The sequence below is a fragment of the Segetibacter sp. 3557_3 genome (genome assembly GCF_004354985.1).
GTDB lineage: Bacteria > Bacteroidota > Bacteroidia > Chitinophagales > Chitinophagaceae > Segetibacter.
In genome coordinates this window covers 173014-230684 of record NZ_SMSK01000009.1, presented here as the reverse complement: position 1 = coordinate 230684, position 57671 = coordinate 173014, and the positions used below count along the sequence as shown (strand labels likewise).

Below are 57671 nucleotides of genomic sequence, written 5' to 3'. Positions count from 1 at the left end.
TTTGGCTTATACGCATATACCCACTTACGCTTGCCCTGTTCATCAAGTGTGGCTAATGTATCCCGATACTTTTCCCTGCTTTTCTCTTGAATATGCGCCATACACGTTTATTGCTTTGCAAGCTTTTTCTCAGGCATTGCGGTGGCAGCTTCGGCTGCCGGTAAAGCTTCCTCCTGGTATAAATCGCCTTGTGGTTCTTTAGGATTGGATGGTTTGGTACCGCGGATCGACTTTATATAACTTGCAATCGCAGCAATCTGCACCGGGGAAAAATCATCTTTCCACGACTTCATGCCTTTTTCGGGAACACCATATTTGATCGTTTTAAAAATGTCTTTTACCCCGCCCTTGTGCAACCAATAGTCATCGGTGAGGTTCGGTCCAACTGTTCCTTGTCCCTCGCTGCCATGGCATGCGGCGCAGGTACTGGCGAAAATCTTTTTGCCTTCGGAAAGCGCACTCGCATCGCTCAACAACTCCACGGTATTTTCATCTACATTGTTGGCCGCTGTTTTAAGGTATTCCTGCTTTTCCTGTTCTGCCTGTACCATGGCGATTTCATACTCCTGGATGGTTGAAGGCGCACTATGCGATACATGAAACCGGTACAGGTATACCACGCTAAAAATGATGCACAGGTAAAAACCATATACCCACCATGGCGGCAACTTATTGTCGAGCTCACGTATGCCATCGTATTCGTGCTCAAGGGTGATCGTTGCTTCTTCATGTACAGGCCGGATGGCATTTAACTTGTTCCACCAGGTGATGTAAAATGGGATGCGGGCCTCAGCAAACTCAACTACAATTTGGGGCTTTTCCTTAGCGAGTAGTTGCCTTAGAAAAATTAACATGGCAAGTACAATAATCACTTCGAGCCCAATAAGGCCTGTAAGCAGGTAAAACGAAGACTTGGATAAACCTGCGATGGTGGTGCTGGTCACTTCTGCTGTGGCTGCTGTTTCACCCGGTTGCGCAAAAGCAGTGGAAGTAAACATGCACAAGGCCACGATCACCAGTGGCTTTGCGGCCGTTTGCGCATTCTTTTTCAATTGCTCTACATGATACCCTGCAGCCCCGATCAATACATATGCAAGCATGCCGATTGCGAGTAGTAAGGCAACAGCAATAGTGATCATCATGATGGCCGCTGAGTTATTCAATCCATTGGTCGTGGGAGCGTCGGCCGCGAAAGCTGCCGGTGCGCCGGCAACGAGTAATATGCACATCATCGCCAGGATGCTTACCGTTTTTTTATCAACAGGAAATTTCATTGTTAACGGGTTTCATTTAATTGTTATCACTGTTTTCTTCAAGCGGAATGTTGCTCAATACTGCAATCATCTTCTTATCGGCACGCAATGCCCACAGTGTCATGATGAGGAAAAAAAAGAAAAAGATGAGGAAGGACGATAAGGCGTAAATGTCGACCCCGGCAATTTTCTCCAGGTAATTTATGAATTTCATTTTCTTATATTTTTGGGTATTGGTAGATTAATGATAGAAAAGGTGAACCCGTCTGTCACTTGTTTGGCCTGCACCTGGATAGCGTTACTTCCGTTTTATTGCGCAGCAGGCGATGATATCGCAAAGCATTCTTAATGGTAATCCACTGCAGCAATGCGCTCGTCACTTACAGTTGTTCCGGAATTGTTACCAGCTTGCCTAACGCTTTACTAAAAAGCTGCATAGAGAAATCCTGTACAAGAGTGCGACGCCCGTCCGACTGGCGCAGCCGGGCGGGCAACGGCTGTAACATGAAGGGTATACAGCCGGGCCCAAAAAAGAACTACTTATTATCGCCCGTTACGGTTTGTAATGCTGCAGCGGTTTGTTGTTTGTGTTCTGCTTTAATGTCCGTTCCCATTCGCTGCAGGTAGGCGATCATGGCAACGATTTCGCTGGTGGCTGCTGCATCCAGCTTATCCTTTTTCAGGTTGGCCTGTATCACTTTGCCTTGTTCAACCAGGTCGGCATTGGCTTGCTTATCGTAACCATCAGGGTAAGGAACCCCAAGTGTTTGCATGGCCCTGATTTTTGCACCGGTGAGACTGGTGTCTACCATATTTTCGATCATAAAAGGGTAAGCAGGCATGATGGATCCGGGAGACATAATACGTGGATCGTACATATGGTTGTAGTGCCAGCTATCGGGATACTTGCCACCGATACGTGCCAGGTCGGGGCCGGTTCTTTTACTTCCCCACTGGAAAGGATGATCGTATATAAACTCACCTGCTTTGCTGTACTCGCCGTATCGTGCTACCTCATCTCTAAATGGACGGATCATTTGGGAGTGGCAGGTGTAACAACCATCCCGCACATAAATGTCACGACCATGCAGTTCGAGCGGGGTGTACGGCTTAACCGAAGTAATGGTGGGTACATTGTTTTTGATTAAAAAAGTTGGTACCATTTCGAGTACCCCACCAATGGCAACAGCAACAAGGCTAAGCACCAGCATTTGCATTGGCCGTTTTTCAATCCAACGGTGCCAGTGTTGTTTGCCATGTGTTTCTACAACGGGGGATAGGGGAGCAGCCTGTGCAGCTTCGTTGGCAACGATGCTGGCTCCACGCACGGTTTTATAGATGTTATAGATCATTATGATCGCACCTGCGAGGTATAGAGTGCCGCCGATGCTGCGGCCCATATACATCGGAACAATGTTGGTTACCGTTTCTAAAAACTGGTACTTCAACTGGCCCTCTGCAGTAAACGTTTTCCACATCATACTTTGTGCAAAGCCCGCCCAGTAAAGCGGCACAGCGTACAATACGATACCGATGGTGCCTATCCAGAAGTGGGTGTTGGCCAACTTTTTTGAATAGAGTTCCTTTTTAAATATTTTTGGAATGATCCAGTAGATGACACCGAAGGTGAGAAAACCATTCCAGCCCAATGCGCCTACGTGTACGTGGGCAACGATCCAATCGGTATAGTGTGCAACGGCGTTTACATTTTTAAGGCTAAGCATGGGGCCTTCGAAAGTTGCCATACCGTAACAGGTTACTGCTACCACCAGGAACTTAAGAATAGGCTCTTCCCTTACCTTGTCCCATGCACCACGAAGCGTAAACAAACCATTGAGCATACCACCCCAGCTTGGCGCAATCAGCATAATACTAAAGACCACACCAAGGCTCTGCGCCCAGTCGGGTAAGGCGGTATACAACAGGTGGTGTGGGCCTGCCCAGATATAGATAAATATCAACGCCCAAAAGTGAATAATAGACAACCGATAGCTATAGACCGGGCGGTTAGCAGCTTTGGGCAGGAAGTAATACATGAGCCCGAGGTAAGGTGTAGTAAGGAAAAACGCTACGGCATTGTGACCATACCACCACTGTACCAATGCATCCTGCACCCCGGCATAGCCGCTATAACTTTTAAAGTATGAAAAGGGGATTTCGTAAGAGTTTACGATGTGCAGCATGGCAACAGTTACCCAGGTGGCGATGTAAAACCAGATCGCAACATAAAGGTGCCTCTCCCTGCGCTTAAGAATAGTGCCGAACATGTTGATACCAAAGAGCACCCATATAACAGTGATCGCGATATCAACAGGCCACTCCAACTCGGCATATTCCTTACCGGTTGTAAAACCTGCAAGCAATGTGATTGCTGCAACAACAATGATACCCTGCCATCCCCAGAAGTGGATCTTGCTCAGCTTGTCGCTATACATGCGTGCCTTGCAAAGCCGCTGCAATGAATAGTAAACACCCATAAAAATGCCGTTGCCCACAAAAGCAAAAATCACCGCGTTTGTGTGTACCGGCCGAACACGTCCAAAAGTGGTGGGTGCAAAATCGAAATTGGCAGCGGGGTAAAAAATCTGGATGGAGGCCAGCAAGCCGGCAAGCATGCCCACTATGCCCCAAAACAAGGTGGCATAGGTAAACAGCTTTACGATGTTGTTATCGTAAAAGAAGTGTTCAAGCTGTACAAGCTTTCTTTTTTGGGGATGAATGGCTGATGTTTCAAGCTCCGTAGCGTGATCTAACATTTACTTTACTATTGATGTTTGGTTGAATTGGGGGTATCGTCGAAAAGTATGCGGATGGGCGGGCTTTGTTCATCATCGAATTGCCCCTGTTTTACGCTGTATAAAAAGGCAACCAGGAAAACCCCGGCTACGATTAAGCTTATAACAAGTAAGATTATTATGGCGCTCATGGTGGTTAGCTTTAGGACTCAAATGTAGAATCAGCAACCTGCCCGTGGGTTGATTACGCTCATTGGAAAGTATGACAATGGTCATGTGTTAATGCGGCCGGAGCCGCTGGTGAATTTGGGTGGTGTTTTATTATAGACCTCTTTTATACAACCTGTTGGTTGCGCACTGAACCATTACTGCGGATTGAATAGGGGGATAAGAGATTGCGGTAGAATTTAGGGATTGGTATGGGCTTACTTTAAGCCAAGCTTCCAGGCTGCAAGGTTTGTTGCGGCAAAAGAAATTAAGATGATGCTGAGGCTGCTGGCGGGCATCAGTATGGCTGCGACCATTGGTGAAAGGTTGCCCTGTACCGCAAAATAGATGCCTGCCACATTGTACAAAATGGATATGATAAAACTGCTTACCACCACACGTTTATTGATGCGGCAGAGCCTGATGAACTTGTGTAACAGCGGCAGTTTTTCAGCCTGGATAATGGCGTCGCTGGCCGGTGTAAAATTGTTGCAGTTGTCGCTTACCGCAATACCTGCATCAGCTTGTTTTAGTGCGCCGGCATCATTTAATCCGTCGCCAACCATGATCACTTTTTTACCGGTGCTTTGCAGTTGTTTAATCATGTTGAGTTTATCATGGGGCCCTTGATGAAAGTATATTCCCGCGCGTTTGCCAAGCAGGTTTTGCAGGAAATCTTTTTCACCTGCGTTGTCACCACTTAAAACAGACAAGGAGTAGCCCTTGCGCAACTTCGAGAACAGCTTTACAATGTTTTCGCGGTAGTGGTTTTTAACGATAAACCTGCCCCTGTATTTGCGATCGATGGACACATAAACAGCCGTTTTTTCGTCACCCTGTTTGTTGCCCAATACAAATTTTTTCGAGCCCATACATATGGCTTTACCGGCTATAGAACCCCGGAGACCAAGGCCACCTGTTTCCGTAAAGCCTGTAATACTTTCCGGCGATCTGTCGCCCAGGTGTTCGGCTATTGCTTTGCTTAAGGGGTGTGCAGACTGGGAAGCGAGCAAGGCTATCCATTGTTGTTGTTGCGGGGTCAGCAGTTCGCCCTCGTAGCTGATCTCGAGGCTTGCACCATTGGTCAGGGTTCCCGTTTTATCGAATACAATGTGGTTTGCTTTGGCGATGTTTTCAATTGTTTGCGCATTGCGCAGGTAAAATTGATTACGGCCAAGCATGCTTAAGATGTTTCCGTTGGTGAAGGTATTGCTGAGCAGTAGGGCACAGGGGCATGCAATGATCATTACGGCTGTAACGCTGTTTGCAACTTTGGTGGGGTCGTTCACTAACCAATATGCTGCTGTGATGGCCGCGATACCAAAAACAACCCAGGTAAAATAGCGGCTGGTAAGATGAACAAAGGATCGCTGTTCATCCTTTTTGCCCGACTTCAGTTCATCGCGGTTCCATAGTTTGGTGAGGTAGCTTTGGGCGACCTCCTTTATCACCAGCATCTCTACGTTGCTCCCCGTTTGCCTGCCGCCAGCATAAATGATTTCACCCATCTCTTTTACAACCGGCAAGCTTTCGCCGGTTACAAAACTATAATCTATCAAGGCCTTGCCCCGGGTCAATATGCCGTCTGCAGGTATCAATTCCTGGTGGTGTATCCGTAAGGTGTCGTTCAGTTTAATGTCGGGCAGTGCAACGGACGATTCGCCGTTGTTGTTTAAACGGGTTACTGCAATAGGGAAGTAGGCCGTGTAGTCGCGGTCGAAGCTCAATTGCGCATATGTTTTATCCTGCAGGATACGACCAACCAGCATAAAAAACACGATACCTGTCATGCTATCAAAATAACCGCTGCCTGTGCCGGTTAGTACTTCGTAGAGGCTTCGTGCAAACGTTACCCAAATGGCTAACACAATGGGCGCATCTATGTTTAAAAACTTGTGCTTAAGGCTTCTCCATGCGCCCTGGTAAAACTCGGTTGCGCAGTAAAAGAAAACGGGAAAGCTCAGGAGCAGGTTCAGGTAGCGAAACAGGCGCACCAGGTTTACTTCCTTGCCATCTATACCCAGGTACTCCGGGAAACTGAGCAACATAATGTTTGCGAAGCAAAAGCCGGCAACCCCGAGTTTGTAGATTTTTGCTTTACTTACCCCAGGCCTAGCGTCCTTTATGTTGCTGAAGCTGATATAGGGTTCATACCCGATGCTGGTCAGGAGTTCTGCTACGCTGCGCAATGAAACCTCCCGATGATTGAAGATGATTTCCGCTTCCTTCCTGGTGAAATTAACCTTACAGCTAATGATATTCTGGTTTAAACGGAAGAGGTTTTCGAGCAGCCAAAGGCAGCTGCTACAATGCATTTGGGGCAGGTAAAAAGATACATGTGTTTGCGTGTCGTCGCTATAAGCAATGAGGGGTTGTGCAATGCTGGGATCGTCGAGAAAAGCAAATTTGTTTTCGCGTACAATGCTGGTCTGCCTGCTGCCGGGGTTTTTGGAAAGGTTGTAGTAGTCGCATAGTCCGCCCTGGTTTAATATCTCATAAACCATCTTACAGCCTTCGCAACAAAATTGGAGTTCCTGTGCGACCACAGGATGCTTACCGCAATCTTCGCCACAGTGAAAACAGGTTACTTGGGTGCTTACAGCGACTGGCTTCATTAAACAGGTAGGGGTTATGAGACAGGGGCGAAATTAGGGGGGCATTTGCTCAAGGGAGATGATTGTGGTCATGAGTGGGGGTGATGATGGTGGGTGGGAGCTATCGTTCCAGTATTATGGAGGTGTTTGACTAGCTGTAGAGAGAATGGCAATTCAGCCAAGTTCTGGATCTGAAGATTCCGTTGATACCCTGGTTTAAGCGTGTGATGAAACGTGTAGCATAAATATGCTATATGAAGATTGTTAAAACCATATTAAATTTAGTATCTACTTAGTTCTAAATACGCATGAAGACCTACTGTATTTAAGTGATAAAAATTGTGTCCCAGTATTTTTTGAAAACCCTGCATAAGGACATATCGGAATCATCGCGGCCAGGTAAGCTTTATCAATCATTAAAGTGGAATGGCATAAGCTATACCCGTAAGCAATCAATAAGTGATTTCTCTTAGCTACTTAAACAATCATTGTTCATTACATGGGAGAGTTATCTATTGTAGTGAACAAGCTTTCAATTAGAGTCAGTAATAAATGGATCTGCTAAGAAGTTTTCACCACAGGACTCTTGATAAATAATGTTTACTGCAAGGCATTGGCCAACCTTGGAAGTACAAGATTAGAAATCTTATGCTCTAAGCATTTGTTTGTTAACGCCGAATTCGGCTTAGCCAGTCTACATTCTTGGATAAATATTCAACGAAACGCACGGTAAGTTCCTCAACCTGCAAAGTCATGAACATGAATTCAAAAAATTCTCATGCCGGTGTTTTCCGTTTTTATTCAGTGTACAGAATAGTTGCTCTTTCTGACATCTCGCCACCATTTCGAAGCCTTTGAGGGTTAATGTCTTCGTTAGAATGCCTGTCCATTTTCTGCAGAATCAAAACCTTTTACCTTAAAAACAAACCAACAATATGTACGCCTATAATATGCCTAACCGCCTTTTTCATCAACGATGCAAATGGCCAGCTTTGCTGAAAAATACACTTTCATTACTTATTGCAGGTGTCACATTGCTCAGTTCGGCCTTAGGTCAGACAGCTAATGACACCAAAATAAACAACAGTTGTGGTTTTGATGTAAAAACGGAAATCTTCTATAACGTTGCTGCATCGCAAACCACGTTTAAGTGGACCATATCAAAAAATGAGGCACAACATGATTTAAGTCACTTTACGATGAGTTTTTGCCCCCCTTCTTCAAGCGTTGTAAGTAATAGTGGTGGAGGGCAGGTGCTTACTGGCCCGGATCGGTCTTGTGATCCTTCAAAAACATGTTCGGGGCCGCTTTATAAATTCGATGGTGCCGATGTTGGTAACACGCCGAAATCTTTCACCCTGGTATTAAACGGCTTGAACTACTCCTTACAGAAAGTATGTGCTATTTACAAAGCCGGTTCTGAATGTTGCGTGGGTGACATCTACGGCGTGGGTTGTTGTGTGCCACCACCATGTAGTATCAGTGGAGGTCCTGCTTCGGTGTGTCCGAATGGAACTTCCGTTTTTTCCGGGCCAGCCGGACCAAATTTGAGTTACCAATGGAGTATAACCGGGAACGGTAGTATCGAGGGTGCTAACAATCAACAATCGGTTACAGTAAAGGCCGGAGCTTCATGTGGAGCATATACACTTAAATTGAGGGTTGCCAACACGACTAATTCAGTTGACTGTCCTTCGAAAGAGTGTGAACAGACCGTAGAAGTAACAGACACTGAAGATCCAACCATACAAACTCCTGAAGGTGCCGACAAAAATCTTGGCTGCAATCCTACTATGATCGACGCTAATTTTAGTGCGCCTGTCTTTGGTGATAATTGCGGACTGAAAGGAGTGACTACAGAAGATGTTGATGGCGGTAGCGGATGTACCAAAACCAGAACCCGTACATGGACTGCCGAGGATAATTGCGGAAACAAGACTTCAGTTAGTCAGACCCTTACCTGGACGGCGGACACCCAGGATCCGACAGTACAAACACCTGAAGGTGCGGATGAAAGCCTGGGTTGCAGTCCCGGTGATATCAATAGTAACTTCGATGCGCCTGTGTTCACTGATAATTGCGGGCTGAAAAAAGTGACATCTGAAGATGTTGATGGCGGTAGCGGATGTACCAAAACCAGAACCCGTACGTGGACCGCTGAGGATAATTGTGGAAACAAGACTTCAGTCAGTCAGACGCTTACATGGGCGGCAGACACTGAAGATCCGACCCTACAAACACCTGAAGGTGCTGATGAAAATTTGGGCTGCAATCCTGGTGATATCAACAGTCACTTTGATGCGCCTGTTTTTACAGATAACTGCGGTCTGAAAGGAGTAACGACTGAGGATGTCAATGGTGGTAGTGGATGCACCAAAACGAGGACCCGTACATGGACTGCCGAGGATCATTGCGGACACAAAGCTTCCGTGAGCCAGACCCTCACCTGGACCGAGGACACCCAAAAACCAATGATTACCTGTGCTGTAGTGGCTGCACCCAACTGCGGTGAAACGCCAACCTTTAACCCACCAATTGTAAGCGACAATTGTGGTGGCACTATCACACCACAAGGTGGTAATCCATCAACAACGACAAACCCGGATGGGTCAGTGACCTGGACCAAAACGTGGACGGCGACAGATGCCTGCGGTAACCAGTCTTCCTGCACGCAGACAATTACCATCCCCGCTTGTCTTAACCACATCTTCCCAACTGGTACAACATGTGAGAACTTCAAGAACCAGGATGTCGCTCCATTAGAGTCTTTATGCTTCAAGCAAAGCGGCGGTAAAGTTACAAATGCCAGTAGCCCAGGTGCGTGGTTCTATTACGCCTATGTTGAAAAGCCTGCCGGTGTCACTACGCTAAGCATTAAACTAGCGCAAAGTAATGATGGTGTGATCCAGGGATTGTTTACTACAAATGAAATCAAGGTCTGGACTTCAAACTGTACCCAAATCACCAGGAACGGCACAATCAGTTACGCTGATCCTTCTCAACCGGTGATTACGCTAAGCGGATTAAGTAGTGCTCCACAAACCTATGTGGTTTCGGTTAAGTACAACAGCAACTCCATCGTTGGCAATAAGGTAACCGGCAATTCTTCGGTTTACAACTTTAGCACTTTTTACGGAACCGGTGCTAATCCGCCAACTATACCAGTTCCGGGTAGTACAGAAACAATAACTGCTCAGGATTGCCAGGTAGTTACCAGTACATCTCCAGCCATCTCCAATACGGATCTGTCAAAAGCGGTGACCCCGGATATAGTTACAACCAGGCTTTCCGTAAAGGCGTCACCTAATCCGTATGGTAGTAAAGTTCGCTTCGTCGTGAAGTCTCCCGTATCTGGAAAAGCAACCTTGGAAATTTTCAATTCTCTGGGACAAAAAGTGTCTAGCGTATTCCAGGGTGCCGTTCAAGCAGGTGTCAGCCAATCATTTGAATACAACGTGCCTGAAAGTCACCGTACGAGCCTGATTTACGTCTTAAGGGTAGGTAATGAGAGGATAACAGGCAAATTGCTCCACTCAAAAGAATAATTAAGGGCAATTATCATTTCTAACCAGGTATACTTCTAGAGACACCCCAACCATGTTGGGGTGTCTCTTTTTTGATGTATTATGATTCAATGTCGTTTACTTAAGAGAAATCTTTGGTGACCAGCTGTGGGGATTCTATTTGCCATCGTTGCCCGCCCGGATGAACTGCGTTCGGACGGGTGTCACTCCCTTGTACCGCATCCCTTTATTCACCAATTTCTGCCACTCACCTTAAGTAAACGACATTGTATTATTATTTCAGAAGAATCATAAACTTTATCCCGATGTAAATCAGCTTGAGGTAAATGTATTAATTGGACAAATGATTCTAAATCCCCTGGTAGAATTCGTGAACGCATTCAGAAAGGTGCAGGAACCTGCATGATGTCAATTAATGATAGAATAGGACTAATCTTCAATGTACACCTTCGTTTTCAATCATTATGTTTCGGAGCGTCTTTGGGTCGTTAATAGCAAAAAAAATAGGCTGCCCGAATGGGCAGCCTATTTGCGTTTTATAGAAAGAAGAAAGAAGCGGTTGATAGCAACCATTCCGTTTTTAGAAATGCAGAACTTATGTGCTGATTCTTTTTGAGGGCTTGATGTTTCGGGTGGGTATGATAGGGTTATAGTTATGCTGTAGATCCTTGTGAGCAGCATTGCCCGTTCAATTGGGCAGGGCAGGAGTTTGGGGATTAAAGGGGCGCTGTGTCTAAATATCGATCCGGATTTTATGATTTACTCAACCGAAGTAACTTCTCCAGTTCTTTGTAGCGGAAAATGAACATTAGATAAAACCTCAAAAGCCAATAAAGGGTCTTAAAACTTTTATAGATCCCGAAGGCACCGCGGGCCTGTCGTAATGCAGCCCTCCTGTCAGACGACAATAGTGCATTAGCCAGTTTTAAAGAGTAGATGGAGTAGTATTGTAGTGCCGCTGCTTTGAGTTTTCGTTTACTGGTATCGGGCAGGTAGTTTTGTATTATTTCAATAACGGTGCGGATGTCCTTAATGTTTTTGCCCGACACTAAAAATTGGTGGCTGATACTGGCAGGATTGGCTATTCTGTATTGCGCAAGCCGCTTTGGCGAATAGGCGACTGGGTATTTTGACGCTATTCTCGCCCACATTTCCCAGTCTTCACCATAGTGAACAGCAAAGAAACTGCCCAGGTTTTCGTACACATCCCTTTTTACAACCATTGCAGGCGGCTGGATGAGTTGTCGCCGGGCAATCCTGGTCAACAGGTCCGGAACAACACCTATTTTCTGTAAGAGCAGGTTTTCGGGTCTGATAACGACCTTACCCCGGATATCAATCATCTCAAAACTTGTGAATGCCGCTCCTGTTTCGGGATGGGCAACAAAAAGTGCATGGATCTCCTTATAAAAACCGGGCGCTACGAGGTCATCCCCGTGTAAAAGGTGTACCCAGTGGCCGGTTGCACGCGACAAACAAGTTTCAAAATTGCGCAGGCTGCCCACGTTCGTTGCCTGCCTGAAATAACGGACTCTTCCCTGGCCCAGTGCTAATACCAATGCTTCCACGTCACCGTCGGTGCTGCAGTCATCAACTACTTCTATCTGCATGTTGTCAACCTGGTCAGCCTGGGACAAAACACTTTTGAGCGTATGCGATAGATAGGGAAGGCTATTATAAACCGGGATCATTACAGACCATTGGGGCCTGTTTATCCCTATGGGAACAGGTGGAATTATCGGAGGGTTAACAGGAATACGTTCAAACATTAAAGGCTGTTTCTCCAGGTTAGGGCTCTTTATGGTAAAGGAGCGATTTAGCGGGGCTAAATTATATAATAAAGTATTTGAATGCAATTAAACGAATGTTTCTCTTTGTTATTGCTGTGTGATTTCCTGTTTGTATATCAGTGGTGCTTTGGTGAACAAAACGCGATGGGGTACTTCGTGAAGGGATTATCAAAGAAGGGTTAAACAGTGGACAAAACCGGAGGGGGGAGAAGTGCTTTTTAGAAGGTAAAACGGGGGGTGGATTTGAAAAGTTAAGACCTTATGGGTCTCCTTTATCGTAAGTGTCGGAGCAATTGCACCTGCTTTCGCCTTAATGAAAAACGCGGTACCTGGCTTTATCAACAACAAACTGGTATCAGTGCTGTTCGCATCAACCGTTCGATAGCCTTGGGTATTTGGATCCCAGAAAGTATAAGTGCTTTCAAAGTGCGCCGCGTTCGCGGTTGTAGTATCAGTATAGATTTTTTTCCAGTCAATCACGCATGCGTAAGGATTGGTGACGAGGCTTGACCTGCCCCTTCCTTCCAGGTTGCTGAAGACCTGGTCGCCCGTGAGCAAGGTACCGGTTGTGCGTAGGGTGGTGTGCCACGATGAGTCCTGGTGATAGGCTTTGCTAAGGTCGTAACTCCGGCTGCCACGGATATAAATCAGGTAGCCCTTTTTTGCATCAAGGGTGGTTGCATTCGTATTCAGGACTGGCACCCACCCCTGGGAGGGAGCAGCCTGGTTAAACGTAGATAGGGAACTTACTGCGGTCGCTGTGGGGTCAAAACCCGATCCTGTTGGGCCGGAGCCGGTGATGTGGGTGCCGAAGCCAGGTTTAATATCGGTGTTATTGTTTATTGTTAAGTTGGTCTGACCTTCCTGCCAGTTATCACGTATAAACGGTTTGACACTGGCAATTGTATTCACAATTGGTGCTAAAAGCAAGTTTTTTCGGCTGCTTGAAGAGCTAATGAAGTGTTCTACGGTTACCTCACCACGGATCGTTCCAGTAGAACTGCCAATACTTCCAGTTCCCCAACAATCAGATTTAAGATTAAGTTTGGCGCCGGGATTAATTATGATATCGTCATCTGGACCATCATTAACAATAAATTGGGCATTTGGGTGTAGGTTAAGTACAGCACCTGGGAGGAGATTGAGTTGGTCGACAACAATTGTATCATTCAAAGAAATGGTATGTTCAGGTTGAATTACGATGCTGTTTGCAGAACTATCTGGAACAGTTGACGCGTTTGACCAGGTCTGGTTGTCCGATGAAGCTTGCCAGGAAGCAATATCAATCCATTCTCCACTTGCACGAGTACGATAGTAAGTCCCTTTTCTATGAAACGTAAACCGCATTTTCGCAAAGTCAATTGTTTTGATATAGGCTGGACCATTTACATAATCAAAGTATAGTTGAAGCGTCTTTGGACTCATTAAATCGCCTTCAGCATCGAAAGATTTTACTGTTACGCTCTCAAACTTTCCATACTTTACACTGATCTTGCGGTCTTCCATCGTAAACTCAATAGACTGGAATTTATTCATCATGGAGAAGACCTCATCTCTGCTGCCGGTGAAGATTAAGGTGTTATTTGCATAAAGGTTGACAACTGGAAAATCACTCCATATCAATGTTGTAAAAAATCGCACAAGGATTTTTCCTGCATTATCCAAAACCTGAAGGTACATACTGGTACCAAAGCTCATATTAGGATTGTTATTCTCATAGCTAACTGTGCCGTAGAGTTTCCAAGACAGTAACTGATTATAATCACCTAATTTTCGGTTTACAATGAAAGGGCTTTGGGTATGTTGATATTGAACAAAAAGGTCTGGTGAAACAATATCATCGTATGTTTTTACATTAGTTTTGACGCTCCAATACTGATCATGGCGCGTGTACTCATCCTTAGTCGGGTGTCTGGTCCATCCTGCAGCACTATCAGGCAAAATACTGTGAATGGGTAATTTTTCAAGTAAATCAATTCCCGGCAGAACTGGACGCTCGGCCGTCCGTTTAAAGAACCTTGTAATCGGGATGATTTGTTCTCGAACACTTTCGATACCTGATATTTTCCAACGATGTAAACCAGAGTGGTAGCTTTCATCACCATGATACATGTAAATGCTTTTATCTACTCTTGTCAGACATATTGTTAGAGCATTACCGGCCATCTCAGCAGGAGCAGCAAGATCACGATTTATCTTTTGAACATTTGTTCCAAAATTTCTTAGAAGCAACCCATTCTTAAAAAATAATTTATATTCATTAGTCTGCCCGCCTTTCCAGAATTCACCATGGTGTCCTTGAACGATAAAGTCGCCACAAACCCGGGCTTGGCTGCCAGGGTAATTTGTTTCATTTCCTACATCATACCGTTCATCACTAGGAAACTCACCAGCATATGTTTTACTTGTATTATAAGCTGTTTTAAAAGTAAATTTATTTGTTCGCATATTTAAAGCGCCTAAGTGGTACCCTTTGCTTTCAAAGGGGTTTAATGCTGCACCTCCATCAAACGTAATAATATTCTCGTTTTGGATCTCGCCGAAGGTTCCATTAGTTCTGTTGCCGTTGAATACAGGATCTGTTTCGTTTTTTAATAGTTTAGCTAAAATTATTGGCGGTCCGAATCGTGGATTGTCGTCGGAACCAAATCCAAGCAGCGAATGCTTTATCCACTTCACTGTGTCGTTTACCACGCTTGTTTCTGGCGTTACATAGTATATTCCATCTGGGTAGAGATTAGCAATTCCGGAGTAATAATCTTTGATTGGCCGCAAGCCGGTGCGATCTATCAACTCTACCAATTCTTTTCGGTCTTGCTTGATGTTGTACGCAAAACAGTAAGTTCGTTTATTTTGTAGTGTAACAACATCACTTAGACACACAAAATTGTTGTCGTAGGCTCCATAAACACCTGGTGTTGCCCAATTTTTTACAAGCTGCCAAGAGCCATTGTTTGGAAGCAATGGTTTTGAGTAATCAATTTTAAATTCCAGAAACTTCAAGAACGCTCTAGACGAGTCACCTTTATCTAAAGCGACAGCATATGTATTCGGGCAATACATGATGCGGTTGATAAAAACCCTTGAGGAGTCAAACTGTTGTACCCGGTAGTTCATGCCATCTTTCACCCAGAATGAACCATCACGGTCGAAGGAGATAAAAGTAGAGAGAGCATCAAAATAAAACTTTTCATTACCAACTTCCGGCCCATTTAGATACCCCCCTTTTTTTCCTAAAGTCCAAATCACAGACCCATCTAGTGTTGAGTAGGCTATCAGCTGTTGGGAGTCTCCACCGTCAGCAGCTACAATAAGATTGTCCTTTGTATTTAGTTCTATCGCCTTAAGATCACTGAACGTGCCAATGAGTGACTTTTCCGAGAGAGTTCCATTTACATTCACCCGATAATTTCTGATCTCTTGAGAAGTGCCAATCCAAAGACCGTCAGCAGAGTCAGTAGCAACTGATTTTATTCCAGGCACAAATAGGTTTTGGATCAGAGCCCCAGTCGTTTTATTGTAAACAACTAAGTTTTGATTCGTTGCCTCGGCAACAAAAAAGAAATTGCCACCTTTTTGAACGGTTATATCCGTAATGCTGAGATTGCTACAGTACGCAAAGCAATTATAGCTTCCTTTTGAGTAATCTAGATCGATGTTTTGGCCATTAGGGAAACTGACTCTTTTATCATCGTTTACCTTTGTCCCGAAGATAAAAAATTTGTTGTATTCTCCTCCGATTTGACCCCTCGATCCCCAATAAACATTTATTCCGTCTGAACAAACAAGATAGCTATCACAATGTCCGGCACCATACAAGGGTATGGCGACATTAGGATTAGAGGTTGACGCCTTATGCTGAGTTTTCCGTAGTTCATCATACTGAGTAGCATAATAGATATTGCCGCCTGTAATGCACATATCAGACATAAAAGAATAGCCCCTGTGAACCCCCGATCCAACCTTTGAGGAAGATGTATTTCCAACAACACCCTCCCAGTTTGCTTTGATGTTATTGGAGATAACTTTAGCATTGTAGTCTCCTGAGTCGGCTATTTTACCAGCATCATCTGTTCCGTCCCAATTTACCTGAAAAGTTCCTGCCTCATACATTCTCCCGCTCCAAAGAGTTTTGATTAACGTATCTTTTTTATAGATGCCTGCACTTGTTGTAGCCTTTTCTGATAAGGTAAAAGTCAAGGCTGAGTCAATGCCTTGGCCGCATAAGGAATTTTTCGCAGTAAATCCTAGTACAATGAAAAAAAACCAGAATATATGTGAATTCATAATTAGAACATTGATTATGACCTCAGAACTGTCCTTATCTAAGTGTTTGCTCATTGCCAAACAATTCTGCCATAGCTTTAAATGATTCGTCATACGACCAGAAATTCAGCTAAGCTGAATACCCTACTTACTAATTGCGTCCTGCCTAGATTTTTCTTGTATTCGGCAGTATATCTGATTGAAGTACGACATCTTCAAAATCGCGAACGCCAAGCCTCTGGATCCATCCCGAAAACCGCCTAGAAAAAAGAAGCTGCCGAAAAAAAAGATAGGGCCTATCCAAACACTCCGCATTATACGGTACTTCAACTTCTGTTTCCAAGTCCATTTAACTGCAGAGGAAGAACTTGCGTGTGTTTTCAGAAATCTTTCAGCTTCCCAAGCTGCATACTCAACATGCTTAGTTATATATGAGGCTATTCCCCTGTAGTCCTGATGATCAATCTGGCTTTTGATTTCACCTAAGTCACCCATTATAACGGGGTGCTCATGAATTTCCATGTCTAATTTGCTCCAATTGTTTTCATTGATCTTTTCGTATTCGCCTGCGCTTGTATGAAATAAGGCTAATTTTCTTAATGGGTACCCTCCTTGTAACTTTTTGCCCATGAAATAAATTGAGTATCTAAGCCAATATCCACACTTCTGCTCACTAGATAATCTCCTCCTTAGTTCAGTTTTGAAGCTTTCGGTGAGATATTCATCTGCATCCAAAAACAAAATCCATTTAGTGTTAGGTGCGTGATTTCTCAGGTACCAATTCCTTTTTTTAGGAAATTCTCCGTTCCAATCAAAGTTTAAGAAACGTGCACCGTGATTTATTGCAATTTCTTTTGTCAGATCAGTACTATTAGAGTCGATAACGACAATTTCTGTTGCAAAGTCACTTCCTATTGCTTTTAAACACCCCGCCAAATTTTTCTCTTCATTTCGCACAGGGATGACAATTGTCATATCAATTAAAGTGGACATATAAACGATATTGTATTTTTTAGACCTTAGCTACTTCAATTCCAAAGTTCCTTTCTTTAATCGGTTTACATGGAAAGCCGACACATACCATCCAAGATGGCATATCTTGACTTACCACTGATCTAGCACCGATAACACATCCTTCTCCTATTTTCACCCCCGGATGTACAAATGCTTCTGCAGCAATCCAGGCTTGTTTGCCAACTTGTATCGGTTTTGAAATCAAAGGAAAGCCAGGAACGCTATAATCATGAGTTCCCGCGCACAAATTTACACCTTGAGAGATGACAGCTCGTTCGCCAATGGAAATTTTGGCCTGTGAATATAATATTACGCCATTTGCAATGCCAGACTCATTAGCCAGTTCTAAATTCCAGGGTGCCCAGATTTTAGCATGCGGATATACATGAACCCTTTTCCCCACCTTTGCTCCAAAAAGTCGGAGCAAAAAAGAGCGCCAAGAATGTAAAGGCGTAGGGGACCACTTGAAAAAGATTGAAGCTGTTACATTCCAAGCCAATCTAGCTATGCGGTTTTTTAAAGAAAACGAGGGACCTGTATGCGTATCTACGTTATGCATTATGCCTGAGTATAGAACTATTGAATATTCTTCGGTGATGAGGCTTCACGACTGATAGGGAAATCACGGAGCTAATCAAGTGTAAAACTTTCAATTATTTTACCGATAGTAGCATCTATCGAAAAGTTATTAATGTACAATTCTTTGGCTCTCGCTCCCATCTCCAGCTGCATACTTTTATCCATTTGCAACCATGTTTCAATGAGCTGTTTAACGCCCTCTAATGAATTAATGTCAATTATACCGGCTTGAGCCTGACTGATTTCTTGCCAAATATTCACCTGATTTGAAATCAAAACGGGTTTACTACACGAGAGTGCTTCTGCAACAGCAATCCCAAAATTTTCCTGGTGGCTTGGGAGAATAAAGACATCGCAGCCGTAAAAAGCTCCCCACTTCGCCTCTCCTGATAACATGCCCGTAAAGAATACCTGATTTTGAAGTTTTCGTTCCAAAACCAATTCCTCGATCATTTTGCCATACTGAGTTTCCAATCCGGGGCCTGCAATTACAAGTTTAGGCACGTTCTTATGTTTTCTTAGACATGAATCGTATGCTTTAATAAGAAGATCAACCCCTTTTTTTTCATGTATACGGCTTATAAATAGCATGTATGGTTTATTGACCAGCGCGGGGCATCTCTTCAGAAAAGCGACGTTCATGCTGATTTCAAAAAGCGGGGGGGCCTCTGTACCTAAACCTACTACTATCTCGTTTTTAGGACGATATGGACGAAAGGTTTGCTTAGCTAAAGTTTGTTCTATTTCACAAGTGAATAACAAACCGTCTGCCTCTTGTATTAATTTCCGTTCGAGAAGTTTCCAATAAAACCAATTTCTGACTGCTTTGATTTTTCTTCCCGGAGCATTTTGGAAATAAGGGTCAAGCATGCCATGAGGCATTACGAACAGCTTCGGTTTCTTTGACTTCAAAAGTCCTAACTGACTCTTTTCACGCAATCTCCTAGTTGCTTTTCTGATCGCATAACTATGATAGAGCCATAATCCATGCACAACAACCACATCAAATGATCCTGTTTGTTGATACAGATATGGAAGTAAGGTTGAGCTATATTTCCAAGGACCTTTCGAGGGACCTTGGGCAATGATTGTAAAAGAATTGTTTACATTATGAACGGATTTACAATCTTCCAAAGTTACAATCACATTTTCAATCCCTGAACCTGCAAGTCCCGAAACTAGCGTTATTACAGCTTGGCCTACTCCACCTTGCTTAGGATTAAGGTCAGGTACGAGATGTAGTATTTTCATATTACCTAGATAATATCGATAAATAAATCGCTTCAATTTGATCTATAGCTGAGTCAGTGTCAAATCTTTTTGAATTAGCTACGCTTAACTCGACAACTTCTTTTCGCTTACCGGAAGATAAGGTTAATACCTTGTTGACCATTTCGGCACCTTCACTCGCCCATTTATTCTCAAAAGTCTCATGTTTTGGTCGTTTACCTATGTAAAAGCCGGCAGCTGCAGCTACTTCTGTCATTGGCGCTTCATTCGTAGTAATGACTGGACACCCCGACGCCATCGCCTCAGCAATCGGCCACCCAAAACCTTCAGCATAAGATGGAAATATGAAAACGGAGGCGCCGGAATATGCCATATTAATATAGCAGTCTTGAAGGTCACTTATAAAATGAATATCCTTTTGGAAAACAGATTGTTCATGAATTGCGGTTAGATCTTCTGAAGGAGCTTCTCCAATTAACAAAAGTGGTAAACGCATGTCATATAAAGCCCGCCATTTATTATAGATTTCCACAACTCCAGGACGATTCTTGTACCATTGATTTCCTCCGACGTGAAGTATGTATCCAAGCGAAAGATCTACTCCCACCTTATTTCCTAGTATAACTCTTGCTTGTTGTAAATCTAGAAGCTCAAAGAAGTTATTTAATCCATTGTAAACCACCTCAGAAGTTTCATAGTTAGATCGGATGAATTGATGTAAGTCCGCCTTTGTTTTTTCTGACACTGAAATGAAATGTTTCCCTCGTGAGTAACCTCGTCTAATGAACGACTGATATTGACGTCCAAACCACCCTGTTCCATGTTCTGCAACTTTACCCACCGCAGAGAGCTGGGCAAGAAAGTCGTGGCAATGAATAACATGTCGACGATTTGCAACTAATGGTACCCATGGGCCTAATGCTTGATCAGCGAAAACAAACAACGTCTCTGATGGCATGCCTTTTATTTTTCGACTAACATCTGAAGGAAATATGATATACTGATCGATATAGCCAAACCACTTTCTTAATGGTTTAAGCCATGCCAAATCATGCCACTTACTCCCTGGAGCAAAAATTTCAATTGTATGTCCACGAGGTTCTAATCCACGTACTAACATATTTGTAAAACGTGGCATACTTTGATGCCCCAGATATTGTGGGTGGGCGAAGATGACAATGTACATATTTTCTTATGCTTATCAGGCTATTGCTTCGAAATCGGATTGCGAGGGTAACCGTCAGAACGTTGGTAATCTTAGGCTCTAAATTAAGCTTTAACAATGTTTAGTTTTAGAAGTTGACCTTTTTGTTCCGAGGAGCGTTCCTGGCACCGTAATTAAGAGTGTTCTGATGACATCGACGACATCCAGTCAGCATTTCCATCTATAATTTATTTACTTTAGAATAATAATTAAAGACAGTTTGCGACATCCCTGATTATTCTTGAATAAGAAACTTGTTTGCATTCATGCGATTGCCTTAATGTTTCCGCATTGAAGCTAGCCAAAGACCACCTGTTAAACCTACAAAGCCGAGAGCCGTAGGCTGATGTAATTGCCCCTGGGCGACAATCAAGATGCCAACACTCATAAGCAACCAGGGAAGAAGGTCATTATTATTTAATTTGCGAAAGCTTAATATGCTAAGTTTAAGCGCAAAAACGACTCTATAAATTATTAGAAAAAGACCTAGCACACCCATTTCTCCAACTTCCCTCATCCATTCAAAGTCTGCTAATAATGCCACCTTATTATTCCTAAGCAATTTAACACCTAAAGGTGTACCACTTCCGATGCCGAATCCAAACATACTATTGTCTACAGATGACTCAACGCCTCTTACTAAGGCTCCGAGAAATCTATTTCCTAATACGCCTTTCACTAAACCTCCCTCGTGCTGATTGGCGCCCTCAAATCGGCTGGAGAATACATCAGAAGCAGTCTCAAAAAAGCTGACCTCACTTAGAATTTTAAAAGCAACTGAGATTATTATTGCACCAAACAATACTTTAGTAAGGAGTCTTGGGTTCTTGTAAATCGCTAATATTAGGAATAAAATCGAAACTGCTACTTGCAAAAAGAGCCCTCGACTGATAGATAAGGGTATAGCCACCAGCAACCCTCCGGTCGCTGATATTAATACCAGTTTGTTGATTCTCTTCTGATATAACCAGAAATAAATCAGAAACGGAGCGACTAAACTATAAAAACACGTTGTTCCATTTGTAAAGGAAAAAGTTCCAGGCGGGCGAAAGTAGCCTAAGGCACCCCCAAACCCTGCACCTTGTTCATCACCACCCACCCCGCGATTTACCCAAGCAGATTGGGGGCTATAGAATTGCAAGGCTAGTAAGATCGTCATTGGAGCTGAGATTGTAAGAAGAAACCTACCCACTTTTACTACATCCTCTTGATCGAAAACATTTCCAATTACGAAGATTAAAGGAAAATAAAGAAGTAGGGTGCGCACTCCGTAGATAGCTGTAAAAATGTTGCCGTGACCCATAAACAATGCCGTAAAGAAGCTTATGCTCCCAATCATAGTAATTAAAAAGAGATACATGTGAAATTTTAGCAAACCTCGGTTCAATGCTATGATAATCAGAGCGAGAACAATCGGATCACGCACGATAAGTAAAGGCTCAGACAAGGCAGGCAAAAACCACTTTCGTAAGGCTCCTTCAAATATCCATAAAAAAAGGAACAGCCAGATTCCTCGCTTTAGCCAGTTGTCGAGATTCCTTTCAACGCTCATAGATTTCTGGATGGCTAACCGCTCAGCAGTCACATTTATTTGTCGTCTCACCGCTGTACTCAAGCTTATTTGGACAGATTTGCTACTATCAATTACGGGTAAATTGTGAGACCTTTCAAGTTCTGAATAATTTGGTCATAGCTATAAGTCTTAAGTATTTCCTCCGGCGAAGTGCATCGTGTTAATGTGTTTTCGAAAAGCACCTGTTTTAGCTTTTGTGCAAGTTGACGTACGTCACCAGTTTCATATATAAACCCATTATCACCATTTATCACCAAGTCTTGAGAACAGCCTGTTAATTCGGAAACAATGACAGGCAAGTTGAAGTTCAAAGCTTCATTAACAGCGAGTCCCCATGTTTCCCCTACTGAAGAACACATAACGAAAACATCACCGATGGCATAATACTCTGATACCATACTTTGGTTAACAAAGCCAGTGAGAATGACTTGTTTGAGATCGAACTTATTTATGTACTCCTCTAACTGATTTCGTAATTCGCCGTCGCCAACCATAATCAACCAACATTCTGGACTGTTTAAAATGTGAAAAGCTCTTAGGACATCTATAGGATTTTTTTTAGGTATGTACTTTCCAGAAAAGATTATTACTTTGTCTTGTATTGGAATACCCAGGTTGTTTTTCAAACTAAATAGACTCCGCTCAAGCTTAATCCGCTCTTTACGAAAGCGATCATTATCAACGGAATAAGGACAGAAAACAAGTCTATTATCGGGTATGCCATAACTCTTATAGAAAAGCTTGTTTTGTGTACCAATGTATAGGAAGTAGTCAACATTTCGAAAGACAAAATGCTTCAAGAAAATTATCCTTAACCATGTTTTCCATCCTCTTTTTAATCTTTCGTGAGTCAGCGGTGACTCAACCCTAAGGCAGATTTTGTGTCTTTTCCATCCTGCTACAAGAAGGATCAAGAGGTGCGTGAAATAATGGTAGCCATGAACAATTATAACTGCTTTAGGTATACGAAGAACTTTCCAAACCATGCCAAGGTTTACGAGGCCAAAAAATCCGTTCGAATGAGACGGTTTCCAAGAGTAATTTTTAAAAAACTCGTATTCATATCCGTTCAAGAGAGGGATATCCCATTTCAAGTGAACGCCAAACTCCTGATCTAAGCCACCACGTATTGACTCGTCAGAACAATACCATGCTTTGGTTTTTACACCCTTTTCATTCATGTAATTGTAAAGCGGAGCAAAGTATTGAATGGGATGTGAATTGATAAAAACGATTTCTTTCAAAAAGAATTTATTTATGTGTAAGCTTATGCTTTGTAAATAACCTAAAATCGCACGGGAAAGGAAAATTTGTTTTTTTAATCGATTTGTTCCCGAAAAGATTAGCCGATGCGTTAGTGATTATTACGGAGTGCTTTGGACAATTCTTCTCTATAAGCCTTCCAAGGGCGTTGACGTGCAGTTTCCCGTGCTTCAATTCCAACGCATTCAATTGAACTAGGCGATTTAAGTAGCTCAAGGATCTTATCTCGCAGTGCATCAGTAGAGCCGGCGGGAACTAACCAGCCATTCTTCCCATTTTCAATTAAATCCGGCCCCGCACAATTATAGGTTGCAATAACAGGTGTTCCTTGCGACATAGCCTCTGTGATAACAAGACCAAAGCCATCAAATACACTTGGAAAGACGAGTATGTCATGATCTCTCATTTCTTGTAATATCTGTTGGTTGGGTAAAGTAGGTATCCAGCGGTGCTTTGATAGTTCAACATCCAAAATTGAACAGTCAAACGTCGGCTTTGACCCAATAACCGTTAAACTTACTTCAGGGACAAGCGAGTCTACTGCCTCAAAAAGGTTGGCTATTCCTTTTTGTTGCGAAAGGCTGCCGACGAAGAGCAGTTTCAAAGGACAGCCTTTAGCTGTTTTGATGTAATTTTTCGGCGAACCGACAGGAGGAAAGCCGTAAGGAATAATTTGGATCTTGGGTAGTTTGCCTGGAAATTGTTGTAGAGTAGTTTTTGTAAATTGACTGGCTACAAATATTCGATCGGCCAGTTTGATTTCTTCGTCTTTGATATTTAATTTTTTAATTGAGTTTGTTAAGCCCGGCATTGTATTCTTCCAATTGGGAAACAATTTACTTTCTTCATCCAAAATCGCTAGTTTGGCCCTCCAGTATCCTGTAGGTAGGTCGTAGAAGCAGGTTAGCCCCCGCCGCTTTGCCTCCATAAATGTAGAATATGCACCATCCTCATAAGCATATACGCTTAAGAGTTTCTTATTTGATTTTTTTACGATTGCGGCAACTTTCTTGTCAAGTTTTTTTGTGACTGCATCAATCGAAAATATACCTGTCTCATCGCGTAATAGTTGTTTGATGCCAGCTTTCAATGAGAGCACTCTCCCTAACTCAAAAATCGGAGATGTTTTCGTGAAAGGCTTTAGGCATACATCTAGCTTTCGCCTTCGAATCTCTGATAAGTACGGTATACTCCCAATTCTGTCTAGCAAGGAACCTGGAAAACATGCTATAGATGTGTGAAACTCGTGTAAAAGTCCAGCCTCAGCCAAACCTAACGCCGACTCACGCACATTGTTGTTTCCTTGAGGATGATATATTATTACTTTCATAATTCTTTGAACTTTATTATCAACCTATCAACCATGCCCGGTTAGCTGCCAGGAACTCACACGGATTATAACTTAATTTGTCAGACCTGCTTCGATCAAGAACCTTTGCAGGGTTCCCTACGACTATTCGCCCTGGTGCTACTGTTTTGCTCACTACAGCCCTTGCTCCAATTACGGCACCTTTTCCTATCCTGACGCCGGGAAGTATCATTGCACCTGTTCCGATCCAAACATAATCTTCAATAAAGATGGCGGCCTTAACCTGCCCCCAATTGGGATCACAGACATCGTGAGAAGCCGTTAATAATTCGACACCATCATTTATACAAACGTTGTTACCAATAGCGACTCTCTCATGAATGTTCATTTTGATACGGCCTAAAAAGGTTTGCCTGCCAACGGACAAATATTTGAACCCTCCTGCAATTCTTACCTCGCCAATTTCTGCGGTTTCGTGTATTACAGCTCCCTTGCTAATCAATTTTCTTCGTCGCGAATTTCTTATCAAGAGTTCGGGTAAAGCAAACAATCGTTTGCCCCAAGCACGGAAAAAATCCACGGAACCTAGGGAGAATTGCGCGCGGTTGAGCCAAAGATAGCGTAGGCTTGCCATTGCATTATGAAGTTAAAAGGTTATTTAAAAGAAGTTCTGCTACTTGTGAAATCTTTATACGGTCGCCGGATCTGGTCTTTGTGGATATAAACTGCTCCAAATTGCCTTTTTTATATTCTTCCACCTCTGGTGGCAGTTCCAAGTTGTTTGTGCCACGGACCTCCCACTTCTTTGAAACACAAAGTACAGGTAGCCCATGTTCAATCATTCCAGCAGCTGAACCGCTTTTGCCTACTAGCAAATAGGGAGTTGTGACTATGCCAATCGTTGCTGCGTTTAGTTCAGTAGAAATCCGTCCTGGCAACTGTTCCCCTAGGATGATGACCCTTAGACCTTCCTTTTCCCATGCATTTTTCCATGCAAGTTGTCCAGCTCCGCAACGTCCGATCAGAGTCAGTGAAACTCTAATGCCCGAGTTTGCTTGATATAGTGCAACTTCTGTTGCAAACTCCTGGACAGGACCTCCGATGTGTATTCCCCCAAATATTATAAACGAAACCTCCTTGCGGTAACTTGCCTTCCTTATTCTTTCCGTCATCGAATCGTTGGGTTCAGCATTTACATTAGGTATATTTCCAAAAAGAGGCAGGTGGTGGCTCGCGATCCCGATATTCAAAAGTTGTTCTATGTAAATAAGAGTTTGAGTATGTATAATGACGGGTTTAAGTTTTATGACCAAATCTTTTATAATCAATTTTTGAACGTAACCCCAAACCTTATATTTTAAAGAAGCTCCAATCTCCATTCCCAACCACAACTCGTGAAACATGATATGCCACTTTCTTTTCCCTCCAACCAATTTGAGGAAGTGCGGCAAAGCAAAGGGTAGCCCTTTGGAGTCAAAAGAAAATGGTACAAATTGAAGGCTCAAGTAATTAGGATTGAAATCGTCAATGAATTCTTTTGCGAGCGCAAGGCGTGCCTTCCTTGATAAAGATCTAGGAAGCCTAAGCATAGAACGAATTATTTGTTTATCGCTATTTTTAAATCTAAGAGGAAGAAGTTGATAATTGTCACTTAGAGCGATAAGACCAATTTGATGGCCAGCAAGAGTTAATTGTGCTGCAAGCCTTTGTGTATAATCACCAACACCATCACGGCCAGGTTCAAGCGAACCGCATATAAAGAGAATTCTCATAGATGAAACAATTTACTAGACTAGACCAATTATGTTTCATAAACTTTCGAAACAAAACGTTTGCTTTAGATGCATTTTCTTTTTTGTAGATCAAATTGTCAGATAGATGCTTGAGCAATAATTACAGCGGCTGCTTGGAGAAACAAAATGATGATCTCTCAAGCTTTATCTTAGAATTGCGTATACTTAAAGTGTTTTTGGGTGGTAATTTGGGGTTGTTATGTAACAGTTAGTAAAATTTTCTTCCGAGTATCCTATTGCCTAATCTTATTGCCTCCTTTATGTATAGTTTAGGGCTTGCAACTTCAGATGTTATTTGTGGGAACTTAAACTCTTGACCTTGTTTTAATTTCACGAGGAAGTCTACCCATAGATTAATTACAGAATTTAACTCGTACTTTTGTAAGATGTATGCGCGAGCCGCTTTTCTCATCTCCAGGTTTAGTTCATCGTCTCGTAATAACCTTATTATGGCTTTGGGTAGGTTTCTATCCGGATTTTCAACCAGTAATCCTGTTTTGTTATTTAAAATAGTGTTTAGGTTGCCACCTGCCTTTCCTGCTACAATCGGCACCCCGGACAACTGTATTTCCAATGAACTCACACTGCAACTTTCTAAGGAGCCCCAAGTGTTTGGGTTTATACAAGCTACTTTGCATTTGTTGATGAGTTCAATAACTTCATTTCTGTTTAAGAGTCCAAAGCATTCGATTCGATTAGTTTTAAGATCTTGTTTCTCGCTTCCGATGTAAGGCGCAAGTTCGAGTTCATATCTATCTTCAGCGATCCCAAGGTGGCCTAACTTTGCATGATTGTTATATAACTTACCACTCCCGATTACTATTAATCGTGCCTCCGGTATCTCTTTTAATATTGTTTTCCAAGCTTTAGCCAAGTGATGAAAACCTTTGCTTGGAGTCAAAGAGCCTAAGTACAGAACGTCTAAGCTATTAGGTAGTTCTATCTCTTTTTTTACATAAACATCTTTTTCTATTCCATTTGGAATTACCACACCTTTATAGAACCCGCTTTTATGTCTTGTTTGGTGCAAGTCAAAAGTTTCGACGTAAATTATTTTTCTGACAGCAATACTTTTCGAGTAGCTATCCAAAGTTTCAACAGGATTATGTGCCCAAATCACTAAACTCACGCCTAGTAGTTCAGCTTTCGAAAGCATAAGCTCAGTTCTTTCTCGGTTTTTAAGATCATTTAGAATCAAGACTTCAACGTTCACTTTTTTGCTAGACTCTATTGCCTGATCTATTCCTGAAACTGCAATTAAGTTCACACTAGAGAAGGACGTAATTCCATTAGCAAACAAGTGCACGTCGAACTGGGGTCTTTTTGCCAACTCTCTAACTACTCGTAAAAAGGACGAATCTGTTCCACTTACACCAAGTTCTCCTCTTTCAAACTTTTCGTTCGAGAAATCCAGTATATGGCATGCATCAAAATAAAATCCAACTTTCATTGCAATAAAAAAATTACTTGAGTATGTATCTTAAAGTTTTTTAACGTCAAAACTGGTGACCGATAACAATTAAACCCTTTATCTTAGTTTGTACTTGCTTACAAATTGATCTTCTTTGTAGATAGATGCTTATACATGAGTCTAATAACTTCGTATTTTGTTGAGGTCTCTTCGTCAAATATCTAAGAAGATCCACTTTCAAAGGTGTTCACGCAATTGTACTGTTTGTAGGAATGTTCTACAAAGTGGCAATGTCATCGGATGCCTTATCTTTCGGTATTGGATTACAAAAATACGAATGTTGAAAGGGCTGTTTTCCAATTAACTTAATGCAATTCTGGTCTAGACGCGTCAGAAATACACTACTGTAATTTTATAAAGGAAATTGCAAGGTGATCCCTCGAACAATGGCTGTCCACATGTTTTCAAAAACTTAACAATACATCAGAAATATTACCATTATCTGCATATATCATGTAGCCGCTCAACTTCTTCATAACAATTACCTTAGTTGTCTTAATTTTTTACAAGCCGATAAAACTTGATTTATATTTGTCAAAATAAACGCGATAAGTTTCCTTGTTAAAGGCCTGGGGTTTTTGATTGGGGCCTCGGGAGTAAATGGATAGTTCTCTTTTATTGCTGCTAAACGAAGACCTTCCCAATCAAAGTTCCAGATGTCGTCGAGCGCAAAACGTTTCACGCCATATTTACGAAATAGTTTTAACCCCTCGTAATCGTACCAGTAATAGGCAGAGGTAGGGATTGTGTGCATGTCTATACCTTCTTTTTCCCATCCAATAAACCAAGATGTATTTGGAGTTTCATGTCTGTCCCCTTCATTTGTAAAGTCGAGCGACGAATTGTAAGCTTTTATTCGCAAGCGTAAGCTTTTAGTTCCTTTTATATTTTCGACCATGCTATACATTCTCTGCTTAGATGCTTGCGCATCTAATCTAACCAAGGCGTAATGAATAAATTTGATTTCGTCTAAATATAGTTTGGTAGCGTAGTTTGGTGTAGGAATTCTCGTACTATGAATTTCGGCAGGAGTGTGAATTGCTCCATCATCTACATAGCCCAATGGCCATCCTCCCCCATCGTAACGTATAACATTGTTTGTGCTTTTATATAACGTAGGCTTTTCAAAATAAAGTATTGTTCCCGGCTGAGCTCTCAGCATTCTTTCCCAATCGGAAGTGTAAATTGCATTGGCAGCCAAAAGCTCATCTGCATCTATGGCTAGTAAGATATTGCCGATGCCGAATTGCTGACGTGCAGTGGTGATGAGTAACATCTGCCTGGTTGCTTCATCATAATCTGGATCATTATTAATCAAAAGTGTAACTTTTGAATACTTTGAGTACAACTCAATTGATCCGTCTGTTGATTTCTGGTCTGCTATAAGGATGTGGTCCGCAAATCTACTACACACCTGTAAAAAACGATCTAAAATCCATGCCTCATTTTTGACTGGTGTAAGAACAATTATTTTCTTTGTATTCGAATATTGTGGAAAACTCGTCATAATATATTCTTATCGGGCTGCATCAACTGGTATCTCATTTTAAGCCATCGTCGTAATTATACAAGGAAGGGAACCAGAGGCAACCAACGCTAACAACCATTCATGTTCAATTTGGGTTACCATCACGCCTAGCCTCAACCGTTTTTACTTATAATCGGGCGTATCCAAAGTCGCTTAGTCACTTGTTAAATCAACACCAATTAGCTAAGTTGAGAAGGATCGGTTTACAATTCATTTAAATCCGTTTTCTTTTGCTCAACCAAATGGTTTATCAATGCGATTGCAATGGTATCAATTATGTCTTTCAGATTAAGTTGATATGATCTTTTATTGGTGAGAATATGCATCAGCCCAGATATGCCATTAACCTGAAAGTTCTGGCGGATAAAGTTCCTTTTGTGCTCTCTGCAAGCCTTATTAAAAGCTTGTCGAAGAAGGGGATATATAATTCTATCTTCTTCATTATTGGGCAGGTCTTTTAGAAAATTCCTAACCCAATTTTCAAAAGAGATTGTTGCTTGCCTTTTAAGGTCTAAACTGCCGGTGGCAGTTATGTTATAAGAAGAAAATCTATAATTTAATAACGCAAGGTGTATATAAGCAATTCCTTTATCGCCACTCATAATGAATGCGGTTAGAAAGTCACTTGTCCATGCTAAAGGCATCTTATAAAACCCGTTTTTTTCTTTTAAAACGCTTGAACGATAAACGAAGTCTGAGACAAATTGATCTCGTTTTGAACTGAAACAATGCCAAAGATAGTTATGCGTAGTTTCATATTCCGGGCAGGACTGACTTAAGCCAAAAGCAACAGAGGCCTCATCGATATACTTGGAGCGGCAGTGATATACATCTAGTTTTGGATATTTCAAAATGAGTTTCTGAAATTCTTCAAGGTAATTCTTCTGCATAGAGTCATCATCCCCCATTAGTACGAAAAAATCCCCTGAAGCAAGGCTTAAACATCTGTTCCAATTATCAACCACCCCTTCCGCGCCAATGTTCTTTTGATTTTTAAAGTATCGAATTCTCCTATCTTGATAAGCTGCAACGATTTCATCAATAGGGTCTGGCGAAAAGTCATTTATAATAATAAGTTCGAATTCTTCACAGGTTTGCGTTAGTATGCTATCGATACACTCTTTTAGAAATTTACTTTTATACGCAGGAATTCCTATGCTAAATAGTATTTTATCTGACATCTGGTTCAATATTATAATTACCCTGACGGTCAGGTAAGTTTTCTTGTTTTAATGATTTTAACGTATGAATACGTGATATACATCAACAATTGAATTAATGAGACATAAAGATTAAAATAAAGGACTCCTATTAGTGTGGAAATATCAAAAATTAGAACTCCAGTTACTATCGCAACTAAACTAAAAGTAATATATATGAGTGGATTTAGAACTAAACCTCTGCTTGAAATTAAATTATAGATAAAGCCTGTGCAAAGAAAAACACACGAGCCAAACAGGTATAGCAGCAATTCGTAATTCATAGTTTTATAAGCTGGACCTAAAACCCACAAGATTTGGTTGGAGAATACATAGGTTGCTCCTATAAAGATTATGCAAACTGAGACAAACAATAAGACTATCAAGATGAATCGTTTTGCTACTTGTCCGCTTTCTTCTGATAGTCTAGCAAATCTAGGTATCAAAATAGTTGTAAATGTCACGCCAAAAATGTTTAACAACATCACTACCCTCCCCAATGCACCTATTTGCGCTATCGATGTTGTGCTCCCCATAATGGAAAGGAACCAAATAGTTAGTTGAGTGGAAACACAGTAATATATAAGCCCCGGCATGGTTCGTTTAACAATACCGAGTATTTCACCTCGAATTCTAGTATCTGGCTTTGCTTCATCCACAAAGCCCATAGCGATTTTACGTAATTGTATGTTGCCGTAAATCCTAGGGACGGCTGCTGCTAGAATTGCAATGAATGCCCAAGGAAATACAATGACTAACAACACCGACAATACTAAACGCCAAATTCCGACAATTAATTGATTTTTCTGTAATGGAATGATTTCCTGATGGAGTCTAGGAATAATTTCCAGCAGTGAGTCAGACAAAGCTGCAAAAAAACCTAGGACCAATGAAGAAACGATAAAGATTGAAGTCATCCAAGACGCGTCATGATGCAGGAGAAGATACACTAGCACCGGTACTGACACACTTAAACTGATAATCGAAAACTTCCGTCGCAAATCAAGCCCCGTCGCCAAAACTGCGCCCAATTTCTGCCGATCCAACCAAACTTTTCCTCCATGCGCTGTAATGCCTGTACTGATACCCCCGTCTGCAAAAATGATCATCGTGCCTAACATTGTGTTTGCTAAAGTGTAAAGAGCATATTCTTTCGTTGGAAGTAATCGTATTACCAATATGCCACTTAAAAGGCCAAATGCTTGTATAAGAAGCTGAGCCGAGCCTGTTATAGACACGAGTTTACCCCACTCAAGTAATTTGACAAGCTTGATGTTACTTAATAAATTTTTTGTTTCTTGCTTAAGCAATTTCAAAGACTTTAATTATAACGTCTAATTCGTTTGGTAGTCGATGCACATTCTTCAACTAATATATAGCTCTGATTAGGTAAGTCCATTTCGATTTTACAATGCTTATTTTATGCGTAGTAATTCTTTTCACGAGAAGGTTTTGCGGCGTTAATTATTGCAGCGACATTCATGACCTTTCCGTCGGTAACAATTTGCTCGATAAATTTAAGTTGTTTTTTGGAGGTGAATAGTTCACGTATAACGTATAAGACCGCATCACTATATTTCCCTAATACAAAGGCATCACTTACAAGTGTGGCCGGCGCTGAGTCAATAATTACATAGTCATAAGTGGATTTGAGTTCAAAAAGTAGCTGTTCAATTCTTGCACTCAGTAATAAATCTCCTGGATTTTCTGGAATGTTCCCAGCAGGGTACAGGTGTAATGTTGGGACTCCTTCAACAACGTGAAACAAATCTGACAAAATCCCGGTTTTTTCTTGAAGGTAGTCTGTAATGCCTGACTTAGTGGGTAATTGGAGTGTTTCTGTCATTGACGGTTTTCGCAGATCCAATTCAACGAGAGCTACCTTTTTTCCTGGTGTCGCAAGCACTGCTGCGAGATTCAAGCTCACAAAAGTTTTTCCTTCGCTACCGACGGAAGAAGTAACCAGTATCACTTTTGGAGGTTGACTCTGGTTTAAAAACGAAAGATTCGTACGAATGCTGCGGAGTTGCTCCCCTAGCTGTGTACGACTTAAAACATTGATTACATGTTTGTTTTTCATGTTTACATATGTAATCTCTCCCAAAATAGGAATCGACAGTTGCTGCTCAATTTCTTTACGAGTAACTTTATCATTAAATAGATTTCCAACGTAGATAATTCCGAAAGCAACAAAGAAGCCCAACAGTGAACTATATAATATGATGTTCCTGGCATTCGGCTCTACAGGTCCATAACCGGTAGCCATTGTAATTTGTTTATAATGGGGAACGCTGGAGGATGTACTGGATATAGCGGCTTCCTCCCTTTTTTGTAGCAGGTAAAGATATAAGCCTTCGGTAATGCCCTGTTTTCTTTTGATTTCCTGTAATACCCGTTCACTCTGTGGCACGGAGGCGAGAAAGTTCCGGTATTGGCTGTTTTGTTGTTGTGAGCTATTTTGTTGCAGTTGTAGGTTTTTGCTGATGTTGTTCAGGCTTTCCTGGATGCTGCTTTTAAGACTAGCAAGCTGACCATTAAGATCCTGCATTACCGTGCTGTTTGGTGCAACCAAAGGTGTCTCCCGTTCCCGCTTTAGCTGGAGTTCGTTATATTGAACGATAAGCGAAGCGAGGGTGCCATCATTCAGTCCCAGTGAGGAGGGGACAAGTTTGCCGCTGTTTGCCGGGTTGGCAAAATAGTCGCGTAGCATACGGACAACTCCCTGCTGGATGGCAAGATCCTTTATGCTTTTTGAAACTTCGTTGGCATTTTCAAGTGACTGGGCAGATTGTCCTTTGATGTCTATGATCTGCCTGCTTCCCTGGTAGCTTTCAAGGTTCCCTTCAACCCCCTTAAGCTCACCGGAAATATTCAGGAGCCGGTCGTCGATAAATTGAACAGTTGTTACAGAAAGCCGCTTCCGCTCTTCAATATCCGCCTGGTTAAATTCGGTAAAAAGTGCGTTGAGGATATCTTTTCCCTTCTGAAGATTTTCGGTTTTTATCGATAATTCAATCACACTCGTTTTGATGTCGTATGATTTAATGCTCAAATTTCCCAGCAGGCTAGCGGTTACCTGTTGTATGGGTAGCCAACTGACGAGGTAATCGCCATCTCCCGGCACAATTTGACCTGTTGGTGAGAGTACAAAAGTTTGCTTGTTTAAAACGAATGGTGTTTGCCATTTAAATCCCTTGTTTTGTTTTTTATCACCCTCTCCATAAGAAATGGTGCCACCGGACTCCTGTATTTCGTCAACACTGAAAATAGTGGAACGGTTGCTATCCGTCAGATTTTTCGCGGTTACAGTAAACGGTGCGTCTTTATAAATCTCTACATTTAGTAGCGTGCCTTTCTTTACATAAACAACATTGAACTGGTGTTTTGCTACGGTGCGACTCATCAAGTCTGGTGAACCTATCAGTAGTATTTCATTGTTGATGTTTATTTCTCTTTTTCCACTAAGCGCCATCTCGATGATATCAGCGGAGTTTGGTGTTCCGCCTTCTGCTCCCTTAATCAGAAAGGATGTGGTAGAAAGGTACTTTGGTACCGTATACCGCACGTAAAAGAGGCCGGTGCCGATACATATAGCGAGGCATGCCACGAAAATGGGCCATTTTGCAAGGTATCTTGCAAATAATTCCCTTACAGAAGTGTCGGTGGTTGCTTCCCCAAATAAGCCGTTAGCCTGTTTGTTCATAAACTAGTTAGATGCAAATATGAAGAGGGTGCCTATGCTGATAACGACACCCACGATTGAAAAAATTAAACTTGTTCTTCGCTGCGCTTCGGGATCAACACTTAGATTCTTTAATTTGTTTTTGTTAGGACCTACATACACGACATCATTGGGCTGAAGGATGTAAACAGGAGATTCAAAAATGTCTTTATTTCTTAGATCCACTTTGTGAAATATCTGTTTTCCATTTTCTTCACGGATTATTGTCACATCGTCCCGTTTACCGAAATCCGTTAAATCACCAGCGGCGCTGAGTGCATCGATGATGCTTACCCGGTCCTCGGTAAACTTTTTGGTTCCCGGCAGGCGTACTTCACCAAGCACATTTACTTTAAACTCAAGTAACCGCACCAAAACGGATGGATTTTTTACGTAGTCGGTGAGCTTTTGGGCAAGTTGCTGTTGGAGTTGTTCCCTGGTGAGGCCGGATGCGTTTACACTTCCGATGACGGGAAATTCAATTAGCCCTGACTGACTTACCCGGTAACCCTGTGCAGCACCATTACTATTCGGTAGATTGAAAATTGATGCCTGCTCCTGGTTAAGTGTCTTACTGGCCACCTGGATGCTTAGGATGTCATTTGGTCGTATCGTGGTTTCCTGTTGTTGTGCATTTACGGTGTCCGCACCACGATTAAAATAAACATAGTCGTGATTTATTTTCCGGGAGGTACCGCAGGCTAGCACAAGGGCCAGGATGGAGATGGTAAAACAATACCTTATATAGGTTGACATATAAACGTTGAGGTGGTTGATTGGCACAATAGATGATGGCAACAGGAAATTCGTTGCGCTGCTATCCCATTTTCGTGATTATAATTTGAATTTCAGAACATCGTAAATTGATAATTGAACATCAAATTCTAATAACAGTATGGTTAGCCTTTATGGCTTCGCCCTTCTCAATCCCATTTTGGATGGATGAGGCAGAGGATCTTTTCAAAAAACAATGGGGGCTGTTTTCGTAAGCAACACGGGTTTAGAAAAAGGGGGAAATGCTGGATATTAGCTTGTAAAAACGAAAGTTATTCGAAATTAGTGTCTGAACACCAATAAATGGACTTTTTTGGGATATAATTCCCCATTTTCAGGGGCTTTTAATGAATGAATTTTTATAGGCGGAAATTTTAAGATGTTTTTAATTGCCATTATTTTCATCTGATTATATCAAGACAAAGGCACACTTTCTTCCCCTTTTAACTATTGTCTAACGCATGCATTCTCATTGCTGCTTAACAGTAAACAAGGGTTGAGGCGGCCCTGATGAAACATCTTAATCTGCAGCTTCAATGCGCCAGCACAGAATTAGCAACTAAAGCCCATTTTCGCAAAGATGGAAGATCCATCAACCAGTATTTACTGCTCCTGCTTTGGAGATTCAGACAAAAATACCCACTGACTTCCCTCTTTGGTTTAACCGGATCAGGGTTAGAGAAATTATAATGATCACTTTTCAATACAAAGCGAACATTTCTATATACCGGTTTAAACCATGTTGTAATTGTGATTTGCAGCCCCATATTGCGCCCCCTTCAAGCTATGTCATCCTGTTTTATTGAGGCTATTATCAAGTGGGTACACCCCATGCTATAACAGCAATGTTCTGCAGTTCCTTTCACCAAATGTTCCACAATGCTCTTGTAGAAGGCAGCGGAACATAGCCTCTGGTTAAACAAGGGGTTTTCCATCCAGCAAGCACAAGAAATCTTATGGCTGCATCCACCAATAATCTGGGCGAAATGGCGTTTTATCGTGGCCTTGGCGGTGGGTTGATGTTTGGACTTGCCATTAGGCTTGAAATCCAATATCATGAATCCAAGGTTACCCTCGATTTGTTTACTACTGTCCTTATTTGCATCTGCATTCATTACTGTAGTCACAGGAACGACCGTCCTACAAAGGGGTACGAGCCCTAATAGGGCGGTTGGGGAGACGCGCCCCGATTCCATTGGTCAACTACCGCCGCCACCCCTGATGGCCGTTGAATTTAGCGGCAAGGTATTTTTGCAGGGTGCTTACCAGGCATCAGCCGGAACCATGACCAATAAGCTAATTGAACTTCGTATACTTCAAAGCCATGCAACACATCAGCCTTATAATATGGGTTCATTTGGAAATTACCCTGGGTCTGAAAAAGTGCTGCCTGTACTATTTGACCAACACCCGGAAATCGTGGACTGGGTAATGGTTGAGTTAACTGGTCCAGCTTTGCCGGGTATCACCGTACGAAGAGCAGCCTTTGTAAGAAAAGACGGGGTATTGGTAGACCTGGACGGAATTACTACCCGTATTCAATTTAATGAAGTGGGTGGGGGAGCGTATTATATTACCATCAGGCACCGCAATCACCTGGCCGTGCGAACACCATCACCCCTTGATTTTACCAGCGGAAATGCAAGTCATGATTTTACCACCGCTGCATCGCAGAGTTATTGCAATCAAACTTACACTTCAACAGTCCAGGTTGGTGGGGTATGGGCCATGCGCGCGGGAAATGCAAATTCAAACAACAACCTTAAGTTTAATGGCCCGTTCAACGACCAGGACATGATCCAGAATGTCGGGCTGGGCGGTTCGATCTCCCTTGTAAAGTCAAATCAATACCATGTGGCTGACGTTAACTTGGATGGCCAGGTAAAAACAAATGGCCCCAACAATGATCAAAACTTCCTGCTAAACGTGGCACTTGGTGGGTTGATCGGGATGGTTTACGTTGAGCAACTGTGAGGACACCTGCTTAGCACCCGATGCCACTAATGAATGTATTATTGAGCTTAAAACACGGAGGTCGATCGCATTGGACAAAGATTATGGGCCAAGCTTTCCTTAATCCTGAATTTCGGGTGTTTTATCAGGCATATCAGTCGATAGTTAGAAGAGCCAAATTTGTATGAGAGGAAAATAAATGTTACACATTTCGAGTATTCACCCAATCAAAATAGAAGGGACACAAGAATACCATTGCTATAGCTCTCGTTCTGCTGGAAAGAGAACATCGATCGAATTTCTTAATTACAGTCAAAATGAAGTACTTCACCTGGTGAACTGCTGATAAAGATTTAATTATTGCTGTACCTGGGCGGAGATCTGTGCATTAATAGCGGTGCGAATGGTTTCGAGCTCTTTCAACCGCTGGGTCTTTTTATCCAATTGCGTGGTGAGTTTTGCAATCTTTTTAATTTGGTCGTCAACATTGTTGTTTGCCGATCTTGCATCCTTAGCTTCACCAAGCGCGTTTTTCGCCTTCCGCTTGGCTTTTCTTGCATCTTTTACACTCCCGTGAACGGCATTTGATGCCTGGTCGCTGCTGGAGACTGCTGCATCCTGTGCATCTGTCCCCGCGCTGCTGGCTTTGGATTGAATAGCCGGCAAGTTGTTCCGGGCAATGGTTAGTTCAGAAGTAAGCTCTGCAATGTCGTTATGCACTTTCACCAGTTCTTTATTGAGCTTTACGGTGTCAGAACCGTTTTTATATTTTTGAGCGTACGTTACGGAACCTGATAAAACCAATAACAGGGTAGATAATAGAATAAACTTTTTCATAATTATAAATTGACACTATGATGGAATCTAAAGTGTAATCGAAATGACTACTTCAGTAATAATTTAATGCTAATTGATTCCAGGTAAAGCTGGTGACAGGAATAAGAAAGGTAATTTCGGAGTGATCAATCTAAGGTAGTCTATATTAATGACTACCACTGTTAAATAATCGGCGCAGAACCATTTGTGACTAGAAGAACATTTCCTTTTTTGATAATATTTATTGTGCCGTTGCGCGTTAAATTAATCACATGTGTTCCCCGTTATATGTGTAAGTGCACACATTACCCCGCGCGAAAACGCACACAATGCTGTGCGAAGAAGGTAAATCAATTAAATGCTTGCATATACCCCAATCCCGGAACAGGAGTTCCTCAATAAACCCATTTAAGCAACCCGGATGGGGAATGGCCTACATTTTTGGGGCTGTTTTTTCAGCCGCTTTCTTCGTTTTCACGGCAACCAGTGTCATCCCACATTTGGTGCATTTGCCGGGTTTGCTTTTTACCACATCAGGGTCCATTTCGCAGGTATACTTTGTAGGCGACTTGCTTTCTTTATTTTCCTTTGGCGCTTTTTGCTTTGCCTGCGCAAACGTTGTATGCGAGACTGCCATTAGCACTGCAAAACACATGACGACGATTTTCATATAGCTTACTTTATGGATAAGTTGATCTTATTTGACCTTGCAAACCTATGCTAAATGTGCTCTTGTTGTTGGATTGTCGTATTGTTAAAGGTAGTTTTCCCGCTTTCATTCTACCGCTTCCGTGAGGCTTCTGAACTGAGCGGTGCGATGGCCATTTACGACCCCCGATCTGCATGCAAGGCATGTTCACTTATCAGTACCATCCTTCATCCAGGTAAACGAGGTTAGTGTATACTGCAAAGCCGGTGGCGCATTCAAACAAGGGTAGGTGGTATGATTCGCATTTGCCCATGGTTGTACTAGCACATTTAATGGGTTATGCGAGGTGCTATCTTAACATTGTCGACCAACAATATTTTTTTGGTGACCGGCTTTACTCTGCTTCCGGGCATCCTTGCCACGCTCGCTTGTACGGCAACGCTTTGCTGAACGCTGGTTTTATTTGCACCGTCCCTTTATGTTTGATAAGCTTACATGAACTGCCTTGCGCTAACAAGGTGACTATTACAATTTTCGTAAGCATAATATTGACTTAATGCAGTGTTGACAATAGGTTAATGCAACCCGCCAATATTTGCATTCATTCACACCTAAGTCATAATGCATACGGGCAGAATTCCTAATCGTTTTCTGCATCGCTAAAATTACCGTTCTATGAAAGCACTTTTTTTTGAATTGTACAATCAATATATAGGTAGTTCTATCGAACTAAACGGGCTGCAAATCACCGTTCGGATATCCGTGATTTTGCTTGCTTTACTGCTGTTTATCCGCTTTTCCGGTATCAACGCTTTTAATCTTGAAAAGCAAAATGCGTTTAATACATCTATCACGGCAATCGTGGTATTCTATGCCGCTTTCTCTGTGTTTTCTGTTGATGGCTTTGTATCCTGCCTGGTATCTATCTTCATATTTGGTGTGCTCCTGCGCGCCATTGGGCTAATCGCACATTCAGGTGAACCGGCCTTCAAAGACAAGCAGGTTAGTAATTGAGGGCTCTTTCGTACAGGGTTGTTCAGCCTAAAAAAGTATCTGCTATTTTGCGGAAGGGGAACTTGCCTCCTCTGTGTGGCAATGATTGAACGGAGCCCCGCCGGCTGGCGCAGCCGGGCGGCCAAGAATGCCTCATTATACATCACCTTCCGGAGTCAAAAAAAGCACAGCAAAACGCAGGTTTTGAATCAAAGGCTTAATCTATGCAGGTGCACATAACATTTACTTAATGCTGCTTGTTCTCCTAATCTACATTACTTTGGCTCCTCATCGTTACGGATAAATGGTATCTCATAATTCCCCCGGTAAAAACCCTTTCAAACAACATTGTGTTGAACTATACCCGCTGGCTGCTTCTTATCGCATTTTTTAAATCTGCCTCTTGTGTGTGCCAGCCTTGTGCCAACCTATCGTATGGCACGAAAACCCTGTACACTCCGCAACAAAAAGTATACGCGCAACCTCCTAAAGATTACAAAGCCGCTTTTATAAACTATGTTGGCAGGCATGGTGCCCGGCACCTTACCAAAGCCGTAAAGACGACCTATGCTTACGATATATTGCGAAAGGCGGACAGCCTGGGGGCGCTCACACCCGACGGAACGTTGCTGTTTAAGATGGTGGATCGTTTAGACCAAATCGAAAATGGTCGTGTTAACAATATATCGATGCTGGGCCGAAAAGAGCAACATGATATTGGTGCAAGAATGGTAACCAACTACCCGGAACTATTTTCTAAAAAAGACTATTCTGTAACCATTGCCGTGACCAATAAGGTAAGAACACTGCAAAGTGCAAATGCATTTGTTTCGGGCCTCAAAAAGAAGGCGCCATCAACAAAGGCTTTCAGGATTGACACAGATGATGAACACCTTCGTTTTTACGACCTGTCGCCTGCATATACCCGCTATGCCGATGAAGGTAATTGGGTGTCTGCATTGTCGGAACTTGAAAACGAATATGCGTTTCTGCAGATCAGTAGAGCTTTTACAGGCAAGATGTTCGATGCAACTTTTTTGTCCGCTCACAAAATCAATTCTACAAAATTCACCGATGATGTTTACGGTTTTGCAATGATTGTTCCGTCGGTATCAGCAGAAGCCAAAATTTATAACGCGCAAACAAGAGCGCTGGACTTCCTCTCTTTTTTTACCTGTACGGAACTGGATATATTAGCCCGGCTCGACGCCGCAAAAGATTATTTCACCAAGGGGCCGGGGCTCGACCTTAACGGAATACAGGTAAAAATCGCCGTTCCATTGTTAGCAGATTTTATCAGGTCGACAGATGAATACATCAATACGGGTAAAAACGTAGCTGCCTTACGATTTAGCCATGCAGAAGCGATATCTCCTTTCGCAGCATTGCTTTCGCTAAAGGGTGCTTCAGCAGTGGCGGCCCATCATCAACAAATTGATTCGGTTTGGCAACCCGCTAATATAATTCCGCTAAGTGCCAACATTCAATGGATCCTTTACAAACAAAAAAATAGTCAGCAATACCTGATCAAATTTCTTTTAAATGAAAGCGAAGTTGGGATAGATGGACTTGACACCGATACGTTTCCATACTACCGTTGGAATGCGGTTCGGGCATATTACATCAACAAATTAGCGGCTTACCAGACCAACCCGGATGCTGACATGAAAGCCTTTTTATTCAACTTACAATAGCACTTGTACCTACATCGTAGGGTCATTTTAATGCCTTCAACAATCGTAACCTCATCAGCATCGCCCGGGTTCAACCTTTTTAAATCATGCGCTCTATAATTAGTATCCTGGTCCTGGCTTTCTGCTGCACAGTGCTGGTTAGCCTGAAAGCACCTTCGGGCGCTCCGGTCGGCTATGAAACGATGGTCCCTTATTTTAGAGTTGAGGCAAAAAAGTTTTCAGAAACCGTAAAGGGGCTTAAAGATGCAATTGTCGCTATAGACACCAGCGATTCTGCGACGTTAACCAGGGCCAGGGCTGAACTGCGTTTATGCCGGCTGTCCTATAAAAAGATTGAATTTTTCCTGGCTTATTTCTTCCCAAGTTCTGCCATACTATACAATGGTTCGCCCGAAGTTGAAGTGGAGGAGCCTTTTATGGAGTGGGAAACACCCACAGGTTTGCAGGTGATTGAATCCATACTCTATGAACCTGCTTCGGCATTACTGAAACAACAACTACTTGAAGATGTTGAAGTGATTAGTTCTTCAGCAAGCGATATACAATCGCTGCTGTTCAATTTCAACACTAACGACGCCGGGATCCTGCAGAGCATAGATGTTGAACTCATTCGCATTTATACACTTGGTATCACGGGATTTGACGCACCCCGGCTAAAGTCCGGGATTGAAGAGTCGTATGCCGCAATGACCGGGGTAGCCGCGGTATTGCAGCCGTACCTCGGTTTAGCGGCAGGCGGCGACAGCGTAAAGTATTACCTGGCTGGTAGCCTGCAATACCTTACAAATCATAACGACTTTGATAGGTTCAACAGGCTGGCTTTCCTGACGGATTATGCCTTGCCACTCCAGCGCTCGCTGCGCCTTTTAATACGTGATTTGAAACTACAATTGAGTACTGCAGACAGTATTGTGAATAACCTTTCGGCCAACCTGTTTAGTACTGATGCGATTCATATCAGTGCATTTGGTGGTAAGCAGGAAGCCAGTAAGGACATGATTGGTTTGGGTAGAAAATTGTTCTTTGAAACCTTACTATCCGGCAACAACAAGATCAGTTGTGCAACCTGTCATAACCCTGCGAAACATTTTGCTGATGGTTTGCCAACAAGCCTTGCTTTTAACGGCCACTCCAACCTTAAAAGAAATGCCCCAACCTTGCTTTATTCGGCTTATCAATATGAACAATTCTGGGAGGGTCGCGCAAAAACCCTTGACGAACAAATCAGGTCTGTACTGCTAAATCCTGATGAAATGAATGGTGATGAAACGAAGATGATTACAAGCCTTGAGCAGGACAAGGATTACAAAGTGCTATTCAACCGTGCTTTTCCGAAAGCAGTAAAGGGCCAGATAACAACAGGGGAAGTTGCAACAGCCATTGCTGCATTTGTACAGACGTTAAATCCGCGCAACTCCGCCTTCGACAAATATCTCCAGGGAGACAGGACGGCCATGAGTGATGCGCAAATAAATGGCTTCAATCTTTTTATGGGTAAGGCGCAATGCGGCACCTGTCACTTTGCACCGCTGTTTAACGGGCTAATGCCACCAGCGTACAACAAAACCGAAATTGAAGTAATTGGAACCCCGCGTACCGCAAACTTCGACAAACCACAACCAGATACGGATAGCGGACGATACAATACTGTTCCCATTTCGTTTTATCAGGGTGCTTTTAAAACCCCCACAATCCGCAACGCTGCTGTCACTGGCCCGTATATGCACAATGGATCATTCAGTAGCCTGGAACAAGTGTTGGACTTTTACAATAAAGGCGGTGGAAAAGGCATTGGGTTGAACATTGGGAATCAAACACTATCGCCATTGCCCCTGAACCTCACCAGTCAAGAAATGGAGAATATCATCCAGTTTATTGAATCGTTAACCGATACCATCGAATTGCCGATAGAATAAAGCAGGCACAATGCATAAAGATTACTTAACGCAGGAATGCATCAGGAGGATGGGATATGCATTTCATTTGTAAAAATTTCCAGGGATTACTATCATCTTCATTTAGCTTTTATAGCACAATCGAAAAACTTTCTTCCATCAATTTTTTTTACGGTATAGACGCTACGAAAGGCTCGCCGGTTAGTTAAATAGGGCAGTTAAAAGACTTGCTCATTTTCAAGTTCAACAATAAAACAAACGTTTATAATGAAAAGGTTATTAGTGTTGATGATCATCATGGGAGCAGTCGCATCTGCACCGGGAATAGCACAGGATACATCAGCACCCAAAAAGGTAAAAGTACCCCAGGCGGAACGGAAGCCAACAGTTACCGCGGGCTTACTAAGAGGACCCTATTTGCAGGTTGCGACGAGCGAAAGTATCATGGTGCGGTGGAGAACTGATGCGCTTACCCGCAGTGTTGTTAATTATGGCGCTGCGCCTGGGCAACTAGATCTGCTTGCGGAGGATACGTCTTTGACCTTTGAACATAAAGTGCTGTTAACCGGTTTGTCGCCACACACCAAATACTACTATGGCATTGGTGGCGGAATGGGCGATACCTTACAATCAGGTGCTGAAAATTACTTTGTAACCTTACCTGCACCGGGTGCAACAGGGTCCTACCGGATCGGTGTTTTCGGCGATTGCGGGAACAACTCAACCAACCAGCGCAATGTAAGGGACCAGGTGATAAAGTACCTTGGCGACAAGCACATGGACTCCTGGATCCTGCTTGGCGACAACGCATATTCGAGCGGTACAGACCCCGAGTTTCAGCAAAAATTCTTTAATGTTTACAAGGATAATCTGTTGCGCAAGTACCCGTTATTCCCTGCACCGGGCAATCATGATTACAATGATCTGTACCGGTTTAAATCGTCGGCACAAGCGTCGCACGATATTGCCTATTACCAAAACTTTTCCATGCCTACCCAGGGCGAAGCGGGTGGTGTTGCATCAAATACGCAGGCTTTTTACGCATTCGATATCGGCAATGCGCATTTTTTATCCCTTGACTCTTATGGTAAAGAAGACAACATAACCCGGATGTCGGACACCTTGGGTGCACAGGTTCAATGGATCAAAAAGGACCTTGAAGCAATTGAAAACCGGAGCAGCAAGTGGGTGATTGCTTATTGGCATCATCCCCCATACACGATGGGTTCTCACAATTCAGACCGGGAAACAGAGCTTGTAAAAATCAGGGAAAACTTTATCCGCATACTTGAGCGTTACGGGGTCGACTTGGTATTATGTGGGCATAGCCATGTTTACGAAAGGTCTAAACTAATGAACAATCATTTCGGCATGGAAGCAAGCTTTAGCGAAGAAAAGCATAACCTGAGTACATCAACCGCACTTTACGATGGAAGCAAAAACGGTTGTCCTTACATCAAGGATTCGGCAAATAATAAAGGCACTGTTTATGTGGTTACGGGCTCGGCGGGAGCACAGGGCGGACACCAGGAAACCTATCCCCATGATGCCATGTTTTATTCTTTCAACAACCTTGGCGGAGCTTCTATGGTAGAAGTGGAAGACAATCGGCTTGACCTCAAATTCATCAGCGCCGACGGTCAGATAAGGGATCATTTTACCATGATGAAAAACGTAAACAAAACACATATCCTGCGGGTTAAAAAGGGACAAAGCCTCACACTTAAGGCTTCCTTCGTGGGTAATTATAAATGGAACAAAAGCACCGCAACAACCAGAAACATCAACGTTGTTGCTCCTGCGGGCAAAACCGTATACGAAGTGTACGATCCCTTTAGTTGTGTAAAGGATGTTTTTGAAGTGAACGCTTCAAAATAAGTATCGACACAGCATATTCAAAAAACAAGATTATTCGTGCTGCCAGCAGGAGATTCAAAAATGGGTTTCCTGCTGACCTGGAAAGCTATGTCTGAAAATTCTGCTCAACTCTTAGTTGAGGTAATTAGACATGTGTACACGATAGGGTGGAGCCGCACCATAATGATTTACAATAGAAAGGATCGGGTAACGTCTAAAGTAGATCTCTTCACTAAAGAAAAAGGTTTGTTGTATCGTTAATACTGCGGTAATAATAAGACAATATCAGGCGCCGACTTTTGGTGCTCATCGTAGATCATCCTTCGCTATCGTTCTGGTTGCCGGTGCAGGTCGTGCACGCCCCTCTTAAACTCATTTTCAAAATCGCTATAAGTCAAACTACAATTATGTATAAGAATGCTATCTTAACCTGGTTATTCATTTTGTTCCTCTTGCCGCTTTCAACATTTTCGCAGGGGCTTATCTCCGGTAGGATCATCGATCCCAACAACCTAAGCCTTCCCGGTGCAAGCATCGAAATCAAATCACTTTCAAAACGAGTGATCTCAGACGTAACCGGTAACTACAAATTGCTAAACCTCCCAAACGGAAATCATAAACTTACTGTTACCTATATCGGTTTTAAAACCTTTGAACGTGATGTTGCTGTCAGCAACGGTGCTCCGGTAGGCCTGGACGTTGTTTTACATGGCGAAGCCAGCACCAACCTTAAAGAAGTAGTGGTGACCGGAAGCACCGGCGCAGCACTAAAAGCCTTAAATCAACAAAAGAATTCAAACAGGATCGTCAACATCATTTCAGCAGACCAGATTGGTCGTTTTCCCGATCCAAATATCGGCGATGCTCTTAAGCGTGTACCGGGCATCTATGTGCAACTCGACCAGGGCGAAGCATCGTTGATCAGCGTAAGGGGAACAGACCCTTCTAAAAGCACCATTAATATCAATGGCACCAATATGTCGGGAACCGGTAATGACCGTTCGGTAAACATCAATGCCGTGCCTTCCGACATGGTACAAACAGTCGAGGTTACCAAAGCCATAACACCAGATATGGATGGTGACGCAATAGGAGGTGTTGTTAACCTGATCACCCGTAAGGCACCGTATACCAAATTGCTATCCTTTACGGCAGGAACGGGTTATTCTTTTATGATCGACAAACCCATGGCAAATGGAAACCTTGTGTTTGGAAATCGCTACCTGAAAAACAAAAGACTGGGCGTAATGGCTTCAGCCTCTTATTATCGCCAGTTCCTCGGCTCGAACACACATGCAAGTGACTGGAGTGATACAAAGTGGGTAGACGGCAACACGTATTTTATGCCCAGGTACCTGAGCATGGAACAAATCCTAATCGAAAGAATCCGGCAGAGCTATACCGTAGGGCTGGATTATAAATTCAACGAAAAACATGCAATAACCTTGACTGGTATTTATAATGATTATAAAGACTGGCGCCAGAGGTATACGTTGAAAGTTGATGACATCGGGGCTGACTACCCAACCAACTGGAAGCGTGCCGCGGGTTACGAACGAGGCACCCTGAAGGGCAATGCGGTAAGAGACAGCAACAAGGATATGATCGACGACATCACCAAAGAATATTATGTAGACCTCAATAACGATCCGTTTCATCCAATTTATGACCCCGAACTCGAACGTCATGTAAATGGTGGAGTGAACAAAAGAAATGGCACTGAAAATGACCAGAAGATCATCAACCTGGGACTCGAAGGGCAACACATATTTGGAAGAGTTAAGGTAGAATGGAAGGGTTCGTATATGAAGAACAGGAGCGACATTCCAAATTCGCGCAACCTCGAACTCGAAAGTGAAATGGAAAAGACTGTTCAAATGGATTATACCAACTCGCGCTTTGTAAGGGCAGCAGGTGGCACCGGTGTTGACAATGTTCTTGAAAGTTTAAAGAACCGTCCAACCAGCAACAGTGATACCGTAGACACCTGGTATGCCGACAGCTACAATGGCTCCGACAAGCGTTCCTATACCCGGCAGTACCTTGCACAGCTGGATATCACCATACCGCTGTCCGAGGGAAAATACGGCAACACCTTGAGGTTTGGCGGTAAATACAGGGGTATGTCCAAGGCAAATACGGTATTAAACCAGGTAACCTGGAAACCCGGGATTGACCCGCTGAGAAGGGCAGAATATGAAGCAAAGATCGCCAGCGGCCAGGCGGTTAACGTTGAAGACTACCGTGACTGGAAAGGCTTTTGGACAGGCTACGGTAACAATATGCAAAATGTCAGCAGGTCTATTTTTCCAAATTCTCGATATGAAGTTGGCAGCACGGTTACAACCGATTGGGTTTCTCACCAGGATGTGAGCTACTATGGAAATACTACTGACTTTTTAAAGGTGCAGGACGCAACGGAAACATTAGCCGGCAACTATAAAGGAGAAGAGTCAATTGCTACAGCCTACCTCATGAGTACGCAAAAATTAGGGGACAAGCTATCCCTGATTGGCGGAGTAAGAATGGAGCACAGCACGTTACGGTATGAAGGATTCAATTACAACAAGCGACTCAATGCCATCAGGGAAAAAGTGGTTTCCAATTCGGACTTTGTCGACTTTATGCCGGCATTTCACGTGAAGTATGATGCCAGCAAAAAAGCCGTTTTCCGTTTTGCCTATACCCGTACGATTTCCAGGCCTGCATATGGCGACATCGCACCAAAGATGAACATCAGCATCAGGGACAAAACGATCTCGGAAGGAAACCCTAAGCTGAAGCCTACACTATCCAATAACCTTGATTTGCTTGGTGAATACTATACGGGTGGTACCGGCCTGATCTCAGGTGGAATTTACTTCAAAAACATCACCAGCTACACCGTCAGCAAACGCGACAACATTCGCTTCTCCCAGGTCCAGGAGTTTGTTATGACTCCAGAGGAGCTTGAAGCCGCAGGCGGATCCACTACAGCTACCATTACCGATTATAAACGGTATTACGATCCATTAAAAAAGAACGATGAACTACTGGCCAGGACAAAGCCCGAAAATGCAGGTACAGCTAACCTGGTAGGTATGGAACTTGCCTTCCAAAGAAAGCTTACTTTCCTTCCAAAGCCGTTTAGTAATTTTAATATCTACGCTAACTACACCCACAACTGGATATTCACAAAAGAAGGTGATCCAAAGTTGCCTGGTACCGCCACCGATATCCTCAACTTTTCTATTGCATATGAGGTGAACCGCTTCAACGCACGGGTTTCGTTTAACAATACATCGGCATTTACTACAGCAACCGGTATTCTTGCCAACGGCAAAGGCGATATTTACTACGATAAAGTTTATTACCTCGACGCGAACGTAAACTATTTCCTTACCAAAAAGTGGGTCATCTATGCCAATGCAAACAACCTGTTGAACCAGGCACAACGCAGGTATATGTGGAAACCGGAATATACCTATTCAGCTTTGTATACCGGAGCCACCGCACAGATCGGGCTCAAGGTTAACGTGTTTTAACGAGGCAAATATTACAATTCAGTGCAGTGCAGGAGCAGATCGCTTCTGCACTTTTTTATGCGCACCAATAGCCATTAGCCAGGGACCCTGTAAAGTAAACCTTAATCACCGATTCCGCTTTACGCAGGCTTCGAACCAGGCTATAGTGGTACACAAACAATTGGAAAACCGCTGATGCTTTGATTTGCTTTCTTGCTGAATTTGCCGTAATTAGTGCCAGCATTTTCTGTAACAAAGGCCAGGTTACGCTATGATTCAACTATCCTGCGCCTCGTTGATTCGTTGTAAAGCACCTGGCAGGAAATCCTTACTCTGTAAAAACCTATCTGACGCCGGACCGCGCCGGATATAACTTCATTTATTCTTAATGGGAACCGGTGCATCAAACCTGTTGTTGCCGGTACATTTGCTCACCAAACTACACTTATGAGGCAGCGAACATCGCATTACAAGAGGCTAAGCTTGTTTTTATTCTTTGCACTAACGCATGCGTTACTGGCTGTCGCACAGGATAGCCGGGTTACCGGTACAGTAAAAGACAGTGTTACTGATTTGCCCATATCAGGTGCATCTATCCTGGTACGAACCGGCGGTAAGTCAACGGGTAGTTTTACCGATCGCAACGGCGAATTCAGTATCCAGGCAAGGTCTGGGGCGATACTGTTGATCAGTTCTGTCGGCTATGAAGAGCTCCGGTTGAACGTAGCGGGCGACAGGGTAGATGTAAAACTTTCACCCAGGTCGGGACAACTAAACGATGTGGTTGTTGTCGGGTATGGCAGCTCCACCAAAAAAGACGTTACCGGCGCCGTGAAGTCAGTTAAAAGCAGCGAGTTTAACCGTGGTATCATCAATTCACCTGAGCAATTACTGCAGGGAAAAGTGGCCGGCGTGAACGTAACCTCTGCGAGTGGCGAGCCCGGTGCGATCCAGAATATTACCGTTCGTGGTCCGGGTGGAGTAAGAACAGGTAGCACCCCGCTATTTGTAGTTGATGGCTTTGCTTTAGACAATTCAAGTACGGGCGGTGCAACAAATCCTCTTGCTTTTTTAAATCCCCAGGATATACAAAGCATCGACGTTTTAAAAGATGCATCGGCAACTTCGATCTATGGATCAAGGGGTGCAAATGGTGTCATCATCATCACTACAAAAAAGGGTAAAGCTGGTTTTAGTACGCTTAACTATTCGGTTAATCTCGGCGTATCGAAGTTGGCGAGGGCCCTTCCGCTATTTTCCGCCGAGGAGTATCGTACCCAGGTTGTAGCATTGGGAGGGGTCGTAGATGAAAAAGGCGCCGATACCGACTGGCAAAAGGAGATTACGCGCAATGCCTTTACCCAAACCCATAACCTTTCTTTCAGCGGTGGCGCTAACCAGCTTAGTTACTACGCGTCGCTTGCTATGCAAAAACAGGAAGGTATTATTAAGGGCAACCAATTTGATAACTACAGTGCCCGGATGAATGCAAGCCAGAAACTACTGGAAGGCAAGCTTACGGTGGACGTTAACCTGACCGCTACCAACATCGTGAATGAGCGGCCGCCATCACAAGCAATGATAGGCAGTGCAATATCCGCCAATCCTACCTATCCTGCATACGCCGCTGATGGTAGTCCGGCAAGGTACCAGGCCGTAACCAACCCATTGCTCACCCTTGAACTGGAGCGGGAGTTTACCAAAATCAACAGGGTGCTTGGTACTGTAGCAGCAAATCTTAGCCTTGCAAAAGGGCTGGTGTACCGGTTAAACTTCGGTATTGATAATTCTACATCTACAAGCGATTACCAATCAAAACCCAACCAGGAACCTTTTCAGCCGGGCGGGCTATCTACCGTAACCAACCTCAACAGGAACAGGCTCATCGAAAATTACCTGACCTGGTCGTTTAAGCAGGGTGACCACAGTCTGACCGCACTTCTTGGTCATTCTTACCAAAACATATTTGTACAGGGCAGGTCAAACAGTATAACGCGCTTCCCCATTGCCAGCATCGATCCACGCTATAACCCGGGACTGGGGCAGGAGTTGACACTGGCAAATAACCGGCCCGGGGGTTTTGCCGTTATCAACGAGTTGCAGTCCTTTTTCTCGCGGGTAAATTACCAGTATAAAAACAAGTACCTCTTAACGGGTACCGTGAGGGCCGATGGTTCTTCCAAATTTGGCGAGAACAATAAATATGGGGTGTTTCCGTCCTTTTCTGCAGGTTGGATCATCTCGCAGGAAGGCTTCATGGCAGGTTCCATATTTAACTCCTTAAAGCTAAGAGCAGGGTGGGGGCAAACCGGCAACCAGGAGATCCCATCTAAAATCACCCAGGCCCTGTTTACCTCCCAGGTGTCGGGCACAACCAGCTACCCGCTATACCCAACCGGCACATATCCTGGCGGAACTTCATACTCGAGGCTTGCCAATCCCGATATACAATGGGAGGTTTCGTCACAAACTGATATCGGCGTAGATTTCGGGTTCTTTGGTGGCGCGCTTACCGGTACTTTGGATTACTTTAGAAAGGTTACCAACAACATATTGCTCGAAGTCATCCCGGCCGATCCGGTTCAACCCGCAGGCTCTTTCTGGACTAATGTAGAGGACATGAACATCACCAATAAAGGTCTTGAGCTCGACCTCAATTACCAGGGAACAAACCGCAAAGGGCTTACTTACAATTTCGGTGGCAACCTTACCCTGATTGATAACATGGTAAGCAATTCACCCTATTCGGTTATTCAGTCAGGTGCCGCTTCGGGTTCCGGACTTACTTCGGCCACCATCAACGGCTATGTAAATGGGCAGCCCATCGGTACGTTCTTCTTAAGGGAGTTTACCGGCCTCGATCGTACGGGTATGAGCACGTACAGAGATGTTGATGGTGACGGCCTGACCAATGACAGGGATCGGCTCCCGTTGGGTTCGGCATTACCCACCTTACAGTATAACTTCAATGGAGGATTTAGCTTCCGCAGCATCGATTTTGCCGCCAGCTTCAATGGCGTATCCGGTAACAAAGTATACGATAATACGGCCAACTCCAACTTTTATAAGCTGCGTTTATCAAAAGGAATTAATACTACCCCTGAAGCCATTGCTGATGCAAACGAGTCCGTCAATAATGCAGCTCCCGTATCGTCGAGATACCTCAAAAACGGCGCATTTTTCAGGTTAAACAATGCTTCACTGGGTTACAATTTCAAACCTGAAACACTGGGCCTGGGCAGGTGGGTATCAAACCTTCGATTATTCGTCACCGGACAAAACCTGTTTGTGATTACCGACTACAACGGATTTGATCCCGAAGTAAATACCGACAGAACGGTAAATGGTATCTCTTCTTATGGTATCGACTATCTCAGTTATCCAAAAGCAACATCAATTATTCTTGGTTTAAACATTGCCCTTAAATAGTTTTTATGAGGAAGAATTTAAAGCTGGTTTTAGTAATGGGTACCCTCATTTTTTCAGGGTGTACCAAATTGGAGGAAAAGGTGCTGGACGAGTCATCCGTTACCGGCTTGTCTGATAAGGCAGCTGCTGAAGGGTTAATTGCCCCGGTATACGCCGTGTTGCCAAACCTGTTTACACATACCAATTATTTCACCCTGCAGGAAATATCTACCGACGAAGCTATCCTGCCCTACAGGGGTGGTACCGATTGGGGCGACAACGGTATTTATCTGGGCATGCACGCACACAATTTTGCCACAACCGACCCGAACATCCGCAGTACCTGGAACACCATCCTTCAGGGTATGTCCCGCGCCATCACCGCAATTACATCCTTGCCCCCGTTAAAAGATCAGTCCGTAAAAACGTTTATCGCAGAGGCCAGGGGCATGCGGGCATACTACAATATGCTCATGCTTGATCTCTTCGGGCTTGCCTTTGTAAAAGACGACCTCGGAACCAATTCCAAAATTCTGCGCGGCAACGAGGCGGTTACTTACATCATCGATGAATTTATGGCCGTTGAGCCTGACCTGACACCGGCACCGGTTACCAATGGTCGCTTAAGTAAGCCCGCGGTATGGAGCCTCTTGGCCAGGTTATACCTTAATGCGGCGGTGTACCGGGATGTATATGCCGCCAAACCTACTTTCAAAATTGAGGATATGGATAAGGTCATTGAATACTGTGAAAAGGTGATTCAGTCCAACCAGTATGCGTTATCCGGCGAGTACTTCTCCATTTTCAATGATAACAATAACACCAATAAAGAAATCGTATTTGCGGTTGACCAACGGGCCGACCTGAATGGTCATAATCGGTTGGCCTATTTTTCACTTTCCGGCGACCAGTTTCCGCTTCCCGAGTACACCGGGGCAAATGGAACCGATGGTCCGGGTATAACGCCTGATTATTACAGGACCTGGGTAAATGCCTATGCCCCCGGCGATCCTTCTGTTGATCCCAGGTTCTATAAACAAAACCTTTCCATTTATTCCAATCTTGCTGACTCATGTGTGCCTCCTGAGCAGTTTCATGTTAACCGCGGAATACTTCGTGGCCAGCAATATGGGCTCCTTAGGAGAAACGGGGTTTTTCTCAGGTGTCCAAACGGAAGTATGAAGGTGGGCAAGTTGTTTCATGATACCCGTAACAAACCAACTCTTCCGGTTGAGTTTACAGAAAAAATCGACTTTACGGTGGAGGGCAGCAATTATAACACGGGCTACCGGGTTGAAAAATATGAGTTTAGTCGTAAGTCGGTCAGCGGTCGCAACTTCGGCGAAGCGGATATCGTAATTACCCGGCTCGCCGACATTTACCTCATGCGCGCTGAGGCTAAGCTCAGGAAATCAAATGATGTTGCCGGTGCACTTGCCGACGTGAACCTGGTTCGTGCTTCAAGGACCAGTTCAACCCCGCCTCCTGCGCTTACCACCATGAACCTCGACCTTCTTTATCGGGAAAGGGGCTTCGAGTTTTATTGGGAAATGCTGCGCCGTACCGATATGATTCGCTTTAGTAAGTACGAAGATCCGTGGACCGAAAAATCAAATACCGACAAGCAACGACGCGTATTCCCGATTCCGCAAACCGCCATCGATGGCGCATCAAATATTCCCGGCTACCTGCAACAAAACCCGGGGTACTAACTAAGCCAGGTTTTTAATTCAACGACTTAAAAGGCTGCCCGCTAAAAAGGCAATTTATTTTATCTCTGCTGTTGGTAATAGACGGTGCATTTGGCGTTTTTTTGGTGACCGGCAGAAGAATATCTATGAAGCTCCGGTTGTGTCACTCACTTGTACCGCATATCGTGACTCATCCCTGACAATGGAAATACTAAGGGTCCAAAGCACACAATAATGGAACAACGGGCCGCCTGAAAAGGCGGTCTTTTTATTTGCGGGTGTAGCGGTGCTAAGCTTCAACCACCGGCTGCCTGATGGTTTAATAACGGGTTCCACAGTGGGGAAGTGGGCTTTTGCATCCACACCTGATTTGTTGTTCGAGTACATTACTTTTGAATGAACAACGCTGCATGTAGCTCCACCGGTCACATCAGCCGGACCTTTATTCAATTAAAAGCTTGCAAGCAAATGGAAACATCAATTCGACGGGGGACTTTACTATTGTTGGCTGTAGTGTGCTGCTTTTTCGCCTATGCACAAAAGAAAACGAGAGCAGAAAATTACAGCGCCTACCTGTTTGCCTATTTCACGGGCAATACCAAAAACGAAGAAGCGAACCGTTTTGCCTTAAGCAACGACGGCTATAATTATCGGGCACTTAACGGTAATGACCCGATCATTAGTTCAGAAAAAATAAGTTCTACCGGTGGTGTACGCGACCCGCACATTCTTCGTGGTGAAGATGGCGCATTCTATATGGTAGTCACCGACATGGTATCTGCAAAGGGATGGAGTTCAAACCGGGCAATGGTATTGATGAAATCAAAAGACCTGCTTAACTGGACCTCGGCGATCGTGAATATTCAGAAACGTTTCCCGGGTAACGACAGCCTGCTTCGTGTTTGGGCACCGCAAACCATCTACGACACCAAAGCCCGTAAGTATATGGTGTACTTTTCTATGAAGCATGGTAAAGACCCGGACAAGATATATTATGCTTATGCGAACGACGACTTTACTGACCTGCAAAGCGAGCCCAAACAACTTTTCTTTAGTCCCACAAACGGCGCCTGCATCGATGGCGACATTGTTCATAAAGACGGTAAATACCATCTCATCTTCAAAACAGAAGGCGAAGGTGCAGGTCTGAAGATCGCGGTTTCAGACCAGCTTACTGGAGGCTACGTTTTGCGCGACAAATACATTCAGCAAACCAAAGATCCCGTTGAAGGCGGTGGCACCTTTAAGTTGAATAATGGACAGGGCTATATCCTGATGTACGATGTTTATACCAAAGGCCGCTACCAGTTTACAAAAACAACCGACTTCGAAAACTTCGCGGTGATTGACCAGGACGTTACCATGAACTTTCATCCACGACATGGCACTGTAATGCCCATCACAAAAAAGGAAGCTGAAACACTCATCAGCAAGTGGGGGCGGGCAGATGACGTCATCCTTTCCGCGCAGTCCAGGTCGGTAAAGAACATCAACGTCCGGTTTGATACGAGCTCGAAAAAGCTTTATTTACCTGTAAAGCCGTCAACTAACTTGAAAGCCTTTCAACCAGGGTTTATCAACTTTCCAGGTGTTGCTGTTACCCCCGCTAAGCCAGCCGACTTTACAAAGGGGCCGGTGAAATACACCGTTGCACTTAAAGGGCATCAACCCGTAACTTATGAAGTCAGTGCCATGGAGAACCACAACCCCGTGCTGGAAGGCTATTATGCGGATCCCGACATAATCTACGCGGAGAAAACCGGCCGGTATTATATCTATCCGACGAGCGATGGATTCAACAATTGGTCGGGTACATTCTTTAAAGCGTTTTCGTCTGCCGACCTTGTCAATTGGAAAGATGAGGGTACCATATTGGACCTGCCCAAAGAGGTAAGCTGGGCTAACCGGAATGCATGGGCGCCATGTATTGTTGAAAAAAAGGTTAATGGTAACTACAAGTACTATTACTATTTTACCGCCGCACAAAAGATCGGTGTTGCAGTGTCAGATAATCCTGCCGGGCCTTTTGTTGACCAGGGCAAGCCGCTCATCGACAAGTTTCCCGCAGGTGTTACGGGTGGACAACAGATCGATCCCGACGTGTTTACCGATGTTAAGTCGGGCAAGAGTTACCTGTACTGGGGCAACGGCTATATGGCGGTTGCTGAGCTGAACGATGATATGGTTACGCTTAAGGAAGGCACTACCAAAGTGATTACACCAGACAAGACTTTCCGGGAAGGAACCCATGTATTCTTACGTAACGGTAAATACTACTTCATGTGGTCGGAAGACGATACCCGGAGCGTAAACTACCGGGTCAGGTATGGAACGGCTGACTCGCCACTGGGCCCCATCAACATACCCGAAAACAACATAGTTATTGCTACAAACAAGGAAGCGGCCATTTATGCTACCGGGCACAACTCCACCATACAGGTGCCTGGCAAAGACGAATGGTATATCGTATACCACCGGTTTAATTATCCAAGGGGAATTACGATGGGCAATGCGGCTGGCTTTAACCGGGAAGTATGTATTGATAAAATGGGGTTCAATCCTGATGGCAGCATTATACCGGTTACCGCCACCCACGAAGGGATAAAGGCGATCAGGTAGGGAATGTTGATGAGCGTGGCTAAGTGCATTCCATAAAAGCTTACGATGCTACAACATGGGATTGCTTCGTTCCTCGCAATGACGGTGTGCGAGCGATGCAATTGCGTGCGCGGCAAATGCATTCATCATTCATAGTCCGTCTTTCAAAAGACGTTTACGAAGCTACAACATGAGATTGCTTCGTTCCTCGCAATGACGGTCCTTTATAGTTTCATTAAAAGACGTTTACGATGCTAAAACATGGGATTGCTTCGTTCCTCGCAATGTCGGTCCTTTATAGTTCATCATTAAAAGACGTTTATGATGCTACAACATGGGATTGCTTCGTTCCTCGCAATGACGGTCCTTTATAGTTCATCATTAAAAGACGTTTACGATGCTACAACATGGGATTGCTTCGTTCCTCGCAATGACGGTCCTTTATAGTTCATCATTAAAAGACGTTTACGATGCTACAACATGGGATTGCTTCGTTCCTGGCAATGACGGTGTACGAGCCATGCAATTGCGTGCGCGGCAAATGCATTCATCATTCATAGTTCGTCTTTCAAAAGACGTTTAAGAAGCTACAACATGGGATTGCTTCGTTCCTCGCAATGACGGTCCTTTATAGTTCATCATTCAAAGACGTTTACGCTGCTACAACATGGGATTGCTTCGTTCCTCGCAATTACGGTATGCGAGCCATGCAATTGCGTGCGCGCTAGAAATGCATTCATCATTCATCATTAAAAGAAGTTTACGATGCTACAACATGGGATTGCTTCGTTCCTCGCAATGACGGTGTGCGAGCCATGCAATTGCGTGCGGGAAATGCATTCATCATTCATAGTTCATCATTAAAATACGTTTACGATGCTACAACATGGGATTGCTTCGTTCCTCGCAATGACGGTGTGCGGGCGATGCAATTGTGTGCGCGGCAAATGCATCATCATTCATAGTTCGTCTTTCCAAAGACGTTTACGATGCTACAACATGGGATTGCTTCGTTCCTCGCAATGACGGTCCTTTATAGTTCATCATTAAAAGACGTTTATGATGCTACAACATGGGATTGCTTCGTTCCTCGCAATGACGGTCCTTTATAGTTCATCATTCAAAGACGTTTATGATGCTACAACATAGGATTCCTTCGTTCCTCGCAATGACGGTATGCGAGCCATGCAATTGCGTGCGCGGCAAATGCATTCATCATCCTGAAGACGTTTACGATGCTACAACATGAGATTGCTTCGTTCCTCGCAATGACGGTCCTTTATAGTTCATCATTAAAAGACGTTTACGATGATACAACATGGGATTGCTTCGTTCCCCGGGGTGACGGCATGATATTCTTAGCCGGGATTCTTGCGCCCGATGCTAACACCACCCAACCCGCTTGAAGATGTGGCACTTTCGACAGCGCAAACACAGCTAAAAACCGGTAAACCAAAGCAAATCAATTGATATGGAAGACATAAAAGTAAAAGAAGTAAAGGCATTCGGTACATCTGCAGCAGACGCACCACTGGAACAGATGACCATAAAACGCAGAGATCCCTCCCCACATGACGTGGAAATACA

Annotated in this window: 37 protein-coding genes (2 of these 37 only partly in view); 11 read left to right on the top strand and 26 right to left on the bottom strand. The window is 43.5% G+C overall.

Annotation, left to right across the window (positions count from 1 at the left end; all coding sequences use genetic code 11):
* The 6 genes from ccoG to EXU57_RS15030 all read right to left on the bottom strand — a co-directional run.
* Nucleotides 1-101: the 5' end (the start) of a cytochrome c oxidase accessory protein CcoG gene (ccoG, locus tag EXU57_RS15055; protein ID WP_133269049.1), read on the bottom strand. Its footprint begins 1306 nt before the window's first position; only the first 101 of its 1407 coding nucleotides appear in the window; it begins with the start codon at nt 99-101; the stop codon falls past the left edge of the window.
* Between the two features lie 6 nt (nt 102-107).
* On the bottom strand, nt 108-1274 hold the full coding sequence (locus EXU57_RS15050; RefSeq protein WP_133269048.1) for a cbb3-type cytochrome c oxidase N-terminal domain-containing protein: 1167 nt from the start codon (nt 1272-1274) through the stop codon (nt 108-110).
* Between the two features lie 16 nt (nt 1275-1290).
* Nucleotides 1291-1467, bottom strand: a complete 177-nt coding sequence (locus EXU57_RS15045) for a CcoQ/FixQ family Cbb3-type cytochrome c oxidase assembly chaperone (protein ID WP_133269047.1) — start codon at nt 1465-1467, stop codon at nt 1291-1293.
* A gap of 322 nt (nt 1468-1789) precedes the next feature.
* The gene (ccoN, locus tag EXU57_RS15040; protein WP_133269046.1) at nt 1790-4009 is read right to left on the bottom strand and encodes a cytochrome-c oxidase, cbb3-type subunit I; all 2220 of its coding nucleotides are present in this window, start codon (nt 4007-4009) and stop codon (nt 1790-1792) included.
* Nucleotides 4010-4017: 8 nt separating this feature from the next.
* The gene (ccoS, locus tag EXU57_RS15035) at nt 4018-4179 is read right to left on the bottom strand and encodes a cbb3-type cytochrome oxidase assembly protein CcoS (RefSeq protein WP_133269045.1); all 162 of its coding nucleotides are present in this window, start codon (nt 4177-4179) and stop codon (nt 4018-4020) included.
* Nucleotides 4180-4413: 234 nt separating this feature from the next.
* Nucleotides 4414-6810: a heavy metal translocating P-type ATPase gene (locus EXU57_RS15030; RefSeq protein ID WP_133269044.1), complete on the bottom strand. Its 2397-nt coding sequence runs from the start codon at nt 6808-6810 to the stop codon at nt 4414-4416.
* 971 nt (nt 6811-7781) lie between these two features.
* On the opposite strand from EXU57_RS15030, the gene EXU57_RS15025 reads away from it, so the two are divergent.
* Entirely contained in the window at nt 7782-10334 is a 2553-nt protein-coding gene (locus tag EXU57_RS15025) for a hypothetical protein (RefSeq protein WP_133269043.1), read from the top strand.
* Nucleotides 10335-11065: 731 nt separating this feature from the next.
* On the opposite strand, the gene EXU57_RS15020 is transcribed toward EXU57_RS15025, so the two are convergent.
* From EXU57_RS15020 to EXU57_RS14940, 17 genes are all read right to left on the bottom strand, one after another.
* Nucleotides 11066-12082: a glycosyltransferase family 2 protein gene (locus EXU57_RS15020; protein WP_133269042.1), complete on the bottom strand. Its 1017-nt coding sequence runs from the start codon at nt 12080-12082 to the stop codon at nt 11066-11068.
* Between the two features lie 189 nt (nt 12083-12271).
* On the bottom strand, nt 12272-16390 hold the full coding sequence (locus tag EXU57_RS15015) for a hypothetical protein (RefSeq protein WP_133269041.1): 4119 nt from the start codon (nt 16388-16390) through the stop codon (nt 12272-12274).
* Nucleotides 16391-16513: 123 nt separating this feature from the next.
* Nucleotides 16514-17362, bottom strand: coding sequence for a glycosyltransferase family 2 protein (locus EXU57_RS15010; RefSeq protein WP_133269040.1), 849 nt, complete (start codon nt 17360-17362; stop codon nt 16514-16516).
* Nucleotides 17363-17381: 19 nt separating this feature from the next.
* A complete protein-coding gene (locus EXU57_RS15005; protein WP_133269039.1) occupies nt 17382-17942 on the bottom strand; it encodes a putative colanic acid biosynthesis acetyltransferase in 561 nt (186 codons plus the stop codon).
* A 71-nt stretch (nt 17943-18013) separates the two neighbouring features.
* Nucleotides 18014-19213, bottom strand: a complete 1200-nt coding sequence (locus tag EXU57_RS15000) for a glycosyltransferase (RefSeq protein WP_133269038.1) — start codon at nt 19211-19213, stop codon at nt 18014-18016.
* Between the two features lies 1 nt (nt 19214).
* On the bottom strand, nt 19215-20378 hold the full coding sequence (locus tag EXU57_RS14995; protein WP_133269037.1) for a glycosyltransferase: 1164 nt from the start codon (nt 20376-20378) through the stop codon (nt 19215-19217).
* Nucleotides 20379-20673: 295 nt separating this feature from the next.
* The gene (locus EXU57_RS14990) at nt 20674-21948 is read right to left on the bottom strand and encodes a hypothetical protein (protein ID WP_133269036.1); all 1275 of its coding nucleotides are present in this window, start codon (nt 21946-21948) and stop codon (nt 20674-20676) included.
* A 92-nt stretch (nt 21949-22040) separates the two neighbouring features.
* Entirely contained in the window at nt 22041-23213 is a 1173-nt protein-coding gene (locus EXU57_RS14985; protein ID WP_133269035.1) for a glycosyltransferase family 4 protein, read from the bottom strand.
* A gap of 110 nt (nt 23214-23323) precedes the next feature.
* Nucleotides 23324-24562: a glycosyltransferase family 4 protein gene (locus EXU57_RS14980; RefSeq protein WP_133269034.1), complete on the bottom strand. Its 1239-nt coding sequence runs from the start codon at nt 24560-24562 to the stop codon at nt 23324-23326.
* A 19-nt stretch (nt 24563-24581) separates the two neighbouring features.
* The gene (locus tag EXU57_RS25825) at nt 24582-25043 is read right to left on the bottom strand and encodes an acyltransferase (protein WP_317130033.1); all 462 of its coding nucleotides are present in this window, start codon (nt 25041-25043) and stop codon (nt 24582-24584) included.
* A 136-nt stretch (nt 25044-25179) separates the two neighbouring features.
* A complete protein-coding gene (locus EXU57_RS14970; protein ID WP_133269032.1) occupies nt 25180-26313 on the bottom strand; it encodes a hypothetical protein in 1134 nt (377 codons plus the stop codon).
* A gap of 229 nt (nt 26314-26542) precedes the next feature.
* Nucleotides 26543-27784, bottom strand: coding sequence for a glycosyltransferase family 4 protein (locus EXU57_RS14965; RefSeq protein ID WP_133269031.1), 1242 nt, complete (start codon nt 27782-27784; stop codon nt 26543-26545).
* A 502-nt stretch (nt 27785-28286) separates the two neighbouring features.
* The gene (locus tag EXU57_RS14960) at nt 28287-29312 is read right to left on the bottom strand and encodes a glycosyltransferase family 2 protein (protein WP_133269030.1); all 1026 of its coding nucleotides are present in this window, start codon (nt 29310-29312) and stop codon (nt 28287-28289) included.
* Nucleotides 29313-29536: 224 nt separating this feature from the next.
* Nucleotides 29537-30514, bottom strand: coding sequence for a glycosyltransferase family 2 protein (locus EXU57_RS14955; protein ID WP_133269029.1), 978 nt, complete (start codon nt 30512-30514; stop codon nt 29537-29539).
* A gap of 29 nt (nt 30515-30543) precedes the next feature.
* Nucleotides 30544-31848 carry a lipopolysaccharide biosynthesis protein gene (locus EXU57_RS14950; RefSeq protein ID WP_243745607.1) on the bottom strand — a complete coding sequence of 435 codons (1305 nt, stop codon included), beginning with the start codon at nt 31846-31848 and terminating at the stop codon, nt 30544-30546.
* A gap of 104 nt (nt 31849-31952) precedes the next feature.
* A complete protein-coding gene (locus tag EXU57_RS14945) occupies nt 31953-34235 on the bottom strand; it encodes an exopolysaccharide transport family protein (protein WP_133269028.1) in 2283 nt (760 codons plus the stop codon).
* A 3-nt stretch (nt 34236-34238) separates the two neighbouring features.
* On the bottom strand, nt 34239-35009 hold the full coding sequence (locus EXU57_RS14940; RefSeq protein WP_133269027.1) for a polysaccharide biosynthesis/export family protein: 771 nt from the start codon (nt 35007-35009) through the stop codon (nt 34239-34241).
* Between the two features lie 1074 nt (nt 35010-36083).
* On the opposite strand from EXU57_RS14940, the gene EXU57_RS14935 reads away from it, so the two are divergent.
* Entirely contained in the window at nt 36084-37001 is a 918-nt protein-coding gene (locus tag EXU57_RS14935) for a hypothetical protein (protein WP_133269026.1), read from the top strand.
* Between the two features lie 336 nt (nt 37002-37337).
* Here the strand turns inward: EXU57_RS14935 and EXU57_RS14930 are convergent, their stop codons facing one another.
* Both EXU57_RS14930 and EXU57_RS14925 read right to left on the bottom strand, forming a co-directional pair.
* A complete protein-coding gene (locus tag EXU57_RS14930; RefSeq protein WP_133269025.1) occupies nt 37338-37817 on the bottom strand; it encodes a hypothetical protein in 480 nt (159 codons plus the stop codon).
* A gap of 412 nt (nt 37818-38229) precedes the next feature.
* The gene (locus tag EXU57_RS14925) at nt 38230-38466 is read right to left on the bottom strand and encodes a heavy metal-binding domain-containing protein (RefSeq protein ID WP_133269024.1); all 237 of its coding nucleotides are present in this window, start codon (nt 38464-38466) and stop codon (nt 38230-38232) included.
* 654 nt (nt 38467-39120) lie between these two features.
* On the opposite strand from EXU57_RS14925, the gene EXU57_RS14920 reads away from it, so the two are divergent.
* The 7 genes from EXU57_RS14920 (at nt 39121) to EXU57_RS14890 (ending at nt 53507) form a co-directional block, all read left to right on the top strand.
* Nucleotides 39121-39459 (top strand): hypothetical protein, encoded by a 339-nt coding sequence (locus EXU57_RS14920; protein WP_133269023.1) that lies wholly within the window; start codon nt 39121-39123, stop codon nt 39457-39459.
* 386 nt (nt 39460-39845) lie between these two features.
* Nucleotides 39846-41132, top strand: a complete 1287-nt coding sequence (locus tag EXU57_RS14915) for a histidine-type phosphatase (RefSeq protein ID WP_165958158.1) — start codon at nt 39846-39848, stop codon at nt 41130-41132.
* Nucleotides 41133-41218: 86 nt separating this feature from the next.
* A complete protein-coding gene (locus EXU57_RS14910) occupies nt 41219-43048 on the top strand; it encodes a cytochrome-c peroxidase (protein ID WP_207955487.1) in 1830 nt (609 codons plus the stop codon).
* A 246-nt stretch (nt 43049-43294) separates the two neighbouring features.
* A complete protein-coding gene (locus tag EXU57_RS14905; RefSeq protein ID WP_243745606.1) occupies nt 43295-44905 on the top strand; it encodes a purple acid phosphatase family protein in 1611 nt (536 codons plus the stop codon).
* A 386-nt stretch (nt 44906-45291) separates the two neighbouring features.
* Entirely contained in the window at nt 45292-48408 is a 3117-nt protein-coding gene (locus EXU57_RS14900; RefSeq protein ID WP_133269021.1) for a TonB-dependent receptor, read from the top strand.
* 426 nt (nt 48409-48834) lie between these two features.
* Nucleotides 48835-51816: a SusC/RagA family TonB-linked outer membrane protein gene (locus EXU57_RS14895; RefSeq protein ID WP_133269020.1), complete on the top strand. Its 2982-nt coding sequence runs from the start codon at nt 48835-48837 to the stop codon at nt 51814-51816.
* Nucleotides 51817-51821: 5 nt separating this feature from the next.
* A complete protein-coding gene (locus tag EXU57_RS14890; RefSeq protein ID WP_133269019.1) occupies nt 51822-53507 on the top strand; it encodes a RagB/SusD family nutrient uptake outer membrane protein in 1686 nt (561 codons plus the stop codon).
* A gap of 123 nt (nt 53508-53630) precedes the next feature.
* Here EXU57_RS14890 and EXU57_RS14885 read toward each other — a convergent pair whose 3' ends face one another.
* Nucleotides 53631-53873: a hypothetical protein gene (locus EXU57_RS14885; RefSeq protein ID WP_133269018.1), complete on the bottom strand. Its 243-nt coding sequence runs from the start codon at nt 53871-53873 to the stop codon at nt 53631-53633.
* 81 nt (nt 53874-53954) lie between these two features.
* Here EXU57_RS14885 and EXU57_RS14880 point away from each other — a divergent pair, with 81 nt between their 5' ends.
* Nucleotides 53955-56105, top strand: coding sequence for a family 43 glycosylhydrolase (locus tag EXU57_RS14880; protein WP_133269017.1), 2151 nt, complete (start codon nt 53955-53957; stop codon nt 56103-56105).
* Between the two features lie 1450 nt (nt 56106-57555).
* On the top strand, nt 57556-57671 hold the beginning of the coding sequence (locus tag EXU57_RS14875; RefSeq protein ID WP_207955486.1) for an NAD(P)-dependent alcohol dehydrogenase. It continues 946 nt past the right edge of the window; 116 of the gene's 1062 nt are visible here — the first part of the coding sequence; the start codon lies at nt 57556-57558; its stop codon lies off the right edge, out of view.

Excerpts from the sequence above, each read along its gene's own strand:
- EXU57_RS15050 (WP_133269048.1), bottom strand. The coding sequence starts at position 1,274 with ATGAAATTTCCTGTTGATAAAAAAACGGTAAGCATCCTGGCGATGATG.
- EXU57_RS15045 (WP_133269047.1), bottom strand. The coding sequence starts at position 1,467 with ATGAAATTCATAAATTACCTGGAGAAAATTGCCGGGGTCGACATTTAC.
- ccoN (WP_133269046.1), bottom strand. The coding sequence starts at position 4,009 with ATGTTAGATCACGCTACGGAGCTTGAAACATCAGCCATTCATCCCCAA.
- ccoS (WP_133269045.1), bottom strand. The coding sequence starts at position 4,179 with ATGAGCGCCATAATAATCTTACTTGTTATAAGCTTAATCGTAGCCGGG.
- EXU57_RS15030 (WP_133269044.1), bottom strand. The coding sequence starts at position 6,810 with ATGAAGCCAGTCGCTGTAAGCACCCAAGTAACCTGTTTTCACTGTGGC.
- EXU57_RS15020 (WP_133269042.1), bottom strand. The coding sequence starts at position 12,082 with ATGTTTGAACGTATTCCTGTTAACCCTCCGATAATTCCACCTGTTCCC.
- EXU57_RS15015 (WP_133269041.1), bottom strand. The coding sequence starts at position 16,390 with ATGAATTCACATATATTCTGGTTTTTTTTCATTGTACTAGGATTTACT.
- EXU57_RS15010 (WP_133269040.1), bottom strand. The coding sequence starts at position 17,362 with ATGTCCACTTTAATTGATATGACAATTGTCATCCCTGTGCGAAATGAA.
- EXU57_RS15005 (WP_133269039.1), bottom strand. The coding sequence starts at position 17,942 with ATGCATAACGTAGATACGCATACAGGTCCCTCGTTTTCTTTAAAAAAC.
- EXU57_RS15000 (WP_133269038.1), bottom strand. The coding sequence starts at position 19,213 with ATGAAAATACTACATCTCGTACCTGACCTTAATCCTAAGCAAGGTGGA.
- EXU57_RS14995 (WP_133269037.1), bottom strand. The coding sequence starts at position 20,378 with ATGTACATTGTCATCTTCGCCCACCCACAATATCTGGGGCATCAAAGT.
- EXU57_RS14990 (WP_133269036.1), bottom strand. The coding sequence starts at position 21,948 with ATGAGCGTTGAAAGGAATCTCGACAACTGGCTAAAGCGAGGAATCTGG.
- EXU57_RS14980 (WP_133269034.1), bottom strand. The coding sequence starts at position 24,562 with ATGAAAGTAATAATATATCATCCTCAAGGAAACAACAATGTGCGTGAG.
- EXU57_RS14970 (WP_133269032.1), bottom strand. The coding sequence starts at position 26,313 with ATGAGAATTCTCTTTATATGCGGTTCGCTTGAACCTGGCCGTGATGGT.
- EXU57_RS14965 (WP_133269031.1), bottom strand. The coding sequence starts at position 27,784 with ATGAAAGTTGGATTTTATTTTGATGCATGCCATATACTGGATTTCTCG.
- EXU57_RS14960 (WP_133269030.1), bottom strand. The coding sequence starts at position 29,312 with ATGACGAGTTTTCCACAATATTCGAATACAAAGAAAATAATTGTTCTT.
- EXU57_RS14955 (WP_133269029.1), bottom strand. The coding sequence starts at position 30,514 with ATGTCAGATAAAATACTATTTAGCATAGGAATTCCTGCGTATAAAAGT.
- EXU57_RS14945 (WP_133269028.1), bottom strand. The coding sequence starts at position 34,235 with ATGAACAAACAGGCTAACGGCTTATTTGGGGAAGCAACCACCGACACT.
- EXU57_RS14940 (WP_133269027.1), bottom strand. The coding sequence starts at position 35,009 with ATGTCAACCTATATAAGGTATTGTTTTACCATCTCCATCCTGGCCCTT.
- EXU57_RS14935 (WP_133269026.1), top strand. The coding sequence starts at position 36,084 with ATGAATCCAAGGTTACCCTCGATTTGTTTACTACTGTCCTTATTTGCA.
- EXU57_RS14930 (WP_133269025.1), bottom strand. The coding sequence starts at position 37,817 with ATGAAAAAGTTTATTCTATTATCTACCCTGTTATTGGTTTTATCAGGT.
- EXU57_RS14925 (WP_133269024.1), bottom strand. The coding sequence starts at position 38,466 with ATGAAAATCGTCGTCATGTGTTTTGCAGTGCTAATGGCAGTCTCGCAT.
- EXU57_RS14920 (WP_133269023.1), top strand. The coding sequence starts at position 39,121 with ATGAAAGCACTTTTTTTTGAATTGTACAATCAATATATAGGTAGTTCT.
- EXU57_RS14910 (WP_207955487.1), top strand. The coding sequence starts at position 41,219 with ATGCGCTCTATAATTAGTATCCTGGTCCTGGCTTTCTGCTGCACAGTG.
- EXU57_RS14905 (WP_243745606.1), top strand. The coding sequence starts at position 43,295 with ATGAAAAGGTTATTAGTGTTGATGATCATCATGGGAGCAGTCGCATCT.
- EXU57_RS14900 (WP_133269021.1), top strand. The coding sequence starts at position 45,292 with ATGTATAAGAATGCTATCTTAACCTGGTTATTCATTTTGTTCCTCTTG.
- EXU57_RS14895 (WP_133269020.1), top strand. The coding sequence starts at position 48,835 with ATGAGGCAGCGAACATCGCATTACAAGAGGCTAAGCTTGTTTTTATTC.
- EXU57_RS14890 (WP_133269019.1), top strand. The coding sequence starts at position 51,822 with ATGAGGAAGAATTTAAAGCTGGTTTTAGTAATGGGTACCCTCATTTTT.
- EXU57_RS14885 (WP_133269018.1), bottom strand. The coding sequence starts at position 53,873 with ATGTACTCGAACAACAAATCAGGTGTGGATGCAAAAGCCCACTTCCCC.
- EXU57_RS14880 (WP_133269017.1), top strand. The coding sequence starts at position 53,955 with ATGGAAACATCAATTCGACGGGGGACTTTACTATTGTTGGCTGTAGTG.